52 protein-coding genes and 1 pseudogene (2 of these 53 only partly in view) are annotated in these 56234 nt (G+C 73.2%); 37 read left to right on the top strand and 16 right to left on the bottom strand.

Annotated elements, in window-relative coordinates; translation table 11 throughout:
* Positions 1-1593 carry the 3' portion of a phosphoenolpyruvate carboxykinase (GTP) gene (locus ACFY0O_RS09935; RefSeq protein ID WP_388945028.1) on the top strand. The gene continues 261 nt to the left of window position 1, outside the view, so the window shows 1593 of its 1854 coding nt (coding positions 262-1854); the start codon falls outside the window, past its left edge; the stop codon is at positions 1591-1593.
* Between the two features lie 159 nt (positions 1594-1752).
* Here the strand turns inward: ACFY0O_RS09935 and ACFY0O_RS09930 are convergent, their stop codons facing one another.
* The 4 genes from ACFY0O_RS09930 to ACFY0O_RS09915 are packed head-to-tail and all read right to left on the bottom strand — an operon-like array spanning position 1753 to position 6299.
* Entirely contained in the window at positions 1753-2382 is a 630-nt protein-coding gene (locus ACFY0O_RS09930; RefSeq protein WP_388945025.1) for a hypothetical protein, read from the bottom strand.
* Entirely contained in the window at positions 2369-4000 is a 1632-nt protein-coding gene (locus tag ACFY0O_RS09925; RefSeq protein WP_388945022.1) for a substrate-binding domain-containing protein, read from the bottom strand. The genes ACFY0O_RS09930 and ACFY0O_RS09925 overlap by 14 nt, the downstream gene beginning before the upstream one ends.
* Positions 3997-5202: a toxic anion resistance protein gene (locus ACFY0O_RS09920; protein ID WP_388945019.1), complete on the bottom strand. Its 1206-nt coding sequence runs from the start codon at positions 5200-5202 to the stop codon at positions 3997-3999. The genes ACFY0O_RS09925 and ACFY0O_RS09920 overlap by 4 nt, the downstream gene beginning before the upstream one ends.
* Positions 5202-6299, bottom strand: a complete 1098-nt coding sequence (locus tag ACFY0O_RS09915; protein ID WP_388945016.1) for a hypothetical protein — start codon at positions 6297-6299, stop codon at positions 5202-5204. Before ACFY0O_RS09915 ends, ACFY0O_RS09920 begins: the two co-directional genes overlap by 1 nt.
* Positions 6300-6436: 137 nt before the next feature.
* On the opposite strand from ACFY0O_RS09915, the gene ACFY0O_RS09910 reads away from it, so the two are divergent.
* Positions 6437-6853, top strand: a complete 417-nt coding sequence (locus tag ACFY0O_RS09910; protein ID WP_388945013.1) for a hypothetical protein — start codon at positions 6437-6439, stop codon at positions 6851-6853.
* A 43-nt stretch (positions 6854-6896) separates the two neighbouring features.
* Here ACFY0O_RS09910 and ACFY0O_RS09905 read toward each other — a convergent pair whose 3' ends face one another.
* Positions 6897-7100, bottom strand: a complete 204-nt coding sequence (locus tag ACFY0O_RS09905; RefSeq protein WP_388945010.1) for a hypothetical protein — start codon at positions 7098-7100, stop codon at positions 6897-6899.
* 126 nt (positions 7101-7226) lie between these two features.
* Positions 7227-7592 (bottom strand): hypothetical protein, encoded by a 366-nt coding sequence (locus tag ACFY0O_RS09900; protein ID WP_358894997.1) that lies wholly within the window; start codon positions 7590-7592, stop codon positions 7227-7229.
* A 146-nt stretch (positions 7593-7738) separates the two neighbouring features.
* Here ACFY0O_RS09900 and ACFY0O_RS09895 point away from each other — a divergent pair, with 146 nt between their 5' ends.
* From ACFY0O_RS09895 to ACFY0O_RS09875, 5 genes are all read left to right on the top strand, one after another.
* Positions 7739-8737: a LuxR C-terminal-related transcriptional regulator gene (locus ACFY0O_RS09895; RefSeq protein ID WP_388945007.1), complete on the top strand. Its 999-nt coding sequence runs from the start codon at positions 7739-7741 to the stop codon at positions 8735-8737.
* A gap of 530 nt (positions 8738-9267) precedes the next feature.
* Positions 9268-10431: a DUF692 family multinuclear iron-containing protein gene (locus ACFY0O_RS09890; RefSeq protein ID WP_388945006.1), complete on the top strand. Its 1164-nt coding sequence runs from the start codon at positions 9268-9270 to the stop codon at positions 10429-10431.
* Positions 10431-11252: a DUF692 family multinuclear iron-containing protein gene (locus ACFY0O_RS09885; RefSeq protein ID WP_388945004.1), complete on the top strand. Its 822-nt coding sequence runs from the start codon at positions 10431-10433 to the stop codon at positions 11250-11252. Before ACFY0O_RS09890 ends, ACFY0O_RS09885 begins: the two co-directional genes overlap by 1 nt.
* Positions 11191-11751 (top strand): hypothetical protein, encoded by a 561-nt coding sequence (locus ACFY0O_RS09880; protein WP_388945001.1) that lies wholly within the window; start codon positions 11191-11193, stop codon positions 11749-11751. The genes ACFY0O_RS09885 and ACFY0O_RS09880 overlap by 62 nt, the downstream gene beginning before the upstream one ends.
* Positions 11748-13049 (top strand): MATE family efflux transporter, encoded by a 1302-nt coding sequence (locus ACFY0O_RS09875; RefSeq protein ID WP_388944998.1) that lies wholly within the window; start codon positions 11748-11750, stop codon positions 13047-13049. The genes ACFY0O_RS09880 and ACFY0O_RS09875 overlap by 4 nt, the downstream gene beginning before the upstream one ends.
* 707 nt (positions 13050-13756) lie before the next feature.
* Here ACFY0O_RS09875 and ACFY0O_RS09870 read toward each other — a convergent pair.
* From ACFY0O_RS09870 to ACFY0O_RS09860, 3 genes are all read right to left on the bottom strand, one after another.
* A complete protein-coding gene (locus ACFY0O_RS09870) occupies positions 13757-14158 on the bottom strand; it encodes a hypothetical protein (protein ID WP_388944995.1) in 402 nt (133 codons plus the stop codon).
* 117 nt (positions 14159-14275) lie between these two features.
* Positions 14276-15487, bottom strand: coding sequence for a pyridoxal phosphate-dependent aminotransferase (locus tag ACFY0O_RS09865; RefSeq protein WP_358894988.1), 1212 nt, complete (start codon positions 15485-15487; stop codon positions 14276-14278).
* Between the two features lie 203 nt (positions 15488-15690).
* Entirely contained in the window at positions 15691-18567 is a 2877-nt protein-coding gene (locus ACFY0O_RS09860) for an ATP-binding protein (RefSeq protein ID WP_388944992.1), read from the bottom strand.
* 410 nt (positions 18568-18977) lie between these two features.
* On the opposite strand from ACFY0O_RS09860, the gene ACFY0O_RS09855 reads away from it, so the two are divergent.
* The 13 genes from ACFY0O_RS09855 (at position 18978) to ACFY0O_RS09795 (ending at position 35748) form a co-directional block, all read left to right on the top strand.
* Positions 18978-19811, top strand: coding sequence for a 2-amino-3,7-dideoxy-D-threo-hept-6-ulosonate synthase (locus tag ACFY0O_RS09855; RefSeq protein WP_388944989.1), 834 nt, complete (start codon positions 18978-18980; stop codon positions 19809-19811).
* A 311-nt stretch (positions 19812-20122) separates the two neighbouring features.
* Positions 20123-21268 carry a 3-dehydroquinate synthase II family protein gene (locus ACFY0O_RS09850; RefSeq protein ID WP_388944986.1) on the top strand — a complete coding sequence of 382 codons (1146 nt, stop codon included), beginning with the start codon at positions 20123-20125 and terminating at the stop codon, positions 21266-21268.
* A gap of 7 nt (positions 21269-21275) precedes the next feature.
* On the top strand, positions 21276-22061 hold the full coding sequence (locus tag ACFY0O_RS09845) for an amidohydrolase family protein (RefSeq protein ID WP_358894984.1): 786 nt from the start codon (positions 21276-21278) through the stop codon (positions 22059-22061).
* 7 nt (positions 22062-22068) lie between these two features.
* Positions 22069-23265, top strand: coding sequence for an FAD-dependent monooxygenase (locus ACFY0O_RS09840; protein WP_388944983.1), 1197 nt, complete (start codon positions 22069-22071; stop codon positions 23263-23265).
* Entirely contained in the window at positions 23262-24908 is a 1647-nt protein-coding gene (locus tag ACFY0O_RS09835) for a class I adenylate-forming enzyme family protein (RefSeq protein WP_388944981.1), read from the top strand. The genes ACFY0O_RS09840 and ACFY0O_RS09835 overlap by 4 nt, the downstream gene beginning before the upstream one ends.
* Positions 24905-26143, top strand: a complete 1239-nt coding sequence (locus ACFY0O_RS09830) for an MFS transporter (protein WP_388944978.1) — start codon at positions 24905-24907, stop codon at positions 26141-26143. The genes ACFY0O_RS09835 and ACFY0O_RS09830 overlap by 4 nt, the downstream gene beginning before the upstream one ends.
* Positions 26140-27498, top strand: a complete 1359-nt coding sequence (locus ACFY0O_RS09825; protein WP_388944975.1) for an AMP-binding protein — start codon at positions 26140-26142, stop codon at positions 27496-27498. Before ACFY0O_RS09830 ends, ACFY0O_RS09825 begins: the two co-directional genes overlap by 4 nt.
* Positions 27480-31061, top strand: a complete 3582-nt coding sequence (locus tag ACFY0O_RS09820) for a lyase family protein (protein ID WP_388944971.1) — start codon at positions 27480-27482, stop codon at positions 31059-31061. Before ACFY0O_RS09825 ends, ACFY0O_RS09820 begins: the two co-directional genes overlap by 19 nt.
* Before the next feature lie 47 nt (positions 31062-31108).
* A complete protein-coding gene (locus ACFY0O_RS09815; protein ID WP_388944968.1) occupies positions 31109-32545 on the top strand; it encodes a multicopper oxidase family protein in 1437 nt (478 codons plus the stop codon).
* 71 nt (positions 32546-32616) lie between these two features.
* The gene (gene wrbA, locus ACFY0O_RS09810) at positions 32617-33237 is read left to right on the top strand and encodes an NAD(P)H:quinone oxidoreductase (RefSeq protein ID WP_388944966.1); all 621 of its coding nucleotides are present in this window, start codon (positions 32617-32619) and stop codon (positions 33235-33237) included.
* Between the two features lie 55 nt (positions 33238-33292).
* The gene (locus ACFY0O_RS09805; RefSeq protein WP_388944964.1) at positions 33293-34414 is read left to right on the top strand and encodes an NAD(P)/FAD-dependent oxidoreductase; all 1122 of its coding nucleotides are present in this window, start codon (positions 33293-33295) and stop codon (positions 34412-34414) included.
* Positions 34415-34558: 144 nt separating this feature from the next.
* A complete protein-coding gene (locus ACFY0O_RS09800) occupies positions 34559-35116 on the top strand; it encodes a hypothetical protein (RefSeq protein WP_388944961.1) in 558 nt (185 codons plus the stop codon).
* Positions 35117-35190: 74 nt separating this feature from the next.
* Entirely contained in the window at positions 35191-35748 is a 558-nt protein-coding gene (locus ACFY0O_RS09795) for a GNAT family N-acetyltransferase (protein WP_388944958.1), read from the top strand.
* Positions 35749-35762: 14 nt separating this feature from the next.
* On the opposite strand, the gene ACFY0O_RS09790 is transcribed toward ACFY0O_RS09795, so the two are convergent.
* The 5 genes from ACFY0O_RS09790 to ACFY0O_RS09770 form a co-directional block, all read right to left on the bottom strand.
* A complete protein-coding gene (locus tag ACFY0O_RS09790; protein WP_388944955.1) occupies positions 35763-36215 on the bottom strand; it encodes a nitroreductase/quinone reductase family protein in 453 nt (150 codons plus the stop codon).
* Between the two features lie 159 nt (positions 36216-36374).
* Positions 36375-36560: a hypothetical protein gene (locus tag ACFY0O_RS09785; protein WP_358894970.1), complete on the bottom strand. Its 186-nt coding sequence runs from the start codon at positions 36558-36560 to the stop codon at positions 36375-36377.
* A gap of 81 nt (positions 36561-36641) precedes the next feature.
* A complete protein-coding gene (locus ACFY0O_RS09780) occupies positions 36642-37652 on the bottom strand; it encodes a YdcF family protein (protein ID WP_388944953.1) in 1011 nt (336 codons plus the stop codon).
* Between the two features lie 61 nt (positions 37653-37713).
* Positions 37714-39294 (bottom strand): amidohydrolase family protein, encoded by a 1581-nt coding sequence (locus ACFY0O_RS09775; RefSeq protein WP_388944950.1) that lies wholly within the window; start codon positions 39292-39294, stop codon positions 37714-37716.
* 14 nt (positions 39295-39308) lie between these two features.
* On the bottom strand, positions 39309-40589 hold the full coding sequence (locus ACFY0O_RS09770) for an alanine racemase (RefSeq protein ID WP_388944948.1): 1281 nt from the start codon (positions 40587-40589) through the stop codon (positions 39309-39311).
* Positions 40590-40786: 197 nt separating this feature from the next.
* On the opposite strand from ACFY0O_RS09770, the gene ACFY0O_RS09765 reads away from it, so the two are divergent.
* Complete coding sequence (locus ACFY0O_RS09765) at positions 40787-41194, top strand: RidA family protein (RefSeq protein WP_358894966.1); 408 nt, start codon at positions 40787-40789, stop codon at positions 41192-41194.
* A 61-nt stretch (positions 41195-41255) separates the two neighbouring features.
* On the opposite strand, the gene ACFY0O_RS09760 is transcribed toward ACFY0O_RS09765, so the two are convergent.
* Entirely contained in the window at positions 41256-42593 is a 1338-nt protein-coding gene (locus tag ACFY0O_RS09760; protein ID WP_388944946.1) for a M14 family metallopeptidase, read from the bottom strand.
* A gap of 137 nt (positions 42594-42730) precedes the next feature.
* Positions 42731-44428, bottom strand: a complete 1698-nt coding sequence (locus ACFY0O_RS09755; RefSeq protein WP_388944944.1) for a chitinase — start codon at positions 44426-44428, stop codon at positions 42731-42733.
* A 396-nt stretch (positions 44429-44824) separates the two neighbouring features.
* On the opposite strand from ACFY0O_RS09755, the gene ACFY0O_RS09750 reads away from it, so the two are divergent.
* The 16 genes and pseudogenes from ACFY0O_RS09750 to ACFY0O_RS09675 all read left to right on the top strand — a co-directional run.
* Positions 44825-45712, top strand: coding sequence for a hypothetical protein (locus ACFY0O_RS09750; protein ID WP_388944942.1), 888 nt, complete (start codon positions 44825-44827; stop codon positions 45710-45712).
* A gap of 39 nt (positions 45713-45751) precedes the next feature.
* On the top strand, positions 45752-46453 hold the full coding sequence (cpaB, locus tag ACFY0O_RS09745; RefSeq protein WP_388944940.1) for a Flp pilus assembly protein CpaB: 702 nt from the start codon (positions 45752-45754) through the stop codon (positions 46451-46453).
* A gap of 7 nt (positions 46454-46460) precedes the next feature.
* Positions 46461-47735 carry a CpaE family protein gene (locus ACFY0O_RS09740; RefSeq protein WP_388944938.1) on the top strand — a complete coding sequence of 425 codons (1275 nt, stop codon included), beginning with the start codon at positions 46461-46463 and terminating at the stop codon, positions 47733-47735.
* A gap of 3 nt (positions 47736-47738) precedes the next feature.
* Entirely contained in the window at positions 47739-48110 is a 372-nt protein-coding gene (locus ACFY0O_RS09735; protein ID WP_388944936.1) for a TadE/TadG family type IV pilus assembly protein, read from the top strand.
* 1 nt (position 48111) lies between these two features.
* Entirely contained in the window at positions 48112-48579 is a 468-nt protein-coding gene (locus ACFY0O_RS09730; RefSeq protein WP_388944934.1) for a TadE/TadG family type IV pilus assembly protein, read from the top strand.
* Between the two features lie 2 nt (positions 48580-48581).
* Positions 48582-49928: a CpaF family protein gene (locus ACFY0O_RS09725; RefSeq protein ID WP_358894958.1), complete on the top strand. Its 1347-nt coding sequence runs from the start codon at positions 48582-48584 to the stop codon at positions 49926-49928.
* Entirely contained in the window at positions 49925-50863 is a 939-nt protein-coding gene (locus ACFY0O_RS09720) for a type II secretion system F family protein (RefSeq protein WP_388944931.1), read from the top strand. The genes ACFY0O_RS09725 and ACFY0O_RS09720 overlap by 4 nt, the downstream gene beginning before the upstream one ends.
* Positions 50864-50881: 18 nt before the next feature.
* Positions 50882-51784 carry a DUF5936 domain-containing protein gene (locus ACFY0O_RS09715; RefSeq protein ID WP_388944928.1) on the top strand — a complete coding sequence of 301 codons (903 nt, stop codon included), beginning with the start codon at positions 50882-50884 and terminating at the stop codon, positions 51782-51784.
* Positions 51785-51786: 2 nt separating this feature from the next.
* Positions 51787-52929 (top strand): sensor histidine kinase, encoded by a 1143-nt coding sequence (locus ACFY0O_RS09710; protein ID WP_388944927.1) that lies wholly within the window; start codon positions 51787-51789, stop codon positions 52927-52929.
* Positions 52929-53624 (top strand): response regulator, encoded by a 696-nt coding sequence (locus tag ACFY0O_RS09705; RefSeq protein ID WP_388944924.1) that lies wholly within the window; start codon positions 52929-52931, stop codon positions 53622-53624. Before ACFY0O_RS09710 ends, ACFY0O_RS09705 begins: the two co-directional genes overlap by 1 nt.
* A 110-nt stretch (positions 53625-53734) precedes the next feature.
* Positions 53735-53980 carry a hypothetical protein gene (locus tag ACFY0O_RS09700; RefSeq protein ID WP_388944922.1) on the top strand — a complete coding sequence of 82 codons (246 nt, stop codon included), beginning with the start codon at positions 53735-53737 and terminating at the stop codon, positions 53978-53980.
* Positions 53981-53982: 2 nt separating this feature from the next.
* The gene (locus ACFY0O_RS09695; RefSeq protein WP_388945588.1) at positions 53983-54639 is read left to right on the top strand and encodes a pilus assembly protein TadG-related protein; all 657 of its coding nucleotides are present in this window, start codon (positions 53983-53985) and stop codon (positions 54637-54639) included.
* A 30-nt stretch (positions 54640-54669) separates the two neighbouring features.
* Complete coding sequence (locus tag ACFY0O_RS09690) at positions 54670-55260, top strand: hypothetical protein (RefSeq protein ID WP_388944920.1); 591 nt, start codon at positions 54670-54672, stop codon at positions 55258-55260.
* A 4-nt stretch (positions 55261-55264) separates the two neighbouring features.
* The gene (locus ACFY0O_RS09685; protein ID WP_388944917.1) at positions 55265-55909 is read left to right on the top strand and encodes an OmpA family protein; all 645 of its coding nucleotides are present in this window, start codon (positions 55265-55267) and stop codon (positions 55907-55909) included.
* A 110-nt stretch (positions 55910-56019) separates the two neighbouring features.
* On the top strand, positions 56020-56163 hold the full coding sequence (locus tag ACFY0O_RS09680) for a hypothetical protein (protein WP_388944915.1): 144 nt from the start codon (positions 56020-56022) through the stop codon (positions 56161-56163).
* Positions 56164-56232: 69 nt separating this feature from the next.
* Positions 56233-56234: pseudogene (locus ACFY0O_RS09675) on the top strand (GNAT family N-acetyltransferase); its annotated part runs 367 nt beyond the window's last position; the annotation flags it as partial.

The following is a 56234-nucleotide window of genomic DNA, read 5'->3' as shown; positions in this document are numbered from 1 at the left end:
ATCTGCTCCGAGAAGGAGGAGGACGCGGGCCCGACCAACCACTGGAAGGCCCCTTCCGAGATGAAGGCCCTTTTCACTGGTGAGGGGGGCTTTGCCGGTGAGAAGGGCATCTTCCGCGGCTCCATGAAGGGCCGCACGATGTACGTCGTGCCCTTCTGCATGGGCCCCCTGGGCTCCGAGCTCTCCGCGATCGGCGTCGAGATCACCGACTCCGCCTACGTCGCGGTCGCCATGCGCACCATGACCCGCATGGGCAAGGCCGTCCTCGACGAGCTCGGCACCGACGGCTTCTTCGTCAAGGCCGTCCACACCCTCGGCGCCCCGCTCGCCGAGGGCGAGGCCGACGTCCCGTGGCCCTGCAACACCACCAAGTACATCTCGCACTTCCCCGAGACCCGCGAGATCTGGTCCTTCGGCTCCGGCTACGGCGGCAACGCCCTGCTCGGCAAGAAGTGCTACGCCCTGCGCATCGCCTCCGTCATGGCCCGTGACGAGGGCTGGCTCGCCGAGCACATGCTGATCCTCAAGCTCACCCCGCCGGCCGGCGAGGGCGACACCAAGTACGTCGCCGCCGCCTTCCCGTCCGCGTGCGGCAAGACCAACCTCGCCATGCTGGAGCCGACCATCCCCGGCTGGACGGTCGAGACCATCGGCGACGACATCGCCTGGATGCGCTTCGGCGAGGACGGCCGCCTCTACGCGATCAACCCCGAGGCCGGCTTCTTCGGCGTCGCCCCCGGCACCGGCGAGCACACCAACGCCAACGCCATGAAGACGATGTACGCCAACACCGTCTTCACCAACGTCGCGCTCACCCCTGACGGCGGCGACGTGTGGTGGGAGGGCATGACCGAGGAGCCCCCGGCCGAGCTCATCGACTGGCGCGGCAACCCGTGGACCCCGGAGTCGGAGACCCCGGCCGCCCACCCCAACGCCCGCTTCGCCGTCCCGGCCGCCCAGTGCCCGACGATCGCCGCCGAGTGGGAGGACCCCAAGGGCGTCCCGATCTCCGCGATCCTCTTCGGCGGCCGCCGCGCCTCCGCCGTCCCGCTGGTCACCGAGTCCTTCGACTGGAACCACGGCGTCTTCATCGGCTCGAACATCGCCTCCGAGAAGACCGCCGCCGCCGAGGGCAAGGTCGGCGAGCTGCGCCGCGACCCGTTCGCCATGCTGCCGTTCTGCGGCTACAACATGGGCGACTACATGGCCCACTGGGTCAAGGTCGCGGCCGACAAGGACCAGACCAAGCTCCCGAAGATCTACTACGTGAACTGGTTCCGCAAGAACGACGCGGGCAAGTTCGTGTGGCCCGGCTTCGGCGAGAACAGCCGCGTCCTGAAGTGGATCGTCGGCCGCCTCGACGGCAACGCCGAGGGCGTCGAGACCCCGATCGGCGTCCTGCCGACCAAGGCCGCCCTCGACCTCGACGGCCTCGACATCTCCGACGAGGACCTCGACTTCCTCCTCACCGTCGACAAGGACGTGTGGCGCGAGGAGGCCGCCCTGGTCCCCGAGCACCTCAACACCTACGGCGACCACACGCCGAAGGAGCTGTGGGAGCAGTACCACGCGCTCGTCGAGCGCCTGGGCTGAGCCCGACGCCTGCCCTGATGCCGCAGGCCACCTGAACGTGGGAGTCCCCGACCAAGGTTCTCCCACCGCTGTGGGAATCCCCGACCAAGGCTTTCCCAGAGCAGCACACGCCCGAGCGACGGGCGGAAGCCACTGTCCCGGCCGCCGCCCGTCCGCCCCTCAGGAGCGTCCGCGCTCCTCGAGATAGGTCGTGTGCGTCTGCTGACGGCGGGCCTCCCTGTCCTGGAGGCCCGCCGTCAGGCGTTCCGCCTCGTCGAACAGCACCGACAGCTGCCGCTCCAGGTGCCGTTCCGGCGACTCCCCGCCCGGCGTCAGCCGGGTCCACCAGCGGGTCCGGTTGTACGTGTCCACGCATTCCGGCACGTCCAGCCGGATCGCCCGCGACAGCGCGTGCACCGCGTCCGGCTCCGCGGCCAGGGCCTCCGTGCCCCGGCCCGGCTCCAGCAGCGCCGCGTACAGGTCGAGCAGCTCGCCCAGCTTCCCGTCGGCGGCCGGCGGGAGCTCCACCTCCGCCACGTAGTCCCGCAGCCGGCCCAGGTCCTCCCGTACGGCGCCCAACTGCTCGGCCGTGCCCGGGAACCGCGGGACGGGGGCCCGCTCGGGCGGGGCGACCAGCGCCCCCGCCCCGTACAGCCCGGCGATCACCAGCGGCCAGTACGTCCCCGCCACCCCGGCCACGGTCAGCGCCAGGCCGACCAGCCCGCAGACGCTGCCCGTCAGGTTCTTCTTCGACTCCAGGTAGCCGAGCGCCCTGGTCAGCGGCCCGGTCAGGGGCCTATTGGTAGCCACGGATCTCCTCGAAGGCCCCGTCCAGCGACCCGTTGCCATTGGTGGCGTCGAAGAGCCGGCCGCCCGTCAGCTCGGTGATGTGGGACAGCTCCTTGCGGTCCGAGTCCCCGAACAGGACCGCGAAGACCGGGGTGTGCTTCTGGCCCTCGGGCAGCCCGGCGTAGAAGGAGTCGAAGTCCTGCACCTTGTCCCCGCTCTGCCCGTCCGTCATGAGCACGATCGAGGTGAAAGCGTCGGCGTTCCCCTGCCCCAGGTGCTGGTAGGCGGCCTTCAGGCTCCCGTACACCGCCGTGCCGCCCTCGGGGCGCAGGGACTTCACGTCACCGCGGATCGCGTCCAGGGCCGGACCCGGGTTGCCGGGCTCCACCACGTGCGTCAGCACCTGCTTCACCCGGTCGCCGAAGGGCAGGAGGGTCACCTCCTCGCGGTCCCGGAACCGCTGCCCCGGACCCGAACTCCCCGTCCCCGTCAGGTCGGTGAGCGCGTCCCGCAGCCGGTCGATGCGGTGGTCGTCGCCCATCGACCCCGACGTGTCGAGCACGTACACCGTCCGCGAGGGCCGGCGCAGCTCGTTCTCGTACGAGGCCAGCAGCCCGTCGGCGACCGAACGCGAGCCCGGGAAGGGCAGCTCGCGCCGCTTGTCGGCGTCCAGCCCGGCGGCGGGGGCCACCCCGGGCGCCACCGGGCGGCGGAAGGTCTGCTCGGTGACGGCCTTCTGCGCCGCGTCGCCGCGCAGGTACTCCGTCAGCCGCCGGCCCGACTCGCGGGCCCCGGCGGGGGAGGAGGTCAGCAGGGTCAACGGGTAGTGGGCGGTGACCACCCCGTCCTTGGGGCGGATGACCGTGAGGGGCGCCTTGGCGTCCCTGTTCATCGAGAGCAGGACCGACTCGTAGTTCACGAGGGCGTCGACGTCACCGCGCTTGGCGTACGCCGTCGCCAGCCAGCCGGAGGAACCGGAGGTCAGCTTCTGCCCGGTGAAGAAGCCCTTCAGCCGCGGCTGGGCCTTCCTCACGTCCTCGTCGGTGAGCGCCGCCTGCGCCCCCGAGAGCCCCGACGCCACCGATACGAGCGCGGAGAAACCGGAGTTGGAGCGGACCGGGTCCGTCATCCCGTAGGTCAGCTTCCCGGCGGCCACGGCCTCCTCGACCGCCGCCCAGGTCACCTCCTGCGGCTTCCAGCCGAGCCGGGCCAGCGCCTCCGGCCGGACGCCCAGGGCGACCGGCGAGGACATCACCGGGGTCTCGTTGGCGAGTTTGGCGACCGCTTCGGGGCGCAGGCGCAGGTAGTCGTTGGAGGAGAGCCAGATCGCGTCGTACTTGCCGTCCGCCTTGCCCGAGGCCACCTGCTCGGCCGCGTCGAGCGTCCCCGACCAGGTGAAGTCGACGGAGACCCCGGTCGCGGCCTTGGCGTCCTTGAGGACCGGCGCCATGTCGGCGAGCTCGCTGGACGCCAGGACGCGCAGCCTGCCCTCCTTGTACACGGCCGCCGGCGTCCCGGAACCCGCCGTCGGGGTGTCGGCCGGCGTCCCGCCCGTGCAGGCCGAGGCCCCGAGCAGGGTCGCGGCCAGGGCCACCGCCGCCGCCAGACGCCTGCGGATCCGTAGCTCGTACCGCCTCATCGGTCGCCTCCTTCCAGGGCGTTCGGCGTGCGGGTCCGGGCCAGGTACGCCGAGGCCGCCTGGAGCTCGCCCGTCAGGGACTCGACCGTCGCCGCCATGTTCTGCGTGGCCTGGGCCTTGAAGGAGTCGATCGCGTCGAGGGTCTTGTAGATCTGCCCGAAGGCCGTACGCAGCGTCTCCGCCCCGACCGCCGGGTCGGAGGCGATCCGCTGGATCTCCCCGCTCTGGGTGGCCAGCATCTCCGCGTTCCCCCGGATCAGGTCTTCCGTCGTTCCCCGCAGGGCGTTGACCTGCTCGACCACCTTGCGCTGGCTGTCCAGGGCCGAGGCCAGCATCACCGCGATGCGCAGCGCCGAGACCGTGGTGGTCGCGGCCCGGTCGACGCCCTTGATCAGCTCGTCGTTGTTGCGCCGGACCACGTCCATGGCAAGGTAGCCCTGGGCGCAGACGGCCAGCTGGGTCAGCAGGTCCTGGTGTTTCTGGCGGACCGGGAACAGCACGTCGGAGCGCAGGGCGTCCGCCTGGGCCGGGTCGGCGCGTTCCGCCTCGGTGATCCGCTGCTCGACGGCCGCGTCCAGGGCCTCGGTGAGCACCGCGTACTCCTGGAGCTTGCCCATGGTCTCCCAGAGGCGGGCCCGCTCGGTGTGCAGGGCGGCGTTGTCGCGGCGCAGCTCGTCCTGGCCGCCGCGCAGGGCGTGGACGATCCGGTTCAGGGTGTCCTGGGAGGAGGCGTACTTGGCGACGTGGTCACGGAACCGGTTGCCGCCGGGCAGCTTCGCCAGCAGCCTGCGGGCCCCCTTGGCGGGGGCGCCGGACTGCGGGTCGAGGTCCTCGACGGTACGACGCAGCTCGACGAGGGATCCGGCGACCCGGGCCTGGGGGTCACCGCCGCCGTCCGAGCCGATCGAGCGTACGGCCCGCTCCAGCATCCGGTTGGACTGGTGGGCGGCGGTCCGCATGTCGGCCGAGCCGAGGGTGGTGATGTCGCCGATGCGGGTGGCGAACTCGGGGGAGCGCGCGTCGATCCCGGCCAGCCGGCCGACGTACTCCCCGGCCCGGCGGGACATCTCCTCGCGCACGTCCTCGCCCAGCGGGACGAGGCCGGAGGCCTGCTCCCGCTGGACGGCGGGCACGGGCTCGGGCGGGGTGAGGACGAGCGGGCTCGCGCCCTCGTCCCCGGGCGGCGTCAGCGGAGTCGTCATCAGTTGGCCCCCTGTCCCTTGGCGCGGGCGGCCATCGCCATCAGCACCTTGACGGTCGGAGCGCCCACCTGCCGGATCCCGGTCAGGCCGGGGTTGAGGTAGCCGGCGTAGGGCGCGGTGGCGGCGGTGAACTCGGCGACGCCCTCCTGGGGGCGGAACCCGTGGCGCAGGGCGAGTTGCCGGAGCTTCGGGTCGGTGGCGAGGAGGTTGCCGAGTTCCTTGCTGTTGTCGTTGAGCGGGACGAACGTGTGCGGGGAGTTGACGGTGGTGTCCGGGTAGAGCACGACCATGTCGCCCACCTCGGCGTTCGTCTGCTTCTGCAGGAGGAGGGAGGCCACCTGGGACTCGTAGGCCAGGATCAGCGGTTCGCCGCTGCCGCTGATGAAGGCGCGGAAGGGGTCGTCGGTGGAGGGTTCGAGGGCGCCCTGCACCTGGATCAGCTTGCGCAGGAGCGGGGCGGTGCGGTTGATCCCGGCGTCGTCCGAGACGACCGTGCCGCCGTTGGCGACGTTGGAGGTCGCGGCGATGAACAGGGCGCCGGAGTTGGAGGTGGCCGGGTCGGTGGTCTTGACGAAGACGGTGCCGGTCAGCTCGGCGTAGGCGGCTGAGCCGTTGAGCTGCTGCCAGGTCCGGTCCTCGCCGGCGGCCTTGAGGTAGGGGCCCATGAGGAGGGTCCCGGAGTTCTTCCCGTTCATCTTCACGAGCCCGTTGTCCGCGAGGACCTTCGCGGCGTTCGCGCGGGCGATGACGACGAGGGGGGAGAAGAAGGGCTTGGCGGTCTGCGCGCCCTTCACCCCGGCCGCGGCCTCGATCTCCTGCGCGGGCTCACTGCTGCCGGGGAAGGCGAAGTCGAACGCCTTGAGGTCCAGCTGGTCCATGGCCCAGGAGCCGGAGGTCTCCGTCCGGACGGTGTAGCCCTTGGCCGCAAGGGCCTTGACGACGTCGGGATCACGGAAGAACTCGGACTTCTCCGATCCGATGACGCCACGCACGGTCTTCGTTGCCGTGCCCTCTGTTCCGTTCCCCCCGAGGAAGATGACGGCGATCACGCCGCCTGTCAGGAGGACCGCCAGAGCGATTCCGAGGATGCGTCTCACGGGTGCAGCCTGCTCACGGAAACCCACATTCCGCGCGGTGTTGGGTGAACGGCCGGTGTCCAGGCGGTCCCGCTTCGAAATGCTGTGTGAGTGGGTGGGTGCTGGCGGGGCGGGGGGCGTGCCGGGAGGATCGGGGGATGGCACTGAAATGGCAGGGATGGGTGGTCGGCCTCGTGAGCCTGGCCGGCCTCCTGGTCTTCGCCCCGCTGGGCCTGTACGTCTGGGCCAGCAGCCCGACCGGGCCGGCGGGCCCGGCCGCCCCGCCCCCGGAGGTCCGGGTCACCGGCTGCCGCGTCGACCCGGCGAGCCGGCGGGTCCTGGCGGAGGTGGAGGCGCGGGGCGGGCAGGGCTCGTACGTGGCCACGGTCGAGTTCCGCGACCGGAAACCCCCGCAGGCGGACGCCCGCACGTCCCAGACCCTGGTCCGCCTGCCGGGCCTCGCCCCGGACGTGCCGCCCGCCCGCACCGAGGCCGTCGGCCCGGTCTGGCCGCCGGCGACGCCGCCGTGGTGCGGGGTGGCGGCGGTGGCGCGGGAGGGCGAGTCCCAGCGGTGAGGCTCAGCGTTGAGGCTTCAGGGGTGAGCCCGGCCGTGAGCCGTCAGTGGCCCCAGGTGACGTCGGTGCGGTTCGACTGGTGGCCGGTGGTCTGGCCCGCCGGAATGGTCGTGCCGGTACCGATGCCGTCGGCGGAGACGTGGTGCGGTGCGGTGGGCTCGCCCGTGGTGAAGGAATGCGCCACACCCAGGGCGCCGACGGCGATGAAGGCCGCGGCCACGGTCTTGGCGATTCGAGTGGCGAACATGGGCATCTGACTCCCCCTGAGCACAAGTACGTGGTGTCGGTCGTGTCTGTCGCGTCCCGGGCAGTCGCCCCGTCCGCTTCGGTCCCGGCTGGTCTCGCCTGCCGATGGCCCTACTCTGCTCGGACTTCAGAACGGGTGGAAGAGGTTCGCGGTGGACGGATCCTGCAGCTGCATATCCCGTCCATCGGAGCCCAGCACCGCGTCCCAGTACTGCGGGACCAGGGCCGCGCCGAAGGACACCACGTCCACCGCGGCGAGCGAGGGGTGCGCGAGCAGCGCCCGCCGGCAGACGTCCGACGCCGCCTGCTCCGCGACGGCGAGCGAGGGCGCCGTCAGGTAGAAGCCCACGACCGGACCGCCCGTCGCGTCGCCGTGCGCGCTGACGTGTTCCAGGCCCTCCCCGTCGCGCGCACACCCCAGGAACAGCTGCGCCGCGTCCGGAGGGAGGGAGGTGTGGTCCGGAGCCCGGAGCCGGGCGTGCACGAGATACATACGCCCATCCTCCGCAGCGCCCACCCCCGCGGTACAGGCCGCCACCGGGGACTGTTTATGCCAGAACAGGAACCGACCAGGGGCCGGACGGTGCCTTCGTATAGTTCCCTGCAGACGCACGTGTACTAACACCTGGGGGCATCGCCATGCTGGAACTGCTGGGGCTCGACGCCGAAGCGGAACGCGTCTACCGGGCCCTCCTCGCCCACCCCGAGGACGGGGTGACCGTCCTCGCCCAGCGGCTCGCACTCCCCGAGCACGACCTGCGCGCCTGCCTCGACCGGCTCAGCCGCCTCGCCCTGGTCCAGCCCTCGTCCCGGGAAGGCATCGGGTTCCGTCCGCTGGACCCGGAAGACGCCATGGAACTGCTGCTGGCCCGCCAGCAAGCGGAACTGGCCGCCCACCAGCAGAAGGTGGAGGCCTCCCGGGCCGCCGCGGCGCAGCTCATCGCCGAATGCTCCTCGATGCGCCCGCGCGGGGCCACCGCCGGGGCCGAGAGCCTGCGGGGGCCGGAGGAGATACGCGACCGGCTGGCCCGGCTGGCCGCCAACACCCGCCACGAGATCATGACGTTCGCGCCCGGCGGCGCCCACACCGCCGCCGACCTCGAAGCCAGCCGCGGCCCCAACGCCGCCCTCCTGGACCGGGGCATCACCATGCGCACCGTCTACCTCGACAGCGTCCGCAACCACCAGCCGACCCTGGACCACGTGGACTGGCTGCACCGCCACGGCGGACAGGTGCGCACCGCTCCCACCCTGCCGGTACGGATGATCATCTCGGACCGCCGCGAGGCCGTCCTCCCGCTCGACACCGACGACGCCCAGGCCGGGGCGGTCGTCCTCACCTACGAGGGGCCCATCGCCGCGCTGTGCGCCCTGTTCGAGAGCGTCTGGCAGAGCGCCAACCCGCTCGGCACCGCCGTCGAACGCAACATGGACGGGCTCACCCGCCAGCACATGGAGTCCCTCCACATGCTCCTCCAAGGGCTCACCGACGAGGCCATCGCCAAACGCCTCGGCGTCTCCCCGCGCACCGCCCGCCGCATCGCCGCCGAACTCATGGAGGCGCTGGAGGCCCGCAGCCGCTTCCAGGCCGGCGCGCACGCCGTCCAGAACGGCTGGCTCCCCGCCACCCGCGTCTGAGCCCCCGCCCCACCCTCCCGTGAAAGCCGCGCCCCCCGGGGACGCGGCTTTCGGCGTTCCCGGGGTCATTCCGTCCAGGCGGGGGCGGAGGTCCGGGTGGAGGTGGACGGGATATGCCATTGCAGAATCCGTCCACCGGAAAGCCCTTCCAGTGGTGTTCGAGGACCGGCACAGTAGAGGCATCGGCAGGGAACACCGGCCGAAACCGGGAAAACCGGGAAGGCCGGTAAACCCGGGGAGTGTGAAAGGGAGGTGAATCAAATGATCGACATCCAGGACATCGAGGTCATGGCGGAGGCCCTGACCTGCGGCAGCTACAACAAGGGCTGAATCAGGCGGATGACGCCGGCGCATCTCATGCACGACAGGAGGTGAACGTAATGATCGACATCCAGGACATCGAGGTCATGGCCGAGGCCCTGACCTGCGGCAGCTACAACAAGGGCTGACGAATTGTGAGGGCGCGCTCCGGAAGCGGAGCGCGCCCCCGCCGTACCCGCACCCGGAAACCGGGGGGAGAGGAAAGAGAAATGCAGACGACCATCCAACCGATCCTGCCGGTCAGTGGAGACCTGCTCCGCGTGGGCGGGGCATTCACCCCGGGATTTCTCGACCCGGACCCGTCCCGGAGGCTCGCCCTCGTCGGCGAAAAGCCCTTCCTGGAATTCGGGTTCAACGAATGGCGGAAATGGGAGGCCCTCGACGAGGTCCCGGCCGTGCCGGAATTCTCCCTCCACCTCGGACGTACGGCGATCTGCGAAGGCCCCCGGGAACAGGCCCGCTACATCGACTACGTGATGGACCAGTCGGCCACCCGCCGCAACAAGCCGACCTCCATCGGCGTCCACGTCACCGGCGACCGCGCCCTGGGCGGCGGGTCCTTCGGACTCCACTCGTACTTCTCCGGCACGAAGGAGGAGGAGGAACGCGCCGTCCGCTTCCTCTCCGACCTCAACCGGACCTCGGGCCTGCCCGTCTGGGTGGAGAACGCCAACTGCTACTCGGCCTCCGCCCGCGGCATCCTCGACGCCTGGCAGGCGGTCACGCGCATCTGCGAGAAGACCGGCTCCGGCCTGATCGTCGACCTCGCCCACCTCTACATCGACGCCGTCAACTGCGGCGTCCCCGTGGAAGTGCTGCTCGGCGCGATCCCCTGGTCCCAGGTGGTCGAACTGCACCTGTCCGGCGTCCGCACCGGCCGGGACGGAACCCTCCACGACGGCCACTCCGAAGCCGTCCACGAAGGCGTCTGGTCACTGCTCGACACCGTGCTGGACCAGCGGCTCATCACCGAGACCGAACCCGTCACCGTGATCGTCGAACACGCCGACATCACCTGGACCGACCGGGCCGACCAGTACTACGCCGACTTCGCCCGGGCGCAATCCGCCCTCGAACGCCACCACCGGGCCCGCACCGAGGGTGCCTCGAACCCCGAACCCCACGACTACGGCGTCCCCTACTGCCGCGCCTACCTGCGCCAGCTGTGCAACGGCTGGATCCCGGGCCTCGCCCAGGCCACCGAACAGCGCGGCCTGTCCTACGTCGACCTGTTCGACCAGTGGGTGGACGACGTCCGCGCCCGCGGCAAGCGCATCGTCCTCAACCTCGACGAGATCCCGCCGGCCGAACGACCCGGCGCGGTCAGCGCCCCCCAGGACCTGCTGGCCTACGCCAAGGAGAAGCTGCGCTGATGCAGATCGGTGTCAACGTCACCTCGCCGGACACCCTCGAGATGGCCTGCGAGCTGCGCGACTCGGGGCACATCGACTTCGTCGAGGTCCTGATCGACGGATTCGCCCACCTCGACCCGAAGGAGTTCCGCCGCACGGTCGGCGACGACCTCCCCGTCGGCTGCCACATCATGCTCTCCCGGTTCCTCGACCCGGACCGGGAACGCCTCGACCACTACCTGGACCTGGTGAACCGCTGGCGGGCCGACTGCGGCCTGCTCTACGTCAGCGACCACATCGCCCACTTCTCCCACCACGGCCAGCCACTGCCCCTCGCCCAGGAGGTGGACTACGCCGCCTGGCAGCCGGTGGTCGACTCCGTGCGCGCGTGGCAGGAGGAACTCGGCACCAGCCTCGCCGTGGAGAACTTCCCCTCCCAGACCCCCTCCGACATCCCCCAGGCCCGCGCCTACGCCGAGCTCACCGCGGCCACCGGCTGCGAGGTCCTCATGGACGTGTCCAACGCGATGGTCGCCCAGCTCAACACCGGTCAGCCCGCCGCCGCGTGGGCCGAAGTACCGGGCGTGGGCCGCAGGTTCCACCTGGCCGGCTACAGCCCCTCCCCGGCGGCCCCCTCCCTCATCGTCGACAGCCACGACGCCGCTGTCAGCGACGAGACCCTCGACCTGCTGACGCTGTTCGCCGGCCGCGCCGCCCCGGACGCCACCCTCGTCGTCGAACGCGACGCCAACCACGACCTGGACGAATGGAGGACGGACCTTGACCGCACGCGCGCCACAGTCGTCGCGGCTCGACGCCTGCATCAGCCCCACCGCCCGTGACTCCCTCGCCCCCGGCTCCCGCGACCGGCTGATCGCCGCGGAATCCCTGCGCATCCGCTGGCACCAGCTCTTCGACCGCATCCCGCTGCTGTCCGCACGCCTGCCCGACACCACCGACCTCTACGAGGCCTTCCTGGAATGGGCGGTGGCCGCGGGGGCGGCGGACCGGCGCCTGGACTGGCGCATGCACCTGCACTTCCTGGAGTTCCTGGAGTCCGCGGAGGGCGGGGGCACCGCCCTGCGCCCACAGGACCACATCGAACTGCTCGCGGCCTCGGCCGCCCGCTGGTTCGCCTCCCCCGAGCACCGCCAGCGGGGCCTGGCCCTCACCACCGCGGCCCTCGCCCCCAAGGTCGTCGTCGCGCTGAAGGGGAACGCCCCCCTGGAACGCGGCCGCGTGAAGCTCGCCCAGCTGCCCGGGCTGGAGCCGGCCCCCGGCACCCACTGGGCGCTCTCCGGTCCCGCCGACTTCGCCGCCCTCACCTGGACCGCGCTGTGACCGCCACGACCGCCGCCCCGGCCGCCGCCTCCACCCCGTCCCTGGGCAGGCGGGTCCTCGCCCTGATGGGCCCCATGGTGGTCGCGTCCGTCATGGGCCAGGCCATCGCCCAGACCGACCTGTGGGTGATCAGCACCCTGGGGGAGCAGGCCGTGGCCGCCGCGGCCGTACCGCAGCGCCTGCTCCTCCTCGACTCGATCACCGCCATGGCCATGGGCCCCGTCGTCGGGCTGTCCGTGGCCGGCGCCGTATCCGCCCACGCCCGCCGCCGCGCGGTACAGGGCGGCCTCGTCGGCGCCACCGCCGCCGGGCTGCTCATCGCGGCGGCCGGACTTGCCGTGCTGCCGTACCTCCTGGACACCCTGGTCGCCGCACCCGGCATCCGCGACGACGCACGGTCGGCCCTGCTGTGGCTGCTGATCGCCGCCCCGGTGCGGCTCGCCCAGTTCGTCGGCGCCATGGCACTGTTCGCGCTGAGGCGCTCGCGCCCCCTCCTCACCCTGTACGCCGTCGCGGTCGCCGCGAACGCGGCCCTCGACTGGTTCCTCGTACACGGCGCAGGCCTAGGCTTCGCCGGTGCCTACGCCGCCACCTCCGTCATCGCCGCCCTCGAATGCGCCGTCACGGTGTGGCTGCTGCGCGACCACCTCTCCCTCCCGCTCAGGCTCCGCGACAGCGCCCGCTGGCTGCGGCAGGTGGCGCGCAGCATGGTCACGGAGTGGGGGCACATGCTCTCGGTGATCGGCTTCGAACTGCTGCTGGTCCTCGCGCTGACCCTCAAGGCCTCGTGGGGGGACCGGCTCGCCGCGTTCTCCGCGGGCGCCGTCCTCACGGCGACCCTGCACATCCCGCTCACCGCCCTGGTCAACGCGACCGGCATGGTCTGCAAGGACGCGGCCCCCTCCGCCCGGGAATGGCGCGGCCTGCGGGGAGGCGTCCTGGCCGTGTCCGGGGCCGTCGGCGTCCTCGTCGCGGCGGCGGCCTGGACGGTACTGCCCGGCTTCTACGGCCTCCACGGCTCGGCCGCGACCTGGTTCACCTGGCTGATGGCCGCCCAGGCCGCCGCGTTCCCCCTCCGCCTCCTGGCCGCCACGGCCGAAGGCCGCCACAAGGCCGCCGCCCGCTTCGGGGTGGTCCTACGCCTCCGCCTGCTCCAGGAATTCGGCATAGCCCTACCGGTCTTCGCCGCAGGCCTGCTGACGGACAACGCCGCTCTGGCGTGGTCGGGCCTGGTGGCGGGCGCGGCGGTGAACGCCTGGCTGCTGCGGGGCGGCGGCACGGCCCCGGGGCGGGACTGACCAGCCGACCGGGACCGGGGGTGGCCGGCATCCCGGCGGGGCGGTCTCAGCGAAGGGTTGGGGCTTCCCCGTCAGTCTCATCGTCCTTCCGCGTCGGGCCGGCCCGTCAAGGTCGCTCCTTCGCCGCGTCGCTACGCGATGTCGCTGCGCTCCACCCTTGACAGCCCTTCCCGCCCCGGAAAAACGAAGACTGCCGGGAAACCCCCGAAGGAACGGGACGGATGTTCCATGGACATGCGGCGGACTCAGCGACCCGCCGGGGTCGTCGGGGGCCGCCGCGCCGGGCATCCGGGCCGCCCTGCCTGCCATCCGGGACCGCCCTCCGCAGCAGATCGCTACGCGCTCCTCCCGTCTCAGCGTCCGCCGCCCGCCTGGGCCCGCTGCCCGCACCAAAGGCCAACCGGACCGTCATCCGGGGCCGGTGGGCGCACCAGATCGCTACGCGTTGGACAGTGGGACTGACGGGAAAGCCCCAAGGCAGCTCTGAGACCGCTGGCTGATGTCCCGACCCTTCCCGGTCCCGGGCAGCTGACAGCCACCGCCCGGCGGGATCCCGATCCCCACCCGCCCCGCACCAGGGGAGGCGGGTGGGCAATCACCGCTCGGCCGGGACCCCTCGAGGGGGAGATGGCGGGCCCGTGCCGCGAGAGCCGCGCCGAGGTGTGTGGCGCCCGGTCCGGAGCCTCCGCGGCCCCGGACCGGGGCCGTCAGGGGGTGCCGGCCAGCTGGGCGGCGGCTGCGTGGGTGTCCATGCGCTGGGCGGCGAGGATGGCCACGGCGGTGTCGGCGCGGGAGGCGGCGACGAGGAGGGCGCGGGCGGCGAGGTCGTGGGCGCGGCGGTGCAGCGTGGCGGTGTCGGCGCCGTCGGACAGGGCCGGGTAGGCGATCCGCAGCGGCTGCGAGCCGCGCAGGCGGGTCACCTGCTCCGCGATGCGGGCGGCGCCGCCGTCCTCCAGGCCGAGCTCGTCGGTGACGGCGAGCAGGGCCGCGAGGTGTCCGGCGAGCTGGATGTCCAGGGCTTCGCCTCGGCTGCTGTGCGGGTACTGGGGTGAGCTGTGGCTGCCGTCCACGTCGTGGACGACCGACTTGGAGCGGATCGGCTCGTACATGAGGAGGCCTCCTGCGGGGTCAGGAGACCATCCTACCTTGGATCCGTTCTAAAGTTGAGCTGTATCCGGACTCTGGGACGCCATCCCCCGCGCCCCCCGTCCTCCCCGTCCCCCCCGTCAGTGCTGGCCGTACCCGTCCAGGAAGCGGCCGATGCGGGTGACCGCGTCGGCGAGGTCCTTGGCGTTCGGCAGGGTCACGATGCGGAAGTGGTCGGGTTCGGGCCAGTTGAAGCCGGTGCCGTGCACGACCATGATCTTCTCGGCCCGCAGCAGGTCGAGGACCATCTGCCGGTCGTCCTTGATCTTGTAGACGGACGGGTCCAGCTTCGGGAACAGGTACAGGGCGCCCTTCGGCTTCACGCACGTCACGCCCGGGATCTGCGTGAGCAGGTCGTACGCCGTGTCGCGCTGCTCCAGCAGCCGGCCGCCCGGGAGCACCAGGTCCACGATCGACTGCCGGCCGCCGAGCGCGGTGGCCACCGCATGCTGCGAGGGCATGTTCGCGCACAGGCGCATGTTCGCCAGGATCGTCAGGCCCTCGATGTACGAGGCCGCGTGCTTCTTCGGGCCGCAGACCGCCATCCAGCCGGCCCGGTAGCCGGCGACGCGGTAGTTCTTCGACAGGCCGTTGAAGGTGAGGACCAGCAGGTCGGGGGCGATGGCGGCGGTGTTCGTGTGCGTGGTGCCGTCGTAGAGGATCCGGTCGTAGATCTCGTCGGAGCACACGATCAGGTTGTGGCGGCGCGCGATGTCCGTCAGGCCCCGCAGCATCTCGTCGTCGTAGACGGCGCCGGTGGGGTTGTTCGGGTTGATGATCACGAGCGCCTTGGTGCGGTCGGTGATCTTGCGCTCGATGTCCGCCAGGTCGGGCATCCAGTCGGACTGCTCGTCGCACCGGTAGTGCACGGCGGTGCCGCCCGCCAGGCTGACCGAGGCCGTCCACAGCGGGTAGTCGGGGGCGGGGACCAGTACCTCGTCGCCGTCGTCGAGCAGCGCCTGCATCGACATCTGGATCAGCTCGGAGACGCCGTTGCCGAGGTAGACGTCCTCGACGTCGAGCTCGATGCCCTTGGTCTGGTAGTGCTGCATGACCGCGCGCCTGGCCGACAGCAGGCCCTTCGCGTCCCCGTACCCGTGGGCGTTGCCCAGGTTGCGGAGCATGTCCTCAAGGATCTCCGGCGGGCACTCGAAGCCGAAGGCCGCGGGGTTGCCGGTGTTGAGCTTGAGGATGCGATGACCTGCCGCTTCGAGCCGCATCGCCTCTTCGAGGACGGGTCCGCGGATCTCGTAGCAGACATTGGCGAGTTTCGTTGACTGGATCACCTGCATGACGGGAGCTTACGGGCACTCCCCGATCCTCCGCTTGGGCATTCCGGCAGGAGGTGGAGGAGGGAAATGCCCGGTTCGCTCCCCGCTTCGCGTGATGGCCGGGTGCCGTCCCCGTCCACCCTTGGAAACGGCGGCCGCCCGCCCGCTGGACCTGCGGATCCAGCGGGCGGGGGGAAGCGGGGACGGGCCCGGTGTTGCGCTCGTCACCCTGTCCGGCCACCGGCCAGGAACGCCCGTGCGAGCTCCACCCGGCTGTTCACCCCGTACTTCGCGAACGCGTGCCGCAGGTGGGTGTCCACGGTGTGCGGGGAGAGGAACAGCCGGTCGGCCACCGCCCGGTTCGTCAGCCCCTCCACCACCAGCCGGACGACCCTCAGCTCGGACGGGGTCAGCTCCACGTCCGGCTCCCGCAGCGCGGCCTCACCGGGCCCGGCCGCGGTCCCGACCGCGGCCGCTCCGGCCGTCGGCCCCAGCCGCTCCAGCCGCCGCCGCACCCGGGCGATCTCCCGCCGGGCCCCCATCCCCGTGTACGCCGCCAGGGCCTCCTCCAGCAGCCCGGCCCCCGCGGCCCCCGCCGCCGCCCCGGCGTCCTCCAGCGCCGAAGCCGCCGCCAGCCGCCGCGGGCCCTCCCGCATCGCCTCGGCGGCCGCGGCCAGGGCCGCCGGGTCGCCGTCCATCAGCCCCGCGGCCTGCGTGGCGAACGCCGCCAGTGAGGCCACGCCGGGGTTGGCCTCCGCCAGCCGCCGGGCCGCGCGCACCGCCGTACGGGCGCCCTCGGCGTCGCCCGCCGCCAGGGTGATGCGGACCAGCTGCACCGAGGCGCACGGCTCCTCCGACAGGAACAGCAGCGACCCGTCGGCCGAGGAGGCCGAGGAGGCCGAGGCCGACACGGCACCCCCCACAGCCGACAACGCCGCCCCCGCCGACAACGGCACCCCCACCCCCGCCACCGGCAGCGACGCCAGCGACGCCAGCACCCCCGACGCCGCCTCCAGCGCCTCGCCCGGCCGTCCGTCGGCCTCCAGCTGGAGGGCCGAGATCCAGTCCACGAACGGCGGGATCGCCCCCAGCGACCCCATCGCGTGGTGGCGGGACTCGCGGATCAGCTCGGCCGCCGCCTTGCGCTCGTCCCGCAGCAGCGCGATCCGTGCCAGCAGGGCCAGCAGGTGCGGGGCCACGGCCCGGGCGGAGAGCTGGTCGGCGACCCGGGCGCCGGCCTCCGCTTCGGCCTGGGCGTCCTCCAGGAACCCGCTCGCGAGCTTGAGCGCGGCCCGGTTGAGCGACCACAGGGGGTGCGACCAGGCGCTCCCGATCCGCTCGGCCTCGCGCCGCCCGAGCTCGTTGACCGCGTCGGCCTCCCCGAACCGGTCGGCCGAGGTCAGGGCGCGGGCCAGCCACAGCCGGGGGTGGCGCCGGCGGACCTCGGCGCTGCCGGTCTCGGCGAGCTGGACGGCCTCACCCGCCAGGGCGAGCGACCCGGAGATGTCCCCGCGCCCCCGGGCGGTGGCGCTGCGCGCGACGGTGGCGAAGACCACCGCCGAGTCGGCCCCCGAGGCCCGGCCGGCCTGCTGGGCGGCGAGCGCGGACTGCTCGGCGGCCTCGATGCCGGGGAAGGACAGCAGGGCGTGCGACTGGACGGCGTACAGCTCGGCCCGGACCGCGCCCAGGGCCGTCGGGGCGGCCAGGGCCCGGCCCACGTAGTCCAGGACGACCCGGTCGTGCCCGGCGTGCTTGAGCGCCTCGGCCAGGGCCAGCAGCATGGCGGTCTCCTCGTGCGGGTCCAGCCCGCTGCGCAGGGCCCGTTCGCCCAGCTCGCGCGCCTGCGCCAGCCGGCCGGCGTTGGCCAGCAGGCGGACGGCCTCGGTGAGCAGCCGGGGCCGCTCGGGGGAGTCCTCCTCGATCAGGTCGAGCAGCTGGAGCATCAGGTCGGCGGCGATGCCGGAGGACTGGGCGGCGGCCTCCCGGACGGCGAGGTGCAGGGTGGCGATGGCCTCGCGGTTGCCGCGCTGGCCGCCGCGCGCGAGGTGCTGGGAGATCTCGGCGGCGGGCCGGCCGGTGGCGCGGAGCACGCCCGCGGCCTCCTGGTGCAGGGCGTGCCGGACGGGTCCGGGCAGGGCCCCGTAGACCGTCTCGCGGATCAGGTCGTGCCGGAAGCGCAGTTCGGAGCCGGTGCCGATGAGCATGCCCACGGCGACGGCCTCGCTGACGGCGCTGTTGAGCTCGGCTCCGGTCAGGCCGAGCAGCCCGCCGGCCTCGGCGACGCTGAAGGGCCGGGCGAGGACGGAGCCCACCTCCAGCACCCGCCGGGCGGGCTCGGAGAGCCCCGTCAGCCAGCCGCGCGAGAGGGTGGAGGGCGGCTCGGACTCGGGCCGGGACAGCAGCTCGACGAGCAGGAAGGGGTTGCCGTCGCTGCGTTCGGCGTGCGCGAGCAGCCGGGGTGAGGGTGTGCTGCCGAGCGTGCGGGCGCACAGTTCGGCGACCTCGGCGCCGGACAGCGGGGCCAGGCGCAGCCGTTCGGCGCCGTCGGCGACCAGCCGGTCCGTCAGGTCGTGCACGGGGCTGGGTTCGGGTGCCGGGCGCAGGGCCAGCAGCCAGAGCACCTCGCTGGCGTGCAGGGTGGGCAGCAGGATGCGCAGGGCCTGGGCGGTGAGTTCGTCGGCCCAGTGCATGTCGTCGAGCACGACGGCCAGCGGGCGGCGCCGGGCGGCCTGTTCGATGGCTTCGGCGATGCGGTGGACCAGCCAGAAGCGGCCCGACTCGGTGAAGCCGCCGGCGGCGAGGGAGGCGAGGGTCTCGCGGTCGAGGACGGGGCCGGGGCCGGTGCTGAGGGCGCCGAGGAGGCTGGCCATGGGGACGACGTGGTCGAGTTCGGTGGCCTGGCCGCGGGCGACCGCGACGCCGATCCGGGCGGCCCGCCGCTCGCTCTCGGCGAGGAGCCGGCTCTTGCCGAGGCCGGCGTAGCCCTCGATGACGACGCAGCCGCCGATGCCGTCGCACACCCGGTGCAGGGCGCGGTCCAGCGTGCTCAGTTCGGTGCTCCTGCCGACGAGTGGACTCTCGTGCTCGGACAGTGTGGACACGGTGTGTGACGCCTCCCCCGTCGGGCGGTGCCCGACTCCATGGCCCGTGGTCGCGTGGGCCCCCGCGGTTGTCGATGACGTCCCGGCCGAGGACCGGGGCGACCAGACGCTAACCCGAACCGGCGAGTAGGGCGCCGTCGTGTCCAGGACGCGGAGAGGCTATTCGAACCGCTCATTCCGGTTGGCTGCGCCGGCGCTTATCGGCCGGTCACGGACCTGGCGCGAGTCCCGTTCGAGCTCCGCACGGTCTTCGCTCGATCCCCGCTCGAAATACCGCGTGACCTGCCATCCCGTGCCCGATCACGCTCCGGATCCCGTGTTCGCGTGATGGGCGGAGCTGTCAGCGGAAGGCAAGGTTTGCGTCAAGCCGGCAGCCACGCAGCCGCAGCCGCCTAACGGGAGGAAGAACGATGTCGCTGCACCACGCATACGGTCGAGAGGCCCGGCTCCACAGGCTCTACCACGAAGGCAGCCGCCGCCTGTTCGTCGTTCCGCTGGACCACTCGGTCTCCGACGGGCCGCTCCAGCTGCCCGGCGGGGTGAACCGGCTCGCCGGACAGCTGTCCGGTTCCGGTGTGGACGCCATCGTCCTGCACAAGGGGAGCGTCCGGCAGGTGGATCCCCGGCACTTCGCGGAGACCTCGCTCATCGTCCACCTCAGCGCGAGCACCCGCCACGCCCCCGACCCGGACGCCAAGTACCTGGTGGCGAGCGTGGAGGAGGCCCTGCGGTACGGGGCCGACGCGGTCAGCGTCCACGTCAACGTGGGCGCGGAGGACGAGCGGGGGCAGGTCAAGGACCTCGCCACCGTGGCGGAGTCCTGCGACCGCTGGAACGTGCCGCTGATGGCCATGATGTACCCGCGCGGACCGCGCGTGACCAATCCCTACGACCCCGAGCTGGTGGCGCACGCCATCACCCTCGCCGCCGATCTGGGCGCGGACATCGTGAAGACCGTGTACGTCGGCAATCCGGCGGAGATGGCGGACGTGGTCAGCGGTGCGACCGTGCCGGTGATCGTGGCCGGCGGACCCCGTCTGGACACGCCCGAGCTGGTCGCGGGCTATGTGGAAGAGGCCCTCAAGGGCGGCGCCGCAGGCGTCGCGATGGGCCGCAACGTCTTCCAGGCCGCCGACCCGGGGGCGCTGGCCCGCAGGCTCGCCGACCTGATCCACGCCGACGGGTGCCCGCAGTCCTGGGAGGGCGCCGCCCCCGCCGGGGCGCGTACGCCCGCCGCGGTCTGACGGCCCGTCGGGTACGCCGGGCACCCGCCCCGAACCCGCGCCGAATCCGGACACCCGCGTCCGCGGACCCCGCCCGGTACCCGGGCATCCGCGTCCCCGGAGCGGTCCCACGCCGACCGGCACCGCCCCGTCCCTCGACCGACGCCCCAGAGGGCCCCGGCCGTCCTCAGGGCCCGTCCCGAGCGCGTCTCGAGCGCCCGGACCCGTACCCGCGTGACCGCCGCACGCTCCGCAGCGCCCCGGCGCGCCGCCGGGCCGGCGGGAGCGCCGACACAAAACCACGCATACCCCCGCCCCGTATACCCCCGCTTATGTGCATGCCGACATGCACGTACATCCACAAGGAGTCACGAGTGAAGCTCAGCTGGGTCGACATCCGTTCCGTCGGTTCCGCCAAGGACGCCATCGTCCAGGAGGCCATCCACGCCCGGATCGACGGCATCCTCGCCGACGACGCCGCCGACTTCGAGGGCCTGCCGCCCACCGTCAAGAAGGTGCTGTTCCCGCAGGGCAAGGCCCTGCCGGAGTCCTTCGGCGCGGCGGACGTGGTCATCGTGGACCCCGCCAAGCACGGCGAGACCGCCGAGCTGGCGCTGCGCCACCCCGAGGTCGAGTTCGGCCGGTTCGTGGAGATCATCGACGCCGCCACGCTGGAGGACGCCTGCCAGTCCGGCCGCACCGAGAAGTGGAGCCTGCTCCTCTTCCGTGACCCCACCAAGATCCCGCTGGAGATCGTGATCGCCGCGGCCGCCCGCGCCCAGGGCTCCCTGATCACCGTCGCCCAGGACGTCGAAGAGGCCGAGATCATATTCGGTGTCCTCGAACTCGGCTCGGACGGCGTGCTGATGGCCCCGGCCAAGGTCGGCGACGCCACCGCGCTGAAGGCCTCCGCCGAAGCGGGAGTGCCCAACCTCCAGCTCACCGAACTGACGGTCACCGCCACCGCGCACGTGGGCATGGGCGAGCGCGCCTGCGTCGACACCGCCACCCACTTCGGCGAGGACGAGGGCCTGCTGATCGGCTCCCACTCCAAGGGCATGATCCTGTGCGTCAGCGAGACCCACCCGCTGCCGTACATGCCGACCCGCCCCTTCCGCGTCAACGCCGGCGGCATCCACTCCTACACCCTCGGCAACAACGAGCGCACCAACTACCTCAGCGAGCTCAAGTCGGGCTCCCGGGTCACCGCCGTCGACATCCACGGCAACACCCGCCTGGTCACCGTCGGCCGCGTCAAGATCGAGACCCGTCCGCTGATCTCCATCGACGCGGTCGGCCCCGACGGCCGCACCGCCAACCTGATCCTCCAGGACGACTGGCACGTGCGCGTCCTCGGCCCGGGCGGCGTCGTCCTCAACTCCACCGAGCTCAAGCCCGGCGACGTGGTGCTCGGCTACCTGCCGACCGAGGACCGGCACGTCGGCTACCCGATCAACGAGTTCTGCCTCGAGAAGTGATGACCCGGTGACCCCCGTGACCCCGGCACCGACGCCCCCGCCCGTCTTCGACTTCCACGCGCGCCTGGTCCCGCAGGACGGTGCCGCGGCCCGCCTGCTCGGCACCATGGACGCGCACGGGATCACCCGGGCGGCCGTCTCCGCCGGGGGCACGATCCCCCTCGACCTGCTGTCCCGGCAGCTGGTCGAGGGGGGCCACATCGAGACCGACGCCGACAACGACGCGGTCCTCGCCGCCTGCCGGACCTCCGGCGGCCGGCTCGTCCCCTTCCACTTCGCCAACCCGCACCGGGAGCCCGGCGCCTACGCCGGCCGGGCCGCCGAGTTCCACGGCCTGGAGATCTCCCCCGCGGTGCACGGCGTGCCCTTCGCGGACCCGCGCACCCACGCCCTCGTCGAGATCGCCGAGCGGCACGGGCACCCCGTCTACACGGTGTGCCTGCACCGCCCCGGGGCCATGGTCCGCGACCTGGCCGACCTGGCCGCGGCCTTCCCCCGGGTCACGTTCGTCCTCGGCCACTCCGGGGTCGGCGAGATCGACCTCCACGGGATCGGGCTGATCAAGGACAGCCCCAACGTCCTGCTGGAGACCTCGGGCGGCTACTCGGCCGTCATCCGGCTGGCCCTCGAACGGCTCGGCGCCCGCCGGCTCCTCTTCGGCACCGAACACCCGCTGCAGCACCCCGCGGTCGAACTCGCCAAGTACGCGGCCCTGGGCCTGGAGCACCGGCAGCTCAGGCAGATCCTCTGGCACAACGCGGCGGACCTGCTGGGCCTCGAAGACCCCTTGTGAGATGACTATGGAACAGCAGCCACGCATCGCTGTCGTGGGGGCGGGGATCGGAGGTCTGGCCCTCGCGCTGGGGCTCGCCCGCGCGGGCCTGTCCTGCGACGTGTACGAACAGACCCGCCACCTCCGCGAGATCGGGGCCGGCCTCCAGGTCGCCCCCAACGCCGCCCGGCTGCTGCACCGCCTCGGCGTCGAGAGCTGTCTGCGCGCGGTCGCCGTACGGCCCCGCGCGATCGAACTGCGCCGCTGGAACGACGGCGGACTCCTCGCCCGCACCCCGCTGGGCGAGGAGTGCGAGGAGATGTACGGGGCCCCGCACTACGCCGTCCACCGCGCGGACCTGCACCAGATCCTGCTCTCCAAGCTCCCCGCCGGCACCCTGCGCCTCGGCCTTCGGTGCGTGGGCGTCGAGCAGGACGGCGACGAGGCGGTGCTCCGCTTCCAGGACGGCTCCACCCAGCGCGCCGACCTCGTCGTCGGCGCCGACGGGATCCACTCCGCCACCCGCGACCTCCTCGTCAAGGACGAACCCCGCTACTCCGGCCAGGACATGTACCGCGGCCTGGTCCCCGCCGAACGGCTCCCGCACCTGGCCGCCGAACCCGCCGTACGGCTGTGGCTCGGCCCGGGCCGGCACTTCGTCTGCTACCCCGTCGCGGGCGGCAGCCGGATCAGCTTCGCCGCGACCGCCCCCGGCGGCGAGCGGGCGGCGGAGGAGTCGTGGAACACCCCCGGCCGCGTCGAGGAGCTGCGGGCCGCGTACGACGGCTGGCACGGGGACGTCGCCGCCGTCCTCGACGCCGCCGGGGAGGTCGGCCGATGGGCCCTGCACGACCGCGACCCCGTACCGGGCTGGTCCCGGGGCCGGGTCACCCTCCTCGGGGACGCCGCCCACCCGATGCTGCCCTTCCGGGCCCAGGGCGCCAACCAGGCCGTGGAGGACGCCGCCGCCCTGGTGGTGTGCCTCACGGAGCACGGCGGCACCGACCTGTCCGAGCGGCTGCGCCGCTACGAGCGGGTCCGGATGACGCGCACCGCGCGGATCCAGCAGATCTCCCGCGACAACGCCAAGACCCTCCACCTGCCGGACGGGGACGGCCAGCGTCACCGCGACGCCGCCCTCGGGGGCAGTCACGAACTGGCCGCCCAGGACTGGCTGTTCGGATACGACGCGGCCGAGGCCGCCAGAGCGGAGCCCCTACGATGACCCAGCCCACCGCGACCGCGGAAGCCCGCACCCCCGCCCTGACCCGCGAGGAACTCGCCCGCGCGGCCGCCCTCGGCGGCGGCAGCCTGCTGGAGCACGCCCTCGCCGCCAGCGCCGAGCCCGACGCCCCCTTCCTGCACAGCGAGCACCCGCTGCTCGACCCGGCCGGGGAGCGCCGCCACGACTTCACGCTGACCGGCCTGGACGACCTCGCCCGGACCTGGTCCGCCTGGTACCTCGGCCAGGGCATCGGCCCCCGCGACCGGGTCGCCGTCTACCTCAAGGACAGTTTCGAGGACGTCCTGCACTTCCTCGCCCTCAGCCAGATCGGCGCCATCCCCGTCCTGGTCAACGGCCGGCTCCCCGCCGCCATCGCCGCCGGACTCTACGAGCGCACCGGCGCGTCCGGGCTGGTCACCGACGCCGCCCACCGCGAGGCCCTGCGCGCCGCAGGCGTCCTCGGGGCCTTGCGGGTGCTCGCCGTGTCCGACGAGCTCACCTCCCTCGGAGCCGCCCCCCTCGACCCCGCCGACCGCTTCCGGCACGCCCCCGACGACCCGGTGCTGATCAGCCACTCCTCCGGCACCACCGGCATCCCCAAGGCCGTCGTGTGGACCCACGAGGGGGCCGTCGCCGCCCTGCGCGAACTGCTGCTCCTGCCGCAGCCCGCCGAACGCGAGGTGCTCCTGTCCGCCGTACCCCAGTCCCACCAGGCCGGGGCCAGCTTCGCCGCCGGCGCCCTGCTCACCGGCGCCCGCCTGATCGCGCTCGCCGACCGCTCCGGTGCCCACGTGGCCGCCGCGATCACCGAGCACCGTCCGCACACCGTCGTCGCCTTCGCCCAGACCTACGCCGAACTCGCCGCCCTCGGACCCGACGACGACGTGCTCTCCTCGGTGCGGCGCTGGTTCAACACCGGCGACTCCGCCCACGGCCGGCACATCGCCCCGCTGGTCCGCGCCGGCGCCGAGTTCATCGACGGCCTCGGCTCCTCCGAACTCGGCTTCGCCCAGTTCGGGCACGTCACCACCGCCGCCACCGTCCGCCACGACCGCTGCATCGGCCGCCCCCACCCCTGGGCGCGGATCGCCGTACTGCGCGAGGACGGCACCCCCGCCGCACGCGGCGAGGCCGGACTCCTCGGCGTCAAGGGCCCCACCCTCACCCCCGGCTACTGGAACGACCAGGACCGCTACTACCGCTCCCGGCTCGGCGGCTGGTTCCTCTCCGGGGACGTGGTCCGCGAGGGCGAGGACGGCACGTACTTCCACCTCGACCGGGCCGTCGACGTCATCCACACCCCCGAAGGCCCGGCGTACTCCCTCCTCATGGAGGAGATCCTGCTCGGCGCCCTGCCCGGACTCGACGACTGCGCCGTGGTCGGCGTCCGCGACGGCTCCGGCAGCGAACGCCCCGTCGCCGTCCTGCGCCCGGCCGACCCGGCCGGCGCCGACGCCGCCGAACTGCGCGCCGCCGCCGACAAGGCGCTCGCCGGAGCGGGCCTGCCCGCCCTGGGCGCCGTCCACGTCGCCCGCGACGCCGACGAGGTCCCGCTCGGGCCCTCCGGAAAGGTCCTCAAGCGCCAACTGCGCCGGCAGCTCGCCGACGCCCTGACCACTCCCACCCCTGGGGAACCCTCATGAACATGCGTAGGATCGCGCCGCTCGCGATCGGCACCTTCGCCATCGGCACCGACAACTTCATCGTCGCCGGCATCCTCGGCGGCATGGCCGACGACCTCGGCGTCTCCCTGGCCGCCGCAGGCCTCCAGGTCACCGTCTTCTCCCTGGTCTACGCACTGGGCTCGCCCCTGCTGTCCGCGCTGACCCAGCAGGCCGAGCGGCGGGCCGTCCTCGTCGGCAGCATGGGCCTGTTCGCCCTGGCCAACGTGCTCACCGCCATCGCCCCCACCTTCGGGGTGCTGCTCGCCACCCGCATCGTCGCCGCCGTCGCCGCGGGCGTCTTCGGACCCGTCGCCACCGCGGCCGCGGCCGAACAGTCGGAGCCGGAGTTCCGGGGCCGGGCCATCTCCATCGTCACCGGCGGGCTCACCGTCTCCATCGTCCTCGGCGTCCCGATCGGCGTGCTGATCTCCGCCCTGTCCGACTGGCGCGGCGCCTTCTGGTTCGTCGCCGCCCTCGCCCTGGTCGCCGCCGTGTCCACCGCCGCCGCGCTGCCCCGGCTGCCCGGCACCCCCGGACCCGGCATCGCCGAGCGGTTCCGGCCGATGCTCCGCCCGGCCGTCGGCCTGACCCTGCTGCAGTCGATCACCGTCATCGGCTCGACCTTCATCGTCTTCACTTACCTGGCCACCCTGGTCCACGGCACCGGAGTCGGCGGCGACGGGGAGTTCGCCACCACCCTGATCATGCTGGTCTTCGGAGTGGCCGCCGTCCTCGGCAACATCCTCGGCGGCCGCAGCGCCGACCGCCTCGGCGGCACCGTCACCATCCGGCGCACCATCGTCGTCCTGACCCTCGCCCTGGCCGCCGTCTCCCTCGTCGCCCAGACCCTCGACGGGATGACGGCCTACGTCGCCCTGGCCGCCGTCATCGCCGTGTGGGGCGTCAGCGGCTGGGCCTTCACCCCGGCCCAGTTCTCCCGGCTCGCGCAGATCGACCCCGCGCACATGCACCTCACGTTCGCCCTCAACAACTCGGCCATCTACATCGGTTCGGCGCTCGGCGCCTCCGTCGGCGGCGGCATCGTCGAATGGGCCTCGCCGGGCGGTCTGGGCTGGGTCGCGGCCGGCGGGGAGGTCATCGGGTTCCTCCTCGTGCTCCTGGCCGTCGCCCGCCCCCGCCTCGGCGTCCCCGCCGCCCCGCCCGCCGCCCCGTCCGCCGGCGAGCCCGGCCTCCAGCCGGCGGGCGAGCGATGACCGCGATACCGGCGGACGGCCTCCCGTCCGCCCCACCGGCCTCCGCGCCCTGGCCCCGCCTCGGCGACTGGTCCGACCACGCCGAGCTGCGCAGCCTCCAGCGCGCCGCCCTGCCCGGCGCCCTCGCCCGCGCCCGCCGCAGCCCCTTCTACGCCGGACGCCTCACGGCGGGCCGCACCTGCCTCGACGGGATGCGCCCCACCCTCAAGTCCGACCTGCGCGACGCCTACCCCTTCGGGATGCTCGCCGTACCCGGCGCCAAGGTCGCCACTTACCACGAGTCCAGCGGCACCACCGGAGAGCCCACCGCCTCCTACCTCACCGAGAACGACTGGGCGGAGACCGCCGACCGCTTCAACCGCTCCTCGGCGGCCCTCACCGCCGAGGACCGGGTGCTCGTCAAGACCCCGTACTCGATGGCGACCACCGCCCACCAGATGCACCACGCGGCCCGCACCGCCGGTGCCCTCGTCATCCCGGCCGACAACCGGACGTCGATGATGACCTACCGGCGGCTGCTGCGGCTGGTCCGCGACGTCCGCCCCACCGTCACCTGGTCGCTGCCCAGCGAACCCCTGCTGTGGGCGGCCGCCGACGATGCCCTCGGCGCCGGGACCCTCGCCGCCGCGGCCGCCGGGAACGGCCCCCGCGCCCTCGTCGTCGCGGGGGAGCCGCTCAGCCCCGCCAAGCGGGCCCGGATCGGCGAACTGTGGGGCGGGGCCCGGGTGATCGAGGACTACGGGTCCACCGAGACCACCAGCCTCGCCGGGGAATGCCCCCACGGACGGCTGCACGTGTGGGCCGACCGCTTCCTCTTCGAGGTCCAGGACCCGTCCCTCGACCGCATCACCCCCGCGGGCCGCGGCCGGCTGCTGGTCACCACCCTGTACCGGGAGGCCATGCCGCTCCTGCGCTACGACACCGGGGACCTCGTCGTCCTCGGCGCCGAGAACGACTGCCCCTGCGGCTGGGCGCTGCCCTTCATCGAGGTCCTCGGCCGCGACGGCGCCCCCGTCCGCGTCACCGGGAAGGCCGTGCGCCCGCACGACATCGACGCGCTCGTCTACGGGCTGCCCGTCGAGTACCGGGCCCACGTCTGGCGCGCCGTCGCCGAGCCCGACCGGCTGCGGCTGACCGTCGAGGCCCACGAGGACCGCGAGGTGCACGAGGAGGCCGCCGCGAAGCTGCGCGCCGGCTTCGCCGAGACCCTCGGCCTGCCCGTCGAGCTCACGGTGGGCGGCCCCGGAACGCTGATCCCGCCCGGCGCCCTGCTGCGCGAGGACCGGTTCGTCAAGCCCCGCTTCCTGTACGAGGCGGCCGATGCGAGGGAGGACGGATGGACGTATCTCGACTGACGGCGCCCGGTGCCCGGGCCTCGTCGGCGGTCGCCGTCGTGGGCGTCGGACCGCGCGGGCTGATCCTGCTGGAACGTCTCTGCGCGAACGCCCGGACCCTGCCCGAGGACGCCCGGATCACCGTCCACCTGATCGACCCGGCGGAACACGGACCCGGCCGGGTCTGGGCCACCGGCCAGGACCGGCTGCTGCTGATGAACACCGTGGCCTCCCAGGTGACGGTCTTCTCCGACAGCAGCGTGGTGATGGACGGCCCCGTGGAGCCCGGCCCCAGCCTGTACGCCTGGGCCCGCGGCCTCGCCGCCGGGGCGGAGGCCGGCGGCGCGGAGGCCGGCGGCGCGGGGCCCGAACTCCTCGCCGAAGCCCGCGCCCTGAACCCCGACTCCTACCCCAGCCGGGCCTTCTACGGCGCCTACCTGCGCTGGGCCGCCGCCCGCGTCCGGGCCGGGGCCCCGCCGCAGGTCGAGCTCGTCACCCACCGCTCGGCGGCCGTGGCCTGCGGCACCGACCCCGCCACCGGCCTGCCCTGGGTCCGCCTCGCCGACGGCACGGAGCTGCCCCGGCTGGCCGGGCTCGTCCTCGCCCAGGGCCACGTCGACGCCGAACCCTCCCCGGCACAGCGGAGGTTCGCCGACCACGCCGCCGGCCGGGGGCTGCTCTACGTCCCGCCCGGCAACCCGGCGGAGAGCGACCTGAGCGCCGTCGCCGCGGGCGAACCGGTGCTGCTGCGCGGCCTGGGCCTGAACTTCTTCGACCACATGACCCTCTTCACCCACGGCCGCGGCGGCACCTTCACGCAGGACGGCGACCGGCTCGTCTACCACCCCTCGGGCCGCGAACCGCGGCTGTACGCGGGCTCCCGGCGCGGACTCCCGTACCAGGCGCGCGGCGAGAACCAGAAGGGCCCGCACGGCCGGCACACCCCGGCCGTACTCCGCCCCGAGGTGGTGGAATCGCTCGTCAAGCGGTCGGCGGCGGAGGGCGGCCTGGACTTCCGGCAGGACCTGTGGCCGCTGATCGCCAAGGAGACCGAGACCGTCTACTACACCGGTCTGATCACCGCCCGCGAAGGCCGCGAGGCCGGGACCGCCTTCCGCGCGGCCTGGCTGGAACTGCCCTGGGGCGGGCCCGAGGAGCGCGACCGGCTCGACGCGCACGGCGTCCCCGCCGGCGCCCGCTGGGACTGGTCCCGCCTCGCCGACGGCGGCCGCGGGGGCGGCTTCGCCGGGACCGCCGACCACCGCGCCTGGCTGCTCGGCCGGCTCCGCGGCGACCTGGCCCGGGCCCGCGCGGGCAACGTGGACGGCCCGTTCAAGGCCGCCCTCGACGTCCTGCGCGACCTGCGCAACGAGATCCGCCTCGTCGTGGACCACGGCGGGCTCACCGCCCGCTCGCACCGCGACGACCTGGAGCGCTGGTACACCCCGCTGAACGCCTTCCTCTCCATCGGCCCGCCCGCACGGCGGATCGCCGAGATGATCGCCCTCGTCGAGGCCGGGGTGCTCACCGTCCTGGGCCCCGGCACACGGATGGACGTGGACCCGGTCACGGGCGCCTTCGCCGCCGAGTCCGCCGTCCCCGGCTCACGGGTCCTGGCCCGGGTGCTGATCGAGGCCCGGCTGCCCGACGGCGACGTCCGGCGCACCGCCGACCCGCTGCTGCGCGGGCTGCTGGACACCGGGCAGGGCCGGCCGTACCGGATCACGGGCGGCCCGGAGGGCATGGAGTACGAGACCGGCGCCCTGGCGGTGACCCGCCGCCCGTACCGGGTCGTCGCCGCCGACGGCCGCCCGCACCCGGCCCTGTACGCCTTCGGGGTGCCGACGGAGGGCCTGCACTGGGTGACGGCCGCCGGGGTCCGCCCGGGCGTCGACTCGGTGACGGTAGGCGACGCGGACGCCCTGGCCCGCCGCCTCCTCGCCGTCGAGGACCCCGGCCAGCAGCCGGACGCCGCCACGCGGACGGAATCCGAGCCCGTGGCGGCGGCGGTGCCGGACGGGTCCGCCCGGGCGGAATCCGGGCCCGCCCACCCGGAACCGGGTTCCGCGCGAGGGCTGTCCGGGTCGACGGCGGCCGAGGCCGGGCCGGCGCCGGCCGGTGGCGCGCAGGAGGGGTCCTCCTCCGGCCGGGCGGCGGCCGCGGCTCTGCCCGTGTCGGCGGACGAGGCCACGGGATCGGGGCCCGGCGGGGACGTCGGGTTGCTGAGCCCCGTGCGGGCCGGCACCGCCGTCGAGGCGGCCACCGGTGACGGGGCCTGGCTGCGGGCGCTGCTCGACGCCGAAGTGGCGCTGGTCCGGGCCCAGGCGCGGCTCGGGGTGGTGCCGGCCGCGGCCGCCGAGACGGTGGCCCGGGTCGCCCGCACGGCCCCGCTGCCCGCCGCGCTGCTCGCGGTCCGGGCGCGGGAGTCCGCGAACCCGGTGGTGGCCCTGGTGGAGGCGCTCACGGAGGCCGTCGCCGCCGAGGACCCGGCCGCCGCCGACTACGTGCACCGCGGCTCGACCAGCCAGGACATCATGGACACCGCCGCCGTCCTGGTCGCGGCCCGCGCGCTGGACACCGTCCTGGCCGACCTGGAACGGTGCCGCACCGCACTGGCCGGGCTCGCCCGCCGGCACCGCGACACCCCGATGCCCGGTCGCACCCTCGCCCTGCACGCCGTGCCCGTCACCTTCGGGCTGAAGGCGGCCGGCTGGCTGGAGGCCGTCGCGGTGTCCGCCGCCCGGCTGCGCCGGGTCCGCGCAGGTCTGCCCGTACAGCTGGGCGGCGCGGCCGGAACCCTGGCCGGGTACCTGGAGTACGCCCGGCTCGACGCCCCGGGGGAGTCCGGCGAGGACTACCCGGTCCGCCTCGCGGAGGCCTTCGCCGAGGAGACGGGGCTGCGCGCCCCGGTGCTGCCCTGGCACACCGTGCGCACGCCCGTCGCCGAACTGGGCGCCGAACTGGCCCTGGCCTGCGGCGCCCTGGGGAAGATCGCCGTCGACGTGCTCTCACTGGCCCGGACCGAGGTGGCCGAGGTGGCCGAGCCCGGACCGGCCGGGCGGGGCGCCTCCTCCGCGATGCCGCACAAGCGCAACCCCGTGCTCGCCACGATGATCCGCTCGGCTGCCCTCCAGGTGCCCGCGCAGGCGGCCGTGCTCGCCCAGTGCCTGCTCGCCGAGGACGAGCGGCCCGCGGGGGTCTGGCACGCCGAATGGCAGCCCCTGCGCGAATGCCTTCGGCTGACCGGCGGGGCGGCGGCCACGGCGGCCGAACTCCTCGAAGGCCTCGCCGTCCACCCGGGACGGATGCGGGAGAACCTCGCCCTGACCGGGGCCCTCACCGCCTCCGAGCGGATCGCCGCCGCCCTCGCCCCCGCCCTCGGCAAGGCCGAGGCCCGCCGCCTCGTCACCGCCTGCTCCCGCCGCTCCGCCGACGAGGGCACCGACCTCGCCGGACTGCTCGCCGGCAGCGCCCGGGTCACCGCCGTCCTGGACCCCGCCGAGATCGGCGCACTGCTCGACCCGGCCGGCTACACGGGCGCCTCCGCGGCCCTCGTGGACCGGGCCCTCGCCCACTACCGCTGACACCACCGCCACGCTCCGAAGAGCGCACGCACACCAGGGGGACCCCCATGCTCACCCGACGTCGCCTGCTCGGCGCCGCCCTCGCCACCGGGGGCGCCGCCCTCACCGGCGCGGCCCTCAGCCCGCTGCTCACCACGCCCGCCGCCGCCGCGGCCCCGGTGCTGACGCCCTTCCAGACCGCCATGCCGGTCCCGCCGACCCTGCTGCCGGCGTCCACCGCCAACGGCACCGACACCTACGACATGTACGTGGGCCGGGCCAACACGCAGATCATCCCCGGCGTCGACACCGAGGTGATCACCTTCAACGGCGCCTTCCCCGGCCCCACCATCCGCGCCAGACGCGGCAGACCGGTCGTCATCAGACAGAAGAACCGCCTGGACATGCCGGTCTCCATCCACCTCCACGGCGGGCACGTCACCCCGGAGAACGACGGTGACCCCATGGCCACCATCGCCCCCGGTACCGCCCGCCTCTACCGGTACGGCAACGACCAGGCCCACGCCCCCCTGTGGTTCCACGACCACGCCCACCACATGGAGTCCGAGCACGTCTACCGCGGCCTGTCCGCCTTCTACCTGCTGAGCGACGACGAGGAACGCGCCCTGCCGCTGCCCTCCGGCCAGTACGACGTGCCGATCGCCCTGCGCGACGTCCGCTTCGACGACGCCGGACAGCTCCTCTACGTGATGGACGACTTCCAGAACCGGAACACCATCCTCGCGAACGGAAAGCCCTGGCCCTATTTCCAGGTCGCCGCCCGCAAATACCGTTTCCGCATACTCAATTCCACGAACATACGCTTCTTCACCCTCCGCCTCTCCGACGGCGGAGAGATCATCCAGATAGGCTCCGACGGCGGACTCCTCGAAACCCCCTACCGCACCGGCACGCTGAGCCTCTCCCCCGGCGAGCGCGTCGACGTCGTCATCGACTTCTCCCGCTACCCGGTGGGCACCCAGCTGGTGCTGGAGAACACCGAGGGCCCCGGCCCGGTCGAGCAGGTCGGCAAGGTGCTGCGCTTCGACGTGACGCGCACCGCCGCCGACACCAGCTCGGTACCGGACCGGCTGCGCACCTTCCCCCCGCTCCCGCCGGCCACCGTCCACCGCGAGATCACCCTGCGGATGGACGAGGACGGGCGGGCCAACCCGGGCGCGTACATGAACGACCTGGTGTACGACCCGGCCCGGATCGACCAGGCGATCACCTGGGGCAGCACGGAGATCTGGACCGTCAGCAACGTCAACCGGTTCGTCCCGCACAACTTCCACATGCACCTGGTCCAGTTCCGGGTGCTGGAGCGGAACGGCGGGCCGGTCGGCCCCGCGGAAGCCGGGCTCAAGGACACCGTCCGGGTCATGCCCGGCGAGACCGTGAAGGTCCAGGCGACCTTCGACTCGTACCGCGGGAAATACCTCTACCACTGCCATCTCTTCGACCACGCCGCCATGGGAATGATGGCGCAAATGGAGATCTCATGACCTGGTGGCGCCGCAACCGCACCGCCGATTCAACCGATTCAACCGATTCGACCGATTCAAGGAGCATTCCCGTGACCAACGTCGCCGTCATCTACTACTCCTCCACCGGAAACGTCCACAAGATGGCCGAGACCGCCGCCGCGGCCGCCGAGAAGGCGGGCGCCGAGGTCCGGCTGCGCCGCATAGCCGAGACCGCCCCCGCCGACGCCATCGCCTACAACCCGGCCTGGGGCGAGCACCTGGAGGCCACCTCGCACGTGGCCACCGCCACCCTGGACGACCTGGAGTGGGCCGACGCCGTCATCTTCGGCACCCCCGTCCGCTTCGGCCTGCCGGCCGCGCAGCTCAAGGCCTTCCTCGACACGGCGGGCGGCCTCTGGTACCAGGGCAAGCTGGTCAACAAGGTGGTCTCCGCCTTCACCTCCTCCAACACCACGCACGGCGGCCAGGAGTCGACGCTGCTCTCCCTCAACAACGTCTTCACCCACTGGGGTTCGATCATCGTCCCGCCCGGCTACGCCGACCCGGTGCAGTTCGCCGAGTCCAACGGCAACCCGTACGGCGCCAGCAGCGTCTCGGGCGGCACCGGCACCACCCCGCCCACCGACGACAACCTGGCCGCCGTCGAGTTCCAGGCCCGCCGGGCCCACCAGATCGCGACCGCGCTGAAGAAGGGCCTCGCCGCGCTCTGACCGGCGGCAGGCGCACCACCGTTCCGTCCCCGTGAGAACAGCAAGGAGCAGCACCATGTCCCGGATCGTGATCGCGGGCGGCGGATTCGCCGGCGTGTGGGCCGCCAAGGCGGCGGCCCGCATCCGGCGCCAGGCCGGCCGGGCCGGCGAGGACGTCGAGATCACCCTGATCGCCCCCGGCGAGGACCTCGTCATCCGGCCGCGCCTGTACGAGGCGGCGCCCGAGCGGATGCGGGTCCCCCTGGACGGGGTGCTGGCCCCGCTCGGGGTGCGGCGGCTGCGGGCGGAGGTCGCCGACGTCGACCTTCCGGGGCGGCGGGTGCTCCTCGCCGGCCCGGCGGAGCCGGTTCCGTTCGACCGGCTCGTGCTGGCCACCGGCAGCCGGGTGCGCAAGCCCGCGCTGCCGGGGGCCGGCACCCTGCACTACATCGACACCCTCGACGAGGCGCACGCCCTGGACCGGTGGCTGCGGTCGCTGGCCGGACTCCCCGACGCCCCGGGCCGGTTCACCGTCGTCGTGGTCGGCTCGGGGCTGGCGGGCGTCGAGCTCGCCGGGACCCTGCCCGAGCGGCTGGCGGCGTACCCCGGGGCGCGGATCGTCCTGGTCGAACGGGAGGAGCTGCCCGCCCCGGGCCTGGGCGACGCGGCCCGCCCGCTGATCCTCGACGCCTTCGCCCGGGCGGGCGCCGAGTGGCGCACCGGCTGCTCCCCGGTCTCCTACGACGGGACCACCCTGGGCCTGAGCGACGGCACCGCCCTGGAGGCGGCCACCGTGGTGTGGACGGGCGGTCTCGGCGCGAGCCCGCTCACGGCCCGGCTCCCCGGCCCCCGCGACGGGCTGGGCCGGCTGCTCGTGGACGAGCAGCTGCGCCTGCCGGAGGCGGAGGGCGTCTTCGCGGCGGGGGACACCGCGGCCGCGGCCGTGGAGGACGGCCGCACCGCCACCCAGAGCTGCCAGTACGCGATCCCCTCGGGGGCCACCGCCGGGCACAACGCGGTCGCCGATCTCACCGGCGAGCCGGTCGCCCTCTTCCGCCCCGACCCCTACGTGACCTGCGTGGACCTCGGTCCGTCCGAAGCCGTCCTCACCACGGGCTGGGACCGGGCCCTGGCCCGGACGGGCGCGGACGCCAAGGGCCTGAAGCAGCACATCAACACCCGGCTGATCTACCCGTGAGTAGCGGGGGAGGTGTGTCCGGGCTCACGGTTCCGGCCCGTGGACCCGGATTGACGGACCGGGGACTTTAGGTGAGCCTTACCTTGCTTCGGCGCGGCAGAGGGTGTCGCGCCCCCGTTCCCCGTTTCCCCCGGAGCCACCCGCATGTCCTCGCCCGCCGCCAGACTCGCCCCCCGCCCCGTCCGCCTGTACGACTCCTGGTGGACCGTGGCGGCGGGCGCGCTGTGCGCGCTGGTGCTCCTGGCGGCGGGGCTGTGGTGCTCCCTGCACGTGCGGGCCGACGCGGCCATGCACTCCGCCGCCCTCTTCGCGCACCTGGCCTCCCTGGTCCTCGGCTTCGGCGCGGTGCTCTCCGCCGACTACCACGGGCTGCTGTGGGCCACCGGCCGCTGCACCCTGGACGAGGTGGTCGCCGCGACCGCCCGCCTGCACGTGCCGATCTGGGCCGGCCTGGGCGGGCTCGTGGTCAGTGGGCTGATGCTCCACCCCGACGTCCACTCCCCGCTGACCGTCACCAAACTCGGCCTGGTCGCCGCCCTCACCGTCAACGGCCTCCAGGCGGGCCTGCTGGGCCGCCGCCTGGAAGCCGCCGAGGGCGAGGCGGGCCGCGGGCTGCTGCTGTGGGGCGGGGCGACCGCCCTGGTCTCGCAGGCCTGCTGGTGGGGCGCGGTCGTCATCGGCTTCCTCAACACCAACGGCTGACCGGCCCCGCCGGAGGTGACATCCGGGTCCTCGGCACCGGCCCCCGCCCCCGGCGCCGTGGCAGCATCGGCGCCATGCGCTACCGATACGCCACCGAGGCCGACGCGCCCGCCCTGGCCCGGATCTTCGCCGCCAACCACCACGACGCCCTGACCGAGGAGCAGCGCACCGCGCAGGGCTTCGTCCAGGGCACCTTCGACACCGCCACCCTGCGCGACATGGCCGCCGCCGACGAGCTGCTGGTGGCCGACGACGGGCAGGGCCGCCTCGCCGGACTGCTCGCGCTGTCGGTCGCCGCCGACATGGCCGACCCGCCGGCCGCGGTCACCGGACTGCTCCGCGCCCAGCCCGGCCTCGCCTGGCGGGGGCGCCCGCTCGACGAGGTGCCGTGGCTGCTGTACGGGCCGGTCGTGGTCGACGCCGCCTTCCGCGGGCACGGGGTGGCCCGCGGCCTGTTCACGACGGCCGTCGAGACCTCGGCGGGCCGCGCCGAGGCCCTGGTCGCCTTCATCGAGGCCGGCAACGCCCCCTCCTGGCGGGTCCACGTCGACGCCTTCGGCATGACCCCGCTCGGCGACTACACCGTCGCGGGCCGCACCTACCACGCCGTCGCCGCCGCCGCCGGGGCCTGACCGGCGTACCGCCGTCAGCCCTCGATGATCACCAGCGGCAGCTCGCGGGGCCATGCCGTGGCCTGGTGGTCGTCGAAGCGGGGCCACAGCGCCGTCATGGCCTCCCAGTACGTCTCCCGCTCCTGCGGCCCCGCCGTCCGCGCCCAGGCAGGGAAGGCGGCCGTGCCCACCTGGACGCGCACCTCCGGGTGCGCGACGAGGTCGCCGTACCAGGAGGGGTGCCGCGAGCCGCCCGTACCGGCGGCCACCACCAGCAGCCGGCCCGCGTCCCGCCCGTAGACGAGCGGGGTCCGCACCGCCCGGCCGGAGGCCCGGTCCAGGGTGGTCAGCAGCAGGGTGGGGACCCCGTGCCACAGGTGGCCGTCCGTTCCGCCGCTCGACACGTACGTGCGCACGTGCTCCAGTCGCGGCCCCGGACGGGGGTCCGTGGGGTGCTCCCAGTCGACGGCAAGGGTGACGCTGTTCATCAGACCTCCGTAGGGCGTCCCCCCTACCGCCAACGAGCATTCACCGGTTCCGGATACGCCGCCCCCGCCCCGCACCTGTGCGCGAGCGGACGAACGGGCCACGACCCGGGGGCGACCCCGGGCCGTGACCCGCACACAGCCCGTCCGGCCGGGCGCCGGCTACGGCAGGTAGCGCTCGATGACGGACGGACCCTTCTCCGCGATCAGCTTCCGGGCCTTCTCGACCCGCTCCGGAGTCGGGTCGTGGCCGGTCGCCATCACCAGGTCCTCGGGGTCGTACGGCCGCTCACCGCCGGTGAAGAGCCGGTCCGACCGGGTGGGCTGCTCGTTGGTTTCACTTTCCATCGGAGACCTCCTACGGTGTCCAGGCCCCCATCCTCCGACCCCGGCCCCAAGAACGCACCTCGACGCCCCGGGGCCCCCGCCTCAGGCGGCGGCGAGCGTCACCGCCGCGCCGATCACGATCAGCAGCCCGCAGATCGACAGGTTGACCCGGCGGTGCTCCCAGAAGACCGCCACGAACTCGCGCAGGGTCGCGCTCGGCAGGAAGTAGCGGGCCGTCGGCGAGCCCACCACCTGCCCGTTGACCCCCGCCTTGCGGGCCATCATCGCGGCCCGGAACGCGTGGAAGTTGTTGGTGACCACCACGCACCGGTAGCCGGGGCCGTCCGCCAGCATGATCTCCTTCGAGAACAGCATGTTCTCCTCGGTCGTCCGCGACCGGTCCTCCAGCGTGACGTGCTCCGCCGGAACCCCCTCGGCGATCAGCCAGTCCGCCATGGCCCGGGCCTCCGGGACCCGCTCGTCCGAGCCCTTGCCGCCCGAGACCAGCAGCACCGGCGGGCGCGAGCCCCGGGCCAGCTGGGCCGCGTGGATCTCCTGCCCCTTGCGCAGCCGCGAGGCCAGCAGCGGCGGCACCCGGTCCCCGCCGATCAGCCCGGAGCCCAGCATCACCACGTGGTCCACGTCCCCGCGCACCTTGATCCGGCCGTAGAGGAAGGCATAGCCGAGGAAGCACAGGAAGAGGAAGGCCACGTAGGCCACGACCAGGGTCAGGGTCGCCGCCACGCCGGTCAGGACGGCGGAGTGGAACAGCGGGACCGAGATCAGCAGCGCGATCATCCCGAAGATCCCGAGCCCCGCCAGCAGCGACAGCAGGTTGGCCGGACTGCGGCCCTCCTTGCGGACCATCGTCACCCCGTTGGCGATCAGCAGCCCGCCCATCACCATCGTGCCCACCGTGGGCGCGGCGAACGCGAGCGCGACGATCGGCAGCGCCGCCCAGCCCGGCAGCGCCGTCACCTGGAACAGCAGGGCGGCCGAGAAGGTGATGAACGTCAGCCCGAACAGCACCGCGTTGCGGAAGCGGCGGCGGTCCTTGTACGCGCTGACGCACAGGGCGAGGAACAGGAGGGCGGGGAGGACGAAGGCGGCCATGCCGTTCATCGTATGTGCCGCCCGAGGCCCGCCGACGGGACGAAAGTCCTGCTCGAACCCCCTACCGCCGGAAGGGGGTTCTGCGCACGGACCGCCCCGCCAGCACGTCCGTGCGGCGCCCGTCCCGCATCACGAACCGCCCGTCGACCAGCACGTGCGGGATCCCCGCGGGCAGCCTGCGCGGCTCCTCGTACGTCGACCCCGCCGCCACCGTCTCCGGGTCGAACAGCACCAGGTCGGCCCGGTACCCCTCGCGCACCAGCCCCCGGTCCGGCAGCCGCAGCCGCGCCGCCGGCCGGCCCGACAGGTGCGCCACGCACTCCTCCAGCGAGAGCACGCCCAGCTCGCGCACGTAGCGGCCGAGGTAGTGGGGGAAGGTGCCGTACGCCCTCGGGTGCGGCTTCGCCCCGTGCAGGATGCCGTCCGAGCCGCCGGTGTGGGCCCGGTGGCGCATGATCGCCCGGACGTTCCCCTCGTGCCCCACGTGCTGCAGGACGGTCGTGCCCAGCCGGTCGCCCAGCAGCAGCCGGCGCGCCCCCGCCCAGCCGTCGAGCCGGGTGCCGACCCGGTGCGCCTGCGCGGGGTCGGCCGTCCCCGACACCTCGACCGCCGACCAGTCCACCGGCACCCCGTGGCAGCCGTCGGAGCCCTCCACCTCCAGCGCGTACCGGATCCGCTCGGCGGTCGCGTCGTCGGCCAGCCGGGCCAGCAGCGCCCCGGGGCCGCCCTCGTGCGCCCAGCCGGGCAGGAGGGCCGAGAGGCTGGTGCAGCCGGGGGTGTAGGGGTAGCTGTCGAGGCTGACGTCGACGCCCTGGGCCAGCGCCCCGTCCAGCAGGGCCAGCAGCTCCGGGGCCCGGCCCTCGTTCTCGGGGAAGTTCATGGTGGCGTGCGCCAGGTGCAGGGCGCAGCCGGTCTCCCGGGCGAGGCCGAGCATCTCGGCGTAGGCGGCGAGGGCGCCGCGCCCGTACGAGCGGTGGTGCGGGCAGTAGTAGCCGCCGTAGCGGGCCACGACCTCGCACAGCCCGGCGAGTTCGGCCCCGGAGGCGTACATGCCGGGGGTGTAGGTCAGCCCGGAGGACAGCCCGACGGCGCCGTCCTCCAGGCCTTCGGCGACCAGCCGCCGCATCCGGCCGGTCTCGGCGGGCGTGGCGGGCCGGTCCTCCCAGCCGAGCACGTGGGCCCGTACGGTCCCCTGCGGGACGAGGTAGGCGGCGTTCACCGCGCAGCCCTGTCCGCCGTGGGCCCCGTCCAGCCGGTCGAGGTACTCCCCGACCGTCCTCCAGTCGAACACGACGTCGTCCCCGGCCCCGTTCCATCCGGCGATCGCCGTGCGCACCTGCTCCAGCGTCCGGTCGTCCACGGGCGCGTACGACAGCCCGTCCTGGCCGAGGACCTCCAGGGTCACCCCCTGGGCGGCCTTCGCGCTGTGGTCCGGGTCGCGGAGCAGCGCGAGGTCGCTGTGGGCGTGCATGTCGACGAAGCCGGGCGCGAGGACGAGCCCGGACGCGTCGAGGGTGCGCCGGCCGCCGCCGGGCAGCCGCCCGACGGCGGCGATCCGCCCCTCGTGCACGCCGACGTCGGCGAGGTAGGAGGGCCCGCCGGTCCCGTCGGCGACCCGGGCCCCCCGCAGGACGAGGTCCATGACCCGGCCGGGGCCTAGAAGAAGGTCCGCACGTACTCGCGGACCGCCCCGTCGGCGTCGACCACCGGGATCAGCGGCCACTTCTCGAAGATGGTGCAGGGGTGCGACATCCCGAGCGCCACCCAGTCCCCGACCTGGAGGTCCTCGGCGGAGCCGGTCTCCAGCCAGGCGTGCTGGTCGGACAGCTTCACCACGCGCACCCCGGTGGCGGCCCGCTCCTCGCCGGTGAACGCGTCCCGCACGAGCTCGGCCTCGGGCAGCCCGAGGTCGTAGGCGATGTCGCGCTTGCCGGCGTTGACGAAGGCCTGGGTGGGGGAGGGGCGGGAGACGACCTGTGTCCACAGCCGGAACGCGGGGCGCAGCCCGCCCTCCTCGGGGACCCGGTTGAAGGGGGTGAGGCGGGTGTACCAGCCGTGGTCGTGGGAGACGTACGCGCCGGAGCGCAGCAGCTTGAGCACGGGCCGGGACAGCGCGGGCAGTTCCCCGAACACGTCGGCGACCGCGTCGAACCAGGCGGAGCCGCCGGCGCTGACGACGATCTCCTCGACGCCGTCCGCGAACCGCCCGGCCTTGTCGAACTCCACGGCGAGCCCGGTCAGCCGCCGCAGCCAGGCGTGCACCTTGTCCGGGTCGGCGTCGGGCACCTCGGCCTCGTAGCCGGCGATGCCGACGAGGCGCAGGGTGGTCGTGGCGGCGACGGCGTCGGCGACGGCGCGGCAGTCGTCGTCGCTCCGGGCCCCGGTGCGGGCCCCTTCGCCGGCGCCGAGTTCGACGACGACGTCGATGCGGGCGCCCTGCCCCTGGAGGGCCCGGTCCATGAGCTGGACCCCGCGCACGGAGTCCACGTAGCAGACGAACCGGAACTCGGGGTCGGCGGCGAGCTCGGCGGCGACCCAGCGCAGGGCGGCGGGGTCGACGAGCTCGTTGGCGAGGAAGATCCGCCGGATCCCGAAGGCCCGGTAGACGCGGGCCTGGTGGGGCACTGCGGCGGTGATCCCCCAGGCGCCGTGGTCGAGCTGCCGCTCGAACAGCTGGGGGGCCATGCAGGTCTTGCCGTGCGGGGCGAAGGCCAGCTGGTGGCGGGCGGCGTACTCGCCGAGGGCGGTGAGGTTGTGGGCGAGGGCGTCGGCGTCCAGGGTCAGCACGGGGGTGGTGAACCCGCCGGAGTACAGGTCCCTGGCCTGCGCGGCGAGCTCGCCGACGGTCAGGCCGGCTGCCTCGGCGTCCGGGGGGAGGCCCTTGAAGCGGTGGTCGACGGGTTCGGCGGCGAGGCGTCGGACGGCGTCGCTGGGCATGAGGGGCCTCCTGGTGGTGCGGGTGGTGCCGTTGGTGTAACACCGGGTACGACGAGGGGTCAACGGCGCCGGTTCCGCCCGGGGGCCGCGGCCGCCGGCCGCACGGGCTAGCGAACCGCTCGAACGCCGGTCACCGGGGGGCCGGGGCGCTGACACCATCAGGGAGGCACATCCCACCGACCCCACCAGAGGACCCCGTGAGCGAGAAGACCGCCGTCAGCCCCGACTCCCACCCCGCCGCCCCCGCGAAGTTCTCGCACGGGGTACGCAAGGGCGACATCCTCCAGGTCGCCGGCCAGGTCGGCTACCTGCCCGCCGTCGCCGGACAGGCGCCCGCCGTCGCCGGGCCGACGCTGCGCGAGCAGACCCTCCAGACGCTGGAGAACGTCCGTTCCGTCCTGGAGGCCGGCGGCGCGAGCTGGGACGACGCGATGATGATCCGCGTCTACCTGACCGACACCGCGCACTTCGCCGAGATGAACGAGATCTACGACGCGTACTTCGAAGAGCAGGCCGTCAAGGTGCCCGCCGCCCGCACCACGGTGTACGTCGGCCTCCCGGCCGGCCTGCTCATCGAGATCGACGCCCTCGCGGTGCTCGGCTGACCGGAGCACGAGGGAGGGGCGCCCCCCTGGCGGTGGGGCGCCCCGGGCCCGTCGGCCGCGCCTAGACGCAGTACTGGGCTTCCTTGCCGATCGAGCGGTACATGCAGTCCGCGTTCTCCAGCAGCTGGAGCACCGCGTCCTTGTTGCGCGCCGTCTCACGGTCGATGACCTCGTCGGGCGGGTAGAAGCCGCCGCCCCCGCCGGTGTCGGACGGGTACATCTCGAAGGTGTAGGCGAAGATCTTCTGGTTGCCCCACAGCCAGTCGTCGATCGTGCCGTCGGTGATGTACAGGTCGCTGGACTGCTCCGGCGTGTAGCCGTTGCTCGCGGCCATGCTCGTGCCGATCTTCTTGTACACCGCGAGGTCGTCCGCGGTCAGGCCCGGCGCGGTGTCGTTGTACGTCCACCCGAAGGGCCACAGCACGAGCTCGCTGTAGGTGTGGAAGTCGATGGCGGCCTTGATCTGCTGCTTGCCGCCGACGATCCGGCTGCGCACGAAGTCGGAGACCACCTTCACCTCGGGCGCCGAGGCGGCGGACGGCCCGCGGTAGGTCTCGGAGCTCTTGCTGCTGCTGGAGCCGCCGCAGCAGCCCCACTTGTAGTCCCAGTTGCGGTTGAGGTCGGTGCCCACGGCCGTGGAGCCGGAGTTGGGCTGCCGGTTCTTGCGCCAGGACCGGTAGGAGCCGGTGGCGATGTCGTACTCGCCGCCGTCCGGGTTGAGGTCCGGGATCACCCAGATCTCGCGGCCGTTGACCATGTTGGTGATCCGGGAGTCGCTGCCGTACTTGGAGCCGAACTCCTGGAGCAGGTAGAGCGCCATCTCCACGGTCAGGTGCTCACGGGCGTGCTGGTGGGCGGTGAAGAGGACCTCGGGCTCGTTCTCGTCCGTGCCCACGTTGTCGCTGATCTTGATCGCGACGATGTCCCGGCCCTGGTACGACTTCCCGATGACCTGCTTGCTCATGATCCCGGGGTACTGGGCGATGCGCTGGTCGATCTCCGCGCTCGCCTCGGCGTAGTTGTGGTACTTGGAGTCCGCCGACGGGAAGTCCATCGGGCGGTTGGCGACCCCGCGCTCCGAGCGGTCGGGCGGGCCGGCCAGGGCGGTCAGCCGGTAGCCGCGGGCGCGCAGGGCCTTGGCCTGCGCCGGGGTCGCGCTGACCACGACCGAGCGGGCGTCGACCTCGTCGATGGAGACCCCGCTGCTCAGCAGGGCCGTGCGCTCGGCGGCCGTGGACGGGCCCTTGATCTCGTACTGGACGATCGCCTCGTCCTGGGTGGCCGTCGAGGGGGTGGGCGGCGGTGCTGCCGTCGCGCTCATTCCGTAGGCGGGTGCGCCGAGCGCGAGCGCCAGCAGGGCGGCCGTGACGGCGGCCCTCCGGCGGGTGTGGAGCCGCATGCGTTCTCCTGGGTGGAGTGTGGGGGTAGCCGTGCGGACGCGCACAGCGTGCTCTTGTGGCATGTCCCGGTCAATAACCCCGGGCGTACCCGGCGCTGCGCACCGGACCGAATCAGCCACCCCCACACACCTACCGCCTACGGCAGGCCGTGGACCTTGGGACCCACCGCGTTCGACCAGGTACTACCCGCCTTGGCGTCCCAGTTCGTCGACCAGGTCATCGCCCCGCGCAGGCCCGGGTAGGTCTTCGACGGCTTGAAGGACCCGCAGTTCGTCCCCCGGGCCAGGCAGTCCAGGGCGTTGTTCACGACCGTCGGCGAGACGTAGCCGCTGCCCGCGCCGTTGGGGGAGGCGGGGACGCCGATGCCCACCTGCGAGGGGTCGAGGCCGCCCTCCAGCTGGATGCAGGCCAGCGCGGTGAGGAAGTCCACCGAGCCCTGGGAGTAGACCTTGCCGTCGCAGCCGTTCATCGCGCCGCTGTTGTAGTACTGCATGTTCACGACGGTGAGGATGTCCTTCACCGCCAGGGCGGTCTTGAAGTAGCCGCCCTGGGTGGACTGCATGTCGATGGTCTGCGGAGCCATCGTCAGGACCAGCGAGGGGCCGGCCTTCGCGGCCAGGGCGCGCAGGGCCTGGGTCATGTAGGTCGGGTTGAGCCCGTTCTCCAGGTCGATGTCGATCCCGCTGAAGCCGTACTCCTGCATCAGGGCCCAGGCGGAGTTCGCCAGGTTGGCCGCGGAGGCGGAGTCGTTGACCGAGATCGTGCCCTTCTCGCCGCCGATGGAGAGGATCACGGACTTGCCGGCCGCCTTCTTCGCCGCGACGTCGGCCTTGAACTGCGCGACGGTGTAGCCGCCGAGTCCGGCCGAGTCCAGGTTGAAGGTGATCGCGCCGGGCGTGGTCGTGGCGTCGGCGAAGGAGACGGCGACGATGTCGTACTGGGCGGAGACGTCGGAGAGTTTCTGGACGGTCGCGCCGTTGTTGAAGTTCTGCCAGTACCCCGTCAGGGCGTGCTTGGGCACCGAGGGGTTCGGGTTCGGGTTGCCCCCGCCGCCGGTGGTGGTGCCGGTGACCGGCGGGGACTTGGGGCCCTCTCCGGCCGCGTTGTACGCGCTCACCTGGAAGGAGTACGAGGTCGACGCGGCGAGCCCGCCGATCCGCGTCGAGGTGCCGGTCGACGTCTGGACGCGGGCGCCGTCCTGATACACGTAATAGCCGCTCGCCCCGCTGACCGCGTTCCACGAAAGGGTGAGCGCGCTGTCGCCCTGGCCGGAAACCGTGGCCGCCGAGGGGGCGCCCGGGAGGCTCGGGCCCGGGTCGGTTCCGCCGCCCCCGTCGGGGCCGAAGACGCTGAACTCGTCCACGAGGTAGGCGGGCTGGCCGTACCAGCCGTGCGTCCAGACGGTCACCTTGGTGGTGCTGGGGCCGGTGGTGAAGGTGGTCGACAGCTTCTGCCAGCCGCCGCCCGAGCCGGGGGTCCAGGTCGAGACGTCCTGGGTGCCGGTGCCGGTCGCGCCGAGGTAGACGTACGAGCCCTGCACCTGGGCGCTGAGGGTGTACGTGGAGTTCGGCTTGACCGTGACGGTCTGGCCGCACTGGGCGTTGTCCTGGCCCGCCGGGGTGGCGCGCAGGGCGCCCGAGCCGGCGTAGACGGGCGAGGAGACGACGGCGCCCGAGCCGCCGGAGCAGGTCCAGTCGGAGAGGCCGGACTCGAAGCCTCCGTTGCGGGCGACGTTGACGTCGGCGGCCTGGGCCGGCCCCGCCGCCAGGGCGGTGAGCCCGCCGGCGGCGAGGGTGGCGGCGATCGGCAGGGCGAGGGAGCGTATGCGGTTCACGTGGGCTCCGTGGGGGGAGTGAAGAGGGGTGGGACGGAAAGGAGTTCGAAAGCGGTCCCGAGGGAGGGGAGTGGGGTTCCCCGCGGCCAAGGGCTGGCGCAGCCAAGTTGGTCCAGACCAATCCCGGTGTCAAGAGTGTTTGCGAAGTGGCTTGAAACGAACGGGCTCCGGATCCCTGTTGTCCGGGTTTTTCGTCACCTGTGACATGTGCTTCCGGCACGGGAATTCCCAAGCCCCTGACCGGCCAGGGGTGACGCGGATATGGTGCTGGGGCAAGGGGGAAGGCGCGCCGGGCGTTTGCGGTCGCGCAGTACCGCGCGTGCGCCCCGGCGTACGAGCGCGCACGTGACGGCCAGGGGAACCGCCGTCGCGTACAGGGTGAACGGGGGGATTCGCGTGCCGACCGCCATCGCTGTCACCAGTGCCGATCTGGTGCTGCCGGCCCCCGACCGGCACACCCCCGGAGCGGCCGTCCTGCACCCGCCCGGCGAGGTCGACCTGGAGGGCGCGCTCGCCGAGACCGGCGCCCTGCTGGAGCGCCACGGCCACCTCGTGGCCCTCGTACCGCCCTGGCTGCCCCCGGCCACCGTGCGCCGGCTCCACACCGTACGGGCCATCCTGGAAACCGACCGGATCGCGCTCCTCGACATCGACCTCCCTCCCCTGGGCACGGCCGTGCTGGCCCGTCAGCTGCGCCAGCTCACCGTCAGCGACTTCAGCCCCGGAGTGCTCGCCTCCGCCGCCCGGCTGCTCTCCCACTACATCTACGCGGGCGCCGTGCTGGGCAGCGTCGCCAAACTCGACCGGATCCCCGTCGGGCTCAAGGCCCACGCCCGCTCCTGGTCGCCGAGCGCCCAGTTCGCCGTGCTCGCCCACCCCCGGCCGCATCTGGCCAGGATCGGCGCCGCCGCCCCCGCCCACGGCGGCGTCCTGCCGCCGGGCCCCGCCTTCGCCACCCACCTCACCTTCGCCCGCGGAACCCTCACCTCCGACTGGGTCACGGCCGAACTGGCCCCCGCCTGGAAGGTGCAGGGCGTCATGGAGAACCCCCTCCCGGCCGACTCCGCGCGCTGGTGGGCCACCCCCAAGCTGGTCGAGTTCGCCGCCGCCATCCCGGACGTCTCCGTCCTCTACCAGCTCGTCGCCTCGGTCCGCCGCGAGCAGTGCCGCTGGTGCGGCTTCGAGCTCATCGGCGACCGCTGCGGCTTCTGCGCCGCCCCGATCGCCACACCGCCCCCCGAGACCGGCACCACCCCCCGGTCCCACGCCACAGCCGGCTCCTGACCGCCCGAACGAACGAAGAACGGCGAGGTACGACGGTCCATGAACTCACGCCAGCGCCGCGGCGTCATCCTGCTGCTCCTGTCGGCCGTGTGCGCCCTCGCGGCGTTCGCCGGGGTGCTCGTGGTGATCGGCGACGTCAACTCCAAGGTCGGCGCCGAGGTCGTCGCGTACCGCGTCAAGGGCGACATCGCCCCCTACAGCGCGCTGACCGCCGGGCAGTTCGAGGAGGTCAAGGTCCCCAAGCGGTGGCTGTCGGACACCGCCGTCAGCGACCTCGGGGCCCTCCGGGGCAAGATCGCGCTCACCACCCTGAAGAAGGGCTCCCTGCTCCAGAGCGACATGTTCGTCGACAAGCCGCAGCTCCAGCCCGGGGAGCAGGAGATCGCCATCATGATCGACGCGGCCACCGGCGTGGCCGGGAAGATCACCTCCGGCGCGAAGGTCAACATCCTCGCCACCTTCAAGGGCGCCAAGGAGTCCGACCCCGCCCGCTCCGTGATCATCGTCGCCAACGCCCGCGTCCTGGGCGTCGGCAAGCTCACCGCCCTCGACAAGGACGGCGACAAGAAGGGCCCCGCCGAGGCCGTCCCGATCACCTTCGCCCTGAACACCAAGGACACCCAGCGCGTCGCCTACGCCGAGTCCTTCGCGGAGCACGTCCGCCTGGCCCTCGTCGCCCCCGGCACCGACTCCGCCCCCGGCCCGGGCGACCGCACGTACACCCTCGACGGGGACAAGTGAGGCGCGGATGACCACTCGAATCCTCCCCGCGGCCGGCGACGCCGACGCCGCCCGCTCCATCGTCGCCCTCCTCAGCCAGCTCCCGGACGCCGAGCCCGCCCCGCCCGTCCCCGACTCCACCACCCTCCTCGACACCCTGGGCCGGCTCGCCGCCGACTCCGTCGACGAGCTCCCCGAGGTCGTCCTCGTCCACGAGCGGATCGGGCCCGTCCCCGCGCTGGAACTCGTCCGCGAAGTCGCCCTGCGCTTCCCGGCGGTGGGCGTCGTCCTGCTCTCCTCGGACGCCGGGCCCCAGGTGTTCTCCGCCGCCATGGACTCCGGCGCGCGGGGCCTGGTCGGCCTGCCCCTGCACTACGAGGAGCTCGCCGCCCGGGTCGGCGCGGCCGCCCAGTGGTCGGCCGGCGTACGCCGCCACCTGGGCCGGGGTTCGGAGGTCCTCTCCGGGCCGGGCGGCCGCGTGGTCACCGTCACCGGGGCCAAGGGCGGCGTCGGCACCACCTTCACCGCCGTCCAGTTCGCCCTCGCCGCGGCCGCCTCCGGGCGCCGCACGGCCCTGGTGGACCTCGACCTCCAGGCCGGGGACGTCGGCTCCTACCTCGACGTCCAGTTCCGCCGCTCCATCGCCGACCTCGCCGGGATCCAGGACATCTCGCCGCGCGTCCTGCAGGACGCCGTCTACGAGGACCGCACCGGCCTGGCGCTGCTGCTGGCCCCGGCGGAGGGGGAGCGGGGCGAGGAGCTCGACGAACGCGCCACCCGCCAGGTGCTCAGCGCCCTGCGCGCCCGCTACGAGCTGGTCGTGGTCGACTGCGGCACCCAGGTGACCGGCGCCAACGCCACCGCCGTCGAGCAGGCGGACGTGGCCGTGCTGGTGACCACCCCGGACGTGGTCGCCGTACGGGCGGCCAAACGGATGGTGCGGATGTGGGAGCGGCTCCAGGTACGCAAGGCGGAGGACACCGCGCTGGTGGTCAACCGCTGGAGCAAGCAGACCGAGATCCAGCCCGCGCTGATCGAGAAGATCACCAAGACCCGCCCCACCCGCACCCCCGTCCCGGCCGCCTACAAGGAGCTCCAGGGGGTGGTGGACGCGGGCCGGGTGCAGGACCTCGACAACCGCTCGACGGTCAAGCAGGCCCTGTGGGCGCTGGCCGGGGAGCTGGGCCTGCTGGCGGTCCCGGAGCAGGGGGCCGCGGCCGGAGCGCGGGCCGCCGCGGGCTCGGCCCTGGCGGTCCGGGCCGCGGGGCCGGTGGCGCGGCTGCGGCGCGGCCGGGAGGGCTGACGGATGCGCCGGTGGCCGGGGGAGCGGGAGCGGGACCGGGGGCAGGTGGCCCTGGAGTTCGTGGGCATGGTGCCGCTGATCCTGCTGCTCGTGGCGGCGGTGTGGGAGTGCGTACTGATCGGGTACGCCTTCTCGCTGGCCGGGAACGCGGCCGACGAGGGGGCGCGGGCGGGCGCGGTGCACGGGGACGGTGCCTGCGAGGCGGCTGCCGCCGAGCACATCGGGGACGCATGGGGCATGTCGGCGCTCTGCGGCCCGTCCGGCGACGTCTACAAGGCCACGGTCAAGCTCAACATCCCGGTCCTCTACCCCGGCCTGGACATCGGGGTCCCCATCACCGGCGAGGCCGGTGCGGCCATGGAGAGGGAGAACTGAGATGCCCCGGCATCCCGAGCAGCGGCCGGGGCCCACCGCCCGGCCCGGCGGCACGCACGCGCTCCGCGCGGCCGGCCCCGCGAGCCCGCCACCCCGCCCGGGCCGGACCTGGCGGGCCCTGCGCTCCGACCGGGGGCAGGTGGCCCTGGAGTACATCGGCTTCGTCCCGATCCTGCTGTTCGTCGCCCTGTGCGGGATCCAGCTGGGCTGGATCGCGTACGTCCACGAACAGGCCGACACCGCCGCGCGCACGGCGGCCCGCGTGGAGGCCAAGCACCCGGGCCGGGGAGAGGCCGCCGGGCGTGCCGCCATCCGTGACGGCCTGTCGGCGCAGATCTCCGTACCTTCCGGGGGCGACGCGATCACCGCCACCGTGACGATCAAGATCAACAGCATCGTGCCCGGCCTCGACATACCGGAAGCCAAGGCCACCGCCGTCATGCCCAACGACGACCCGAAGGGACCGTGACCGTGAGCCTGCGTTCCCGGGTCAGCACCCCCGACGACCGCCACAGCCCCCGCGAGGACGGCCGGCTCGTCTCCTCCTACCGCGCCAAGCTGCTGGAGGAGATCGACCTCGCCGAGATGTCCGCGCTCGCCCCCGCCGAGCGCCGCGCGCGCCTGGAACGGGTCCTCGGCCACATCATCAGCCGCGAGGGCCCCGTCCTCTCCACCGCCGAACGCGCCCAGCTGATCCGGCGCGTCGTGGACGAGGCCCTCGGCCTCGGCGTGCTCGAACCGCTCCTGGAGGACGCCTCCATCTCCGAGATCATGGTCAACGGCCCCGACCAGATCTTCGTGGAGCGCGCCGGCCGGGTCGAGCAGCTGCCGATCCGGTTCGCCTCGCACGAGCAGCTGATGCAGACCATCGAGCGCATCGTCTCCACCGTCAACCGCCGCGTGGACGAGGCCAATCCCATGGTCGACGCCCGCCTGCCCAGCGGCGAGCGCGTCAACGTCATCATCCCGCCGCTGTCCCTGACCGGCGCGACCCTGACCATCCGCCGCTTCCCGCGCGCCTTCACCCTCCCCGAGATGATCGCCCTCGGCTCGCTGGACGAGCAGATGCTGCTCCTGCTGTCCGGGCTGGTCCAGGCACGGATGAACCTGATCGTCTCCGGCGCCACCGGCACCGGGAAGACCACCCTCCTCAACGCCCTCTCCGGCCTGATCCCCGAGGGCGAGCGCGTCATCACCATCGAGGACTCCGCCGAGCTCCAGCTCCAGCAGGCCCACGTCATCCGCCTCGAGTCCCGTCCGGCCAACGTCGAGGGCAAGGGCCAGATCACCATCCGCGACCTCGTGCGCAACTCCCTGCGCATGCGCCCCGACCGCATCATCGTCGGCGAGGTCCGCGGCGGCGAGACCCTCGACATGCTCCAGGCCATGTCCACCGGCCACGACGGCTCCCTGGCCACCGTCCACGCCAACAGCTCCCAGGACGCGCTGATGCGCCTGCAGACCCTCGCCTCCATGTCGGAGGTCGAGATCCCCTTCGAGGCGCTCCAGGACCAGATCAACAGCGCCGTCAACGTCATCGTCCAGCTCACCCGCTTCGGGGACGGCTCGCGCCGCATCACCGAGATCTCCGTGCTCGAATCCCACGGCCGCGAACCGTTCCGGATCACCACGGTCTGCCGTTACGTCGCCCAGCCCATGGCCGCCGACGGGCGCGTGCACGGCTACTTCGCCTACGCCCCCCTGCCGCGCCGGATCGCGGAGCGCCTCTACATGAACAACCAGCCGATCCCCCAGGCCTTCGGGGTGGCCCCGCCCGACGCCCCCTTCGACCCGCTGACCTCACGGACCCTGCTGTGACCAACCTCGTCCTCCTCACCCTCGGCGCCACCCTGCTGGCCGGCCTGTTCGTCTCCCTCGGGGTGCACGCCTACGCCGCCGGCCTCGCCCAGCGCGCCGCCCTCGTCGAACGCCTCGCCGCCGAGGGGGCCCCGCAGACCACCGGCCGCCGGCGCCGGTTCCCTGCCGTCGACCGGCGGCTGCGCCGCACGAGACTCGGCCGGCGCATCGAGGTGAAGCTGGCGACGACCGGCCTCGACCTCACCCCGGGCGAGTTCTTCGTCTACGTGCTGATGGCCGTCGCCGGGGTCTGGCTGGTCTCCGCCGCCCTCCTGGCGCCCTTCTTCGGCCCGGTCGCCGGTCTGATCGGCCTGTGGGCGGCGAACGCCTTCCTCGGCTGGCAGCGGACCCGCCGCACCGAGCGGTTCATCAACCAGCTGCCGGAGCTCGCCCGGATCCTCGCGAACGCCACCCAGGCCGGGCTCGCCCTGCGCACGGCCATCGGGATCGCAGCCGAGGAACTGGAGGCACCGGCGGGGGAGGAGCTGTCCCGGGTCGCGGACCGGCTCGCGGTAGGCCACTCCATCGAGGAGGCGCTGGGGGAGATCGTGGACCGGCTGCCCTCCCGCGAGCTGGTCGTCCTCGTCTCCACCCTCGTCCTGTCGGCGCGGGCCGGCGGCGCCATCGTCGGGAGCCTGCGCAACCTCGTCGTCACCCTGGAGCAGCGCAAGGAGACGCGCCGGGAGATCCGTACGCAGCTCTCCCAGGTGACCGTCACCGCCTACCTCGTCCCGGCGATCGGCCTCGGCTCCCTCCTCCTGGTCGACATGATGATGCCGGGCGCCCTGGACCGGATGACCGGAGCCCTGATCGGGCAGACCGCCGTGCTGATCGCGCTCGGCCTCTTCACCCTGGGCTTCGTCCTCATCCGCCGCCTGTCGAAGATCGACGTCTGACGGGAGGACGACGACACCATGCCCGCCTACCTTCCCCTCCTCCTCGCCGTCGTGGCGGCCCTCGCGGTCTTCGGCGTCCTCCACGGCATCCGCCTCTACCGCGCCGACGTGGAACTCCCCACCGACCTCGCCCTCGCCCTGGAGGTCGGCTCCTCCCGCACCACGGCCGTCGGCTCCGTCGTCGACCGCCTCGGCATCCGCTGGGCCCCCCTCGTCCTGCGGCTGATGGGCCCCAAGCGGGTGGCCCGCAAACGCGCCCAGATCGACCGGGCCGGCAACCCGGCCGGCCTGACCATCGACCGTTACGCCGCCCGGCGCGCGGTCTACGGCTTCCTCGGCGGCCTCGGCGCGTTCGCGATGCTCCTGAACGGCCGGCTGGTCGTCGCCCTGCTCATGACCGCCTTCGGCCTGTTCTGGATCGAGGCCGGCCTGTGGTCGGCGATCCGGGTCCGCCGCGACGACATCGAACGCACCCTGCCCGACTTCCTCGACGTCCTCGCCGTCGTCGTCAGCGCCGGGCTCGGCTTCCGGCAGGCGCTGGACCGGGTGGCGGCCAAGTACGAGGGCCCCTGGGCGGACGAGGTCCGCATCACCCTCCAGCAGATGGACATGGGCGTCAGCCGCCGCCAGGCCTTCGACGAGCTGCGCCGCCGCAACGACAGCGAGCAGGTCGCCCAGTTCGTCACCGCCCTCCAGCAGGGCGAGGAACTCGGATCGCCGATCGTGGACACCCTCATCGCCATCGCCGAGGACATGCGCCGCACGGACGCCCAGAACGCCCGCCGGCGCGCCGCCCGGGCCGTCCCCAAGGCCACGTTCGCGGTCACGATGTTCATGCTCCCGGGGACCCTGATCCTCCTGGTCTGCGGGTTCGTCTACGGGGCGAACGTGGACTTCGGCGCCCTGCTGGGCGGTGGCTGACCATGGCGGTCCTCGCCCCCGCCGCCGCCCCCGGCACCTCCCTGCGGCTGCGGGCCAACGCCCTCCAGTCCCTGTGCCGCCAGGTCTTCGCGCTCCGCCTGGTGATGATCCCGCTGGGTGCCCCCCTGGCCCTGTCGCACACCGCCCCCGGCCCGCCGACGTACCTGGTCTCGGCCGCCGTCCTGTTCACCTTCATGCTCTCCTACGCCCTCTTCCGCGACTGGGAGCGCTGCGGCCCCCTGCTGCTGCGCCACCGCTGGCTGCTCGCGGCCGACATGGCCCTGGGCACCCTCCTCCTCATCACCGCGGGCCCCGCCTCCCCGCTGGGCCTGGTGGCCCTCGGCACCCCGCTGCTGGCCGGGCTGGTCTACGGCTGGCGGGGCTCGGCGCTGTACGCGGCGGCGCAGACGGCCGTGGTGGCGGCGCTGGGCGGGGGCCTGTCGCTCTCCCTCCTCTGCGTCCTGTCGGGCGCGGCGGGCTCCTCCGTCCGCGACTTCCTGGTCCGCCTCACCGAAGCCCGCGCGCAGCTGGCGGTGGCGGAGGCGATCCGCGCCGAACGCGACCGGCTGGCCCGGGAGATGCACGACTCGGTGTCCAAGACCCTGCACGGCCTGGCGTTGACGGCCGACGCCCTGAGCCTCACCGAGGACCCGGCGACCATCCGCGTCCGGTCCGCCCTCCTGGCGGTGGCGGCCCGCCGCGCGGTGACGGAGTCCCGCGCCCTCCTCACGGACCTCCGCGAACCCCGCCCGGCCGTCCCCCTGGCCCCGGCCCTTTACGCCCTGGCCGCCCCGGGCACGACGGTCGACACCCCGCCCACCCTCCCCGCGCTCCCGGCCCCCGTGGCCCACCACGTCCTCTCCATCGCCTCGGAGGCCCTGGAGAACGCCCGCCGCCACGCGGCCGCCACCCACGTCACCCTCACGGCGAAGACCACCCCCACCCACCTCACCCTCACCGTCACGGACGACGGCCACGGCCTCCCGCCCGGCGGAGCGCCCCCCGGCCGCTACGGCCTGCTCGGCATGCGCGAACGCGCGACGGCGATCGGCGCCGACCTCCACCTGGGCCCCCAAGAGGACGGCACCAACGGCACCCGCCTCCACCTGACCCTCCCCCTCCCTCTCCCCCTCGGGAGCCCCTGATGCCCGCCCCGCCCGCCCTACGCGTCCTGATCGCCGACGACAACCCGGTCGTACGGGCCGGCCTCGCGGCGCTGCTGGCGGCGGCGGACGGCATCGAGGTCGCCGCCGAGGCCGCCGACGGCCGCGAGGCCCTGAGCCTGACCCGCCGCCACGCCCCGGACCTGATCCTCCTCGACGTCCGCATGCCGGGCGTGGACGGCATCTCGGCCCTGCCGCACCTGGTCCGGCTGGCGCCGGTGCTGATGCTCACGTACAGCCGGGAGTCGGAAATCGTCCGGGAATCGCTCCTGTTGGGCGCGGGCGGCTACCTGGTCCACGGGGAGTTCACGCCGGAGGACCTGGTGAGAGCGGTCCACGACGTCCGCGAGGGCCGCCCCCACTTCACGCCAACGGCGGCCGCCACCCTCCTCACCGACCTCCGCACCTCTTCGCAACCGCAACGAACTGTGGCACAGTCTCCGGAGCGGTTACACAACTCCGTTCTCTTCGGCCTGAGTTCGAGGGAGGTGGAGATCATGGACCTGATCGCGTCAGGAATGAGCAACCAGCAGATCGCGGCGGTGTGCTTCATCAGCGAGAAGACGGTGAAGAACCACATCAACCGCATCTTCGCCAAACTCCAGAGCACGAGCCGCAGCGAAGCGATAGCCCACTGGCTGGGAACCGCCCGCCCGGGGGTGAGTGGACATGGGTAGACACGGTGCGCAGTGGGTCCGTAATTGGGCCCCGGGACCCTTGGTGACGACCGCTGACTCCCCGTACGGTCCGCAAATCGACAGCGGCACCGGTACGGGAGGGAACCCCCATGTCACACAACTCGCTGCTGAAGGCGTCGGTCGAGGCGAAGCTCCGCCTGACCGACTGGACGGACACGGCAGTCTCCCGACTCCGCAAGCGCCACTCGACCCCCGACCGGGGCCAGACCGCGTTCGAGTACCTGGGCATCATCCTGGTGGTCGTGGTGATCATCGGCGCGATCGTCGGCTCGGGTATCGGCTCGGAGATCACCAAGCGGATCAAGGAAGCCGTGGAGAACATCAAGGCCGGGTGACGATGACGCGAGTCCGGTCGGCACCGGACCGGGGGCAAGCCTTTCCGCTCTACGTCGTCATGGTGGCCGGTCTGCTCTTCGCGGCGCTCGCCTTCTTCGTCATCGGCCAAGCGGCAGTCACCCGCAGCGACGCCCAAGGTGCGGCCGATGCCGCCGCTCTGGCGGCCGGGAGGGAAGCCCGGGATCGGGTCCTGCTCGGTGTCGACCTGGCGATGCTGAAGCCCGAGGACTGGGCGAAGATCGTCGATGCCGACTACCTGAAGTCGAACGGCGCCTGCGCGGAGGCCGACGCTTTCGCGGCGCGAAATGGGGCGAAGGCGCAATGTGATGCGTCACCGCCGAAGTTCACCGTTACGGTCGAGAGCGACCGGACCGTCGGTGATTCGGTGGTTCCGGGCACCAACGGCATGCACGGGACGGCCACGGCCACCGCTTTGGTCGAGTCGAAGTGCCACCTGCAGGATGTGGCGACGCCGTCCCCCGCACCGACAGTGCCGCCGGGGGACGCCACACCAGAGCCCACTCCGACTGCTTCAGCAGAGGCCCCCCTGGTCACGTTCACCTGCGACAAGGGCGGCCCGATCAAGCTCGATCCGATGAAGCCGGGCTCCCTCCGCGATCTCGGCAGGAAGCTCTTCAGCGTGCGTCTCGTCAACTGACGGGGAACAAGAGACAAGGAAGCGTCATAGATGGGCATTCGGCACATGGCAAAGATGCGTGGGGGAGCGGCTGTCGCGGTCGCGACGCTCTTGGCCCTTACCGCGGCCGGTTGTGGCGGGGGCGGCGGTGGTGACGCGAAGGGGGCGCAGAAGCCATCGCAGTCGCAGTCTCAGAACGCGGGTGCTCAGGCCTCTACCCCCGGCAAGGAACAGAGCTCCGCACCGGCCGTGGTCCTCGCCACCCTCAAAGGGCAAGATGGCATGGTCTTGGAGATCAATTCAGTCCAGCGCGATCCGGGCGGCTTCCTCACCATCAACGGTCAGCTCAAGAACACGGGCAGTCAGTCCTACAAAGACACCGTGGCCTGGCGCGGAATCGAGTTGAAGGGATCAGGAGAGTCCGTGGCCGGCGCGACGCTGGTCGACAAGGCGGGCAAGAAGCGCTACTACGTGCTACGGGACACGGAGTCCCGATGCCTCTGTACGACGGGGGTCTCCAGCGTCGACGCGGGTCAGGTGATCCCCTTCTTCGCCCAGTTCCCAACGCCGCCGGCATCAACCGGCGAGGTCGAGTTCAACCTTCCCACCTTCGCCACGGCCACCGTCAAACTCTCCGGGTGACCCCATGACCAAGCGCCCCTACCGCGTCTCCGCCGCGACAGCCGTCGTAGGTCTCGTCATCGCCGCAGCCCACCTCCTCGGCGCGACGAGCGCCCACGCCGACGACCCCAAGCCCTCCGTCCCCCCCGGCACCGAGCCCTCCCCCGCCGCGCCCGTGCCCATCGACTCCAACGCCCCCGGTCTCAAGATCCCCCAGGGCGGCACCCTCGCGCCCATCAAGGTGCTCGACATCGCCGAGGTCGTCGAAGACCTCGGTGGGGAGCAGCGTCGGCAGGAGACCAACCAGAACGTCATGATGGCCCTCCAGTCCGAGGTCCTCTTCCCCGAGAACAGCGCCGTCTTCAACGCCCAGGCCGCCGCCCGCATCCAGGCCATCGCGCAGGAGATCAACACCCAGAAGGCCACCCGCATCCGCGTCTTCGGCTTCACCGACGACCAGGGCAGCTACGAACACGGCAAGGAACTCTCCAAGCAGCGCGCCGACGCCGTCCAGGCGGAACTGGCCAAGACCGTCACCAACCCCGGCGTCACCTACGACGTCCGCGGCTACAGCGAGGACTACCCGATCGCCGACAACAGCACCGAGGAAGGCCGCAAGAAGAACCGCCGCGTCGAGATCACCTTCCCCCGCGGCGCGGCCGGCCAGTAACCGGGGCCTCTCTCCCCCCGCCCCACCACCCCTCCTCTGGGAGGAGGCACCGGCCGCTCGCGAGGTCGACAAGCCGGTCCTCCAACCGGGCCGTCGACCGGGCCCTGCCCGTGCTCACCTCGGATCCCGCGGCCCTGCCCGAGCGCGGCGGCCTCGTCCTGGGCCGTCTCGCGCAGATCGCGGCCGCCGTCGGCGCGGTGGGCCAGCCCGCCGAGGAGGCGGTGAACCGCCTCCTCGGACTCCTCGGGGCCTGAGCGAGGGGACACCCCCGCACCCCCGAAATGTAATGGTCACTAAACCAGTTGATCCATATACTCCGCCGCAT

The organism is Streptomyces sp. NPDC001594 (assembly GCF_042893675.1).
Taxonomy (GTDB): Bacteria; Actinomycetota; Actinomycetes; order Streptomycetales; family Streptomycetaceae; genus Streptomyces.
Note: the sequence above shows the minus strand (reverse complement) of the source record. Positions and strands in the feature narration are given on the sequence as shown.

Bases quoted from the DNA above. Each gene is read 5' to 3' on its own strand.
- ACFY0O_RS09850 (WP_388944986.1), top strand. From the start codon at position 20,123: ATGTGCATGCCGACATGCACGTACATCCACAAGGAGTCACGAGTGAAG.
- ACFY0O_RS09855 (WP_388944989.1), top strand. From the start codon at position 18,978: ATGTCGCTGCACCACGCATACGGTCGAGAGGCCCGGCTCCACAGGCTC.
- ACFY0O_RS09870 (WP_388944995.1), bottom strand. From the start codon at position 14,158: ATGTACGAGCCGATCCGCTCCAAGTCGGTCGTCCACGACGTGGACGGC.
- ACFY0O_RS09840 (WP_388944983.1), top strand. From the start codon at position 22,069: ATGGAACAGCAGCCACGCATCGCTGTCGTGGGGGCGGGGATCGGAGGT.
- ACFY0O_RS09780 (WP_388944953.1), bottom strand. From the start codon at position 37,652: ATGGCCGCCTTCGTCCTCCCCGCCCTCCTGTTCCTCGCCCTGTGCGTC.
- ACFY0O_RS09775 (WP_388944950.1), bottom strand. From the start codon at position 39,294: ATGGACCTCGTCCTGCGGGGGGCCCGGGTCGCCGACGGGACCGGCGGG.
- ACFY0O_RS09795 (WP_388944958.1), top strand. From the start codon at position 35,191: ATGCGCTACCGATACGCCACCGAGGCCGACGCGCCCGCCCTGGCCCGG.
- ACFY0O_RS09760 (WP_388944946.1), bottom strand. From the start codon at position 42,593: ATGCGGCTCCACACCCGCCGGAGGGCCGCCGTCACGGCCGCCCTGCTG.
- ACFY0O_RS09825 (WP_388944975.1), top strand. From the start codon at position 26,140: ATGACCGCGATACCGGCGGACGGCCTCCCGTCCGCCCCACCGGCCTCC.
- ACFY0O_RS09900 (WP_358894997.1), bottom strand. From the start codon at position 7,592: ATGTATCTCGTGCACGCCCGGCTCCGGGCTCCGGACCACACCTCCCTC.
- ACFY0O_RS09705 (WP_388944924.1), top strand. From the start codon at position 52,929: ATGCCCGCCCCGCCCGCCCTACGCGTCCTGATCGCCGACGACAACCCG.
- ACFY0O_RS09805 (WP_388944964.1), top strand. From the start codon at position 33,293: ATGTCCCGGATCGTGATCGCGGGCGGCGGATTCGCCGGCGTGTGGGCC.
- ACFY0O_RS09740 (WP_388944938.1), top strand. From the start codon at position 46,461: ATGACCACTCGAATCCTCCCCGCGGCCGGCGACGCCGACGCCGCCCGC.
- ACFY0O_RS09785 (WP_358894970.1), bottom strand. From the start codon at position 36,560: ATGGAAAGTGAAACCAACGAGCAGCCCACCCGGTCGGACCGGCTCTTC.
- ACFY0O_RS09905 (WP_388945010.1), bottom strand. From the start codon at position 7,100: ATGTTCGCCACTCGAATCGCCAAGACCGTGGCCGCGGCCTTCATCGCC.
- ACFY0O_RS09690 (WP_388944920.1), top strand. From the start codon at position 54,670: ATGGGCATTCGGCACATGGCAAAGATGCGTGGGGGAGCGGCTGTCGCG.
- ACFY0O_RS09735 (WP_388944936.1), top strand. From the start codon at position 47,739: ATGCGCCGGTGGCCGGGGGAGCGGGAGCGGGACCGGGGGCAGGTGGCC.
- ACFY0O_RS09890 (WP_388945006.1), top strand. From the start codon at position 9,268: ATGCAGACGACCATCCAACCGATCCTGCCGGTCAGTGGAGACCTGCTC.
- ACFY0O_RS09730 (WP_388944934.1), top strand. From the start codon at position 48,112: ATGCCCCGGCATCCCGAGCAGCGGCCGGGGCCCACCGCCCGGCCCGGC.
- ACFY0O_RS09835 (WP_388944981.1), top strand. From the start codon at position 23,262: ATGACCCAGCCCACCGCGACCGCGGAAGCCCGCACCCCCGCCCTGACC.
- ACFY0O_RS09865 (WP_358894988.1), bottom strand. From the start codon at position 15,487: ATGCAGGTGATCCAGTCAACGAAACTCGCCAATGTCTGCTACGAGATC.
- ACFY0O_RS09910 (WP_388945013.1), top strand. From the start codon at position 6,437: ATGGCACTGAAATGGCAGGGATGGGTGGTCGGCCTCGTGAGCCTGGCC.
- ACFY0O_RS09920 (WP_388945019.1), bottom strand. From the start codon at position 5,202: ATGACGACTCCGCTGACGCCGCCCGGGGACGAGGGCGCGAGCCCGCTC.
- ACFY0O_RS09770 (WP_388944948.1), bottom strand. From the start codon at position 40,589: ATGCCCAGCGACGCCGTCCGACGCCTCGCCGCCGAACCCGTCGACCAC.
- ACFY0O_RS09695 (WP_388945588.1), top strand. From the start codon at position 53,983: ATGACGCGAGTCCGGTCGGCACCGGACCGGGGGCAAGCCTTTCCGCTC.
- ACFY0O_RS09820 (WP_388944971.1), top strand. From the start codon at position 27,480: ATGGACGTATCTCGACTGACGGCGCCCGGTGCCCGGGCCTCGTCGGCG.
- ACFY0O_RS09685 (WP_388944917.1), top strand. From the start codon at position 55,265: ATGACCAAGCGCCCCTACCGCGTCTCCGCCGCGACAGCCGTCGTAGGT.
- ACFY0O_RS09830 (WP_388944978.1), top strand. From the start codon at position 24,905: ATGAACATGCGTAGGATCGCGCCGCTCGCGATCGGCACCTTCGCCATC.
- ACFY0O_RS09885 (WP_388945004.1), top strand. From the start codon at position 10,431: ATGCAGATCGGTGTCAACGTCACCTCGCCGGACACCCTCGAGATGGCC.
- ACFY0O_RS09710 (WP_388944927.1), top strand. From the start codon at position 51,787: ATGGCGGTCCTCGCCCCCGCCGCCGCCCCCGGCACCTCCCTGCGGCTG.
- ACFY0O_RS09790 (WP_388944955.1), bottom strand. From the start codon at position 36,215: ATGAACAGCGTCACCCTTGCCGTCGACTGGGAGCACCCCACGGACCCC.
- ACFY0O_RS09815 (WP_388944968.1), top strand. From the start codon at position 31,109: ATGCTCACCCGACGTCGCCTGCTCGGCGCCGCCCTCGCCACCGGGGGC.
- ACFY0O_RS09895 (WP_388945007.1), top strand. From the start codon at position 7,739: ATGCTGGAACTGCTGGGGCTCGACGCCGAAGCGGAACGCGTCTACCGG.
- ACFY0O_RS09715 (WP_388944928.1), top strand. From the start codon at position 50,882: ATGCCCGCCTACCTTCCCCTCCTCCTCGCCGTCGTGGCGGCCCTCGCG.
- cpaB (WP_388944940.1), top strand. From the start codon at position 45,752: ATGAACTCACGCCAGCGCCGCGGCGTCATCCTGCTGCTCCTGTCGGCC.
- ACFY0O_RS09800 (WP_388944961.1), top strand. From the start codon at position 34,559: ATGTCCTCGCCCGCCGCCAGACTCGCCCCCCGCCCCGTCCGCCTGTAC.
- ACFY0O_RS09700 (WP_388944922.1), top strand. From the start codon at position 53,735: ATGTCACACAACTCGCTGCTGAAGGCGTCGGTCGAGGCGAAGCTCCGC.
- ACFY0O_RS09925 (WP_388945022.1), bottom strand. From the start codon at position 4,000: ATGAGGCGGTACGAGCTACGGATCCGCAGGCGTCTGGCGGCGGCGGTG.